44 protein-coding genes (1 of these 44 running past the window's edge) are annotated in these 57,671 nt (G+C 45.5%); 31 read left to right on the top strand and 13 right to left on the bottom strand.

Annotated elements, in window-relative coordinates:
- From aspA to MED222_RS00235, 11 genes are all read left to right on the top strand, one after another.
- A protein-coding gene (aspA, locus tag MED222_RS00180) for an aspartate ammonia-lyase (protein ID WP_009844714.1) crosses the window boundary here: on the top strand, positions 1 to 468 show its end. 984 nt of this gene lie to the left of the window's left edge; only the last 468 of its 1,452 coding nucleotides appear in the window; its start codon lies off the left edge, out of view; it ends in the stop codon at positions 466 to 468.
- Between the two features lie 181 nt (positions 469 to 649).
- A complete protein-coding gene (locus MED222_RS00185) occupies positions 650 to 1,957 on the top strand; it encodes an anaerobic C4-dicarboxylate transporter (RefSeq protein WP_009844713.1) in 1,308 nt (435 codons plus the stop codon).
- A 510-nt stretch (positions 1,958 to 2,467) separates the two neighbouring features.
- On the top strand, positions 2,468 to 3,916 hold the full coding sequence (locus MED222_RS00190; RefSeq protein ID WP_009844712.1) for a YfcC family protein: 1,449 nt from the start codon (positions 2,468 to 2,470) through the stop codon (positions 3,914 to 3,916).
- Between the two features lie 804 nt (positions 3,917 to 4,720).
- Positions 4,721 to 5,944, top strand: coding sequence for an arginine deiminase (arcA, locus tag MED222_RS00200; protein WP_009844709.1), 1,224 nt, complete (start codon positions 4,721 to 4,723; stop codon positions 5,942 to 5,944).
- 72 nt (positions 5,945 to 6,016) lie between these two features.
- Positions 6,017 to 6,928, top strand: a complete 912-nt coding sequence (gene arcC, locus MED222_RS00205; RefSeq protein WP_009844708.1) for a carbamate kinase — start codon at positions 6,017 to 6,019, stop codon at positions 6,926 to 6,928.
- 178 nt (positions 6,929 to 7,106) lie between these two features.
- A complete protein-coding gene (locus tag MED222_RS00210) occupies positions 7,107 to 8,117 on the top strand; it encodes an ornithine carbamoyltransferase (RefSeq protein WP_009844707.1) in 1,011 nt (336 codons plus the stop codon).
- 499 nt (positions 8,118 to 8,616) lie between these two features.
- Positions 8,617 to 9,546, top strand: coding sequence for an aspartate carbamoyltransferase (pyrB, locus tag MED222_RS00215; RefSeq protein WP_004729720.1), 930 nt, complete (start codon positions 8,617 to 8,619; stop codon positions 9,544 to 9,546).
- A gap of 15 nt (positions 9,547 to 9,561) precedes the next feature.
- Positions 9,562 to 10,026 carry an aspartate carbamoyltransferase regulatory subunit gene (gene pyrI / locus MED222_RS00220; protein WP_009844706.1) on the top strand — a complete coding sequence of 155 codons (465 nt, stop codon included), beginning with the start codon at positions 9,562 to 9,564 and terminating at the stop codon, positions 10,024 to 10,026.
- Between the two features lie 327 nt (positions 10,027 to 10,353).
- Positions 10,354 to 10,842: an arginine repressor gene (locus MED222_RS00225; protein WP_009844705.1), complete on the top strand. Its 489-nt coding sequence runs from the start codon at positions 10,354 to 10,356 to the stop codon at positions 10,840 to 10,842.
- A 175-nt stretch (positions 10,843 to 11,017) separates the two neighbouring features.
- The gene (locus MED222_RS00230; RefSeq protein ID WP_009844704.1) at positions 11,018 to 12,874 is read left to right on the top strand and encodes a protein-disulfide reductase DsbD; all 1,857 of its coding nucleotides are present in this window, start codon (positions 11,018 to 11,020) and stop codon (positions 12,872 to 12,874) included.
- Positions 12,875 to 13,086: 212 nt separating this feature from the next.
- Positions 13,087 to 13,716 (top strand): response regulator transcription factor, encoded by a 630-nt coding sequence (locus MED222_RS00235; RefSeq protein WP_009844703.1) that lies wholly within the window; start codon positions 13,087 to 13,089, stop codon positions 13,714 to 13,716.
- Here MED222_RS00235 and MED222_RS00240 read toward each other — a convergent pair.
- Entirely contained in the window at positions 13,713 to 15,464 is a 1,752-nt protein-coding gene (locus MED222_RS00240; protein WP_009844702.1) for a potassium/proton antiporter, read from the bottom strand. The two genes, MED222_RS00235 and MED222_RS00240, sit on opposite strands and share 4 nt — an antisense overlap.
- A gap of 438 nt (positions 15,465 to 15,902) precedes the next feature.
- Between MED222_RS00240 and MED222_RS00245 the strand changes: the two genes are divergently transcribed.
- The 4 genes from MED222_RS00245 to MED222_RS00260 all read left to right on the top strand — a co-directional run bounded on the left by MED222_RS00245 (position 15,903) and on the right by MED222_RS00260 (position 19,864).
- Positions 15,903 to 16,169 carry a DUF4212 domain-containing protein gene (locus tag MED222_RS00245; RefSeq protein WP_009844701.1) on the top strand — a complete coding sequence of 89 codons (267 nt, stop codon included), beginning with the start codon at positions 15,903 to 15,905 and terminating at the stop codon, positions 16,167 to 16,169.
- 10 nt (positions 16,170 to 16,179) lie between these two features.
- The gene (locus MED222_RS00250; protein ID WP_009844700.1) at positions 16,180 to 17,883 is read left to right on the top strand and encodes a sodium:solute symporter family protein; all 1,704 of its coding nucleotides are present in this window, start codon (positions 16,180 to 16,182) and stop codon (positions 17,881 to 17,883) included.
- A 199-nt stretch (positions 17,884 to 18,082) separates the two neighbouring features.
- Complete coding sequence (locus MED222_RS00255; protein WP_009844699.1) at positions 18,083 to 18,466, top strand: hypothetical protein; 384 nt, start codon at positions 18,083 to 18,085, stop codon at positions 18,464 to 18,466.
- 12 nt (positions 18,467 to 18,478) lie between these two features.
- On the top strand, positions 18,479 to 19,864 hold the full coding sequence (locus MED222_RS00260) for a class II fumarate hydratase (RefSeq protein ID WP_032554988.1): 1,386 nt from the start codon (positions 18,479 to 18,481) through the stop codon (positions 19,862 to 19,864).
- 112 nt (positions 19,865 to 19,976) lie between these two features.
- On the opposite strand, the gene MED222_RS00265 is transcribed toward MED222_RS00260, so the two are convergent.
- Positions 19,977 to 23,408, bottom strand: coding sequence for a hybrid sensor histidine kinase/response regulator (locus MED222_RS00265; RefSeq protein ID WP_032554989.1), 3,432 nt, complete (start codon positions 23,406 to 23,408; stop codon positions 19,977 to 19,979).
- A 117-nt stretch (positions 23,409 to 23,525) separates the two neighbouring features.
- Positions 23,526 to 24,722 (bottom strand): 3-phenylpropionate MFS transporter, encoded by a 1,197-nt coding sequence (locus MED222_RS00270; protein ID WP_009844696.1) that lies wholly within the window; start codon positions 24,720 to 24,722, stop codon positions 23,526 to 23,528.
- 263 nt (positions 24,723 to 24,985) lie between these two features.
- Here MED222_RS00270 and MED222_RS00275 point away from each other — a divergent pair, with 263 nt between their 5' ends.
- The 10 genes from MED222_RS00275 to MED222_RS00320 all read left to right on the top strand — a co-directional run bounded on the left by MED222_RS00275 (position 24,986) and on the right by MED222_RS00320 (position 35,913).
- The gene (locus MED222_RS00275) at positions 24,986 to 26,815 is read left to right on the top strand and encodes a DUF294 nucleotidyltransferase-like domain-containing protein (protein WP_009844695.1); all 1,830 of its coding nucleotides are present in this window, start codon (positions 24,986 to 24,988) and stop codon (positions 26,813 to 26,815) included.
- Between the two features lie 11 nt (positions 26,816 to 26,826).
- Positions 26,827 to 27,459, top strand: coding sequence for a 3'-5' exonuclease (locus tag MED222_RS00280; RefSeq protein ID WP_009844694.1), 633 nt, complete (start codon positions 26,827 to 26,829; stop codon positions 27,457 to 27,459).
- Positions 27,460 to 27,677: 218 nt separating this feature from the next.
- Positions 27,678 to 29,627 carry an acetate--CoA ligase gene (gene acs, locus MED222_RS00285; protein ID WP_009844693.1) on the top strand — a complete coding sequence of 650 codons (1,950 nt, stop codon included), beginning with the start codon at positions 27,678 to 27,680 and terminating at the stop codon, positions 29,625 to 29,627.
- A gap of 323 nt (positions 29,628 to 29,950) precedes the next feature.
- On the top strand, positions 29,951 to 30,400 hold the full coding sequence (aroQ, locus tag MED222_RS00290) for a type II 3-dehydroquinate dehydratase (protein WP_009844692.1): 450 nt from the start codon (positions 29,951 to 29,953) through the stop codon (positions 30,398 to 30,400).
- A gap of 74 nt (positions 30,401 to 30,474) precedes the next feature.
- Positions 30,475 to 30,927, top strand: coding sequence for an acetyl-CoA carboxylase biotin carboxyl carrier protein (gene accB, locus MED222_RS00295; RefSeq protein WP_004729736.1), 453 nt, complete (start codon positions 30,475 to 30,477; stop codon positions 30,925 to 30,927).
- A 15-nt stretch (positions 30,928 to 30,942) separates the two neighbouring features.
- Positions 30,943 to 32,286, top strand: coding sequence for an acetyl-CoA carboxylase biotin carboxylase subunit (accC, locus tag MED222_RS00300; protein ID WP_009844691.1), 1,344 nt, complete (start codon positions 30,943 to 30,945; stop codon positions 32,284 to 32,286).
- Between the two features lie 188 nt (positions 32,287 to 32,474).
- Positions 32,475 to 33,362, top strand: a complete 888-nt coding sequence (prmA, locus tag MED222_RS00305; RefSeq protein WP_009844690.1) for a 50S ribosomal protein L11 methyltransferase — start codon at positions 32,475 to 32,477, stop codon at positions 33,360 to 33,362.
- Between the two features lie 140 nt (positions 33,363 to 33,502).
- Positions 33,503 to 34,471 (top strand): tRNA dihydrouridine synthase DusB, encoded by a 969-nt coding sequence (dusB, locus tag MED222_RS00310; RefSeq protein ID WP_009844689.1) that lies wholly within the window; start codon positions 33,503 to 33,505, stop codon positions 34,469 to 34,471.
- A 23-nt stretch (positions 34,472 to 34,494) separates the two neighbouring features.
- Positions 34,495 to 34,791, top strand: a complete 297-nt coding sequence (fis, locus tag MED222_RS00315) for a DNA-binding transcriptional regulator Fis (RefSeq protein WP_004729744.1) — start codon at positions 34,495 to 34,497, stop codon at positions 34,789 to 34,791.
- Between the two features lie 171 nt (positions 34,792 to 34,962).
- Positions 34,963 to 35,913: a GGDEF domain-containing protein gene (locus MED222_RS00320; RefSeq protein WP_009844688.1), complete on the top strand. Its 951-nt coding sequence runs from the start codon at positions 34,963 to 34,965 to the stop codon at positions 35,911 to 35,913.
- A gap of 48 nt (positions 35,914 to 35,961) precedes the next feature.
- On the opposite strand, the gene zntR is transcribed toward MED222_RS00320, so the two are convergent.
- Positions 35,962 to 36,402 carry a Zn(2+)-responsive transcriptional regulator gene (gene zntR / locus MED222_RS00325; RefSeq protein ID WP_009844687.1) on the bottom strand — a complete coding sequence of 147 codons (441 nt, stop codon included), beginning with the start codon at positions 36,400 to 36,402 and terminating at the stop codon, positions 35,962 to 35,964.
- 324 nt (positions 36,403 to 36,726) lie between these two features.
- Between zntR and purH the strand changes: the two genes are divergently transcribed.
- Together purH and purD are read left to right on the top strand one after the other, a co-directional pair.
- Entirely contained in the window at positions 36,727 to 38,337 is a 1,611-nt protein-coding gene (gene purH, locus MED222_RS00330; RefSeq protein ID WP_009844686.1) for a bifunctional phosphoribosylaminoimidazolecarboxamide formyltransferase/IMP cyclohydrolase, read from the top strand.
- Positions 38,338 to 38,619: 282 nt separating this feature from the next.
- On the top strand, positions 38,620 to 39,909 hold the full coding sequence (gene purD, locus MED222_RS00335) for a phosphoribosylamine--glycine ligase (protein WP_009844685.1): 1,290 nt from the start codon (positions 38,620 to 38,622) through the stop codon (positions 39,907 to 39,909).
- Between the two features lie 168 nt (positions 39,910 to 40,077).
- Here the strand turns inward: purD and MED222_RS00340 are convergent, their stop codons facing one another.
- Both MED222_RS00340 and hupA read right to left on the bottom strand, forming a co-directional pair.
- Positions 40,078 to 40,776 carry a DUF1481 domain-containing protein gene (locus MED222_RS00340; RefSeq protein WP_009844684.1) on the bottom strand — a complete coding sequence of 233 codons (699 nt, stop codon included), beginning with the start codon at positions 40,774 to 40,776 and terminating at the stop codon, positions 40,078 to 40,080.
- A 46-nt stretch (positions 40,777 to 40,822) separates the two neighbouring features.
- On the bottom strand, positions 40,823 to 41,095 hold the full coding sequence (hupA, locus tag MED222_RS00345) for a nucleoid-associated protein HU-alpha (protein WP_004729753.1): 273 nt from the start codon (positions 41,093 to 41,095) through the stop codon (positions 40,823 to 40,825).
- Between the two features lie 270 nt (positions 41,096 to 41,365).
- Between hupA and MED222_RS00350 the strand changes: the two genes are divergently transcribed.
- Positions 41,366 to 42,517 (top strand): CNNM domain-containing protein, encoded by a 1,152-nt coding sequence (locus MED222_RS00350; RefSeq protein WP_009844683.1) that lies wholly within the window; start codon positions 41,366 to 41,368, stop codon positions 42,515 to 42,517.
- An 80-nt stretch (positions 42,518 to 42,597) separates the two neighbouring features.
- Here the strand turns inward: MED222_RS00350 and MED222_RS00355 are convergent, their stop codons facing one another.
- Positions 42,598 to 43,185 carry a YjaG family protein gene (locus MED222_RS00355; RefSeq protein ID WP_009844682.1) on the bottom strand — a complete coding sequence of 196 codons (588 nt, stop codon included), beginning with the start codon at positions 43,183 to 43,185 and terminating at the stop codon, positions 42,598 to 42,600.
- 71 nt (positions 43,186 to 43,256) lie between these two features.
- Here MED222_RS00355 and MED222_RS00360 point away from each other — a divergent pair, with 71 nt between their 5' ends.
- Together MED222_RS00360 and MED222_RS00365 are read left to right on the top strand one after the other, a co-directional pair.
- Positions 43,257 to 44,183 (top strand): D-2-hydroxyacid dehydrogenase, encoded by a 927-nt coding sequence (locus MED222_RS00360; RefSeq protein WP_009844681.1) that lies wholly within the window; start codon positions 43,257 to 43,259, stop codon positions 44,181 to 44,183.
- A complete protein-coding gene (locus tag MED222_RS00365; protein ID WP_009844680.1) occupies positions 44,183 to 44,776 on the top strand; it encodes a uracil-DNA glycosylase family protein in 594 nt (197 codons plus the stop codon). Before MED222_RS00360 ends, MED222_RS00365 begins: the two co-directional genes overlap by 1 nt.
- A gap of 108 nt (positions 44,777 to 44,884) precedes the next feature.
- On the opposite strand, the gene hemE is transcribed toward MED222_RS00365, so the two are convergent.
- Together hemE and nudC are read right to left on the bottom strand one after the other, a co-directional pair.
- A complete protein-coding gene (gene hemE, locus MED222_RS00370; protein WP_004729761.1) occupies positions 44,885 to 45,952 on the bottom strand; it encodes a uroporphyrinogen decarboxylase in 1,068 nt (355 codons plus the stop codon).
- Positions 45,953 to 46,251: 299 nt separating this feature from the next.
- Entirely contained in the window at positions 46,252 to 47,061 is an 810-nt protein-coding gene (gene nudC, locus MED222_RS00375; protein ID WP_009844679.1) for an NAD(+) diphosphatase, read from the bottom strand.
- A 165-nt stretch (positions 47,062 to 47,226) separates the two neighbouring features.
- Here nudC and MED222_RS00380 point away from each other — a divergent pair, with 165 nt between their 5' ends.
- Positions 47,227 to 47,724: an Rsd/AlgQ family anti-sigma factor gene (locus tag MED222_RS00380; RefSeq protein ID WP_012604999.1), complete on the top strand. Its 498-nt coding sequence runs from the start codon at positions 47,227 to 47,229 to the stop codon at positions 47,722 to 47,724.
- 331 nt (positions 47,725 to 48,055) lie between these two features.
- Here the strand turns inward: MED222_RS00380 and rpoC are convergent, their stop codons facing one another.
- The 4 genes from rpoC to rplJ all read right to left on the bottom strand — a co-directional run bounded on the left by rpoC (position 48,056) and on the right by rplJ (position 57,529).
- Positions 48,056 to 52,258 carry a DNA-directed RNA polymerase subunit beta' gene (gene rpoC / locus MED222_RS00385; RefSeq protein WP_009844676.1) on the bottom strand — a complete coding sequence of 1,401 codons (4,203 nt, stop codon included), beginning with the start codon at positions 52,256 to 52,258 and terminating at the stop codon, positions 48,056 to 48,058.
- A 90-nt stretch (positions 52,259 to 52,348) separates the two neighbouring features.
- A complete protein-coding gene (gene rpoB / locus MED222_RS00390; protein WP_009844675.1) occupies positions 52,349 to 56,377 on the bottom strand; it encodes a DNA-directed RNA polymerase subunit beta in 4,029 nt (1,342 codons plus the stop codon).
- 234 nt (positions 56,378 to 56,611) lie between these two features.
- Positions 56,612 to 56,977 (bottom strand): 50S ribosomal protein L7/L12, encoded by a 366-nt coding sequence (gene rplL, locus MED222_RS00395; protein ID WP_009844674.1) that lies wholly within the window; start codon positions 56,975 to 56,977, stop codon positions 56,612 to 56,614.
- Positions 56,978 to 57,034: 57 nt separating this feature from the next.
- Entirely contained in the window at positions 57,035 to 57,529 is a 495-nt protein-coding gene (gene rplJ, locus MED222_RS00400) for a 50S ribosomal protein L10 (protein WP_009844673.1), read from the bottom strand.
- Between the last annotated feature and the right edge of the window lie 142 nt (positions 57,530 to 57,671).

The following is a 57,671-nucleotide window of genomic DNA, read 5'->3' as shown; positions in this document are numbered from 1 at the left end:
GCTGGCTCTTCAATCATGCCAGCTAAAGTAAACCCAGTTGTGCCTGAAGTTGTAAACCAAGTTTGCTTTAAAGTTCTAGGTAACGACAACACGGTTTCTTTCGCAGCAGAAGGCGGTCAGCTTCAACTGAACGTAATGGAACCTGTTATCGCACAAAGCATGTTTGAGTCTCTAGACATTCTAACAAACGCATGTGTGAACCTACGCGACAAGTGTGTAGACGGCATTACTGTGAATAAAGAAGTGTGTGAATCTCACGTATTTAACTCTATCGGTATCGTCACTTACCTAAACCCATACATTGGCCACCACGAGGGTGATGTTGTTGGTAAGATCTGTGCTGAAACAGGTAAAAGCGTTCGTGATGTAGTTCTAGAACGCGGGTTATTAACCGAAGAAGAACTTGATGACATTTTCTCTGTTGAAAATTTGATGCATCCTCAGTATAAAGCAAAACGCTACGAATAACGTTAGCGAAAAAGGGCTCCAAACGGAGCCCTTTTTTAGGCTCCAATACGGTTAACCATGTTAATTTTGTGGGTTTCTATTGGTTGCACTTTTGCGAAATAGAATCTAAACCATAGAACTATTATGTGAACATTCCAGCGGCGAATGTTCACATAATAAAATCTAAAATGAGGTGTTACTTATGATTGCAGTAGAACTATTTGTCGTCCTGCTCTTTATCTTTTTGGGGGCCAGAATTGGCGGTATCGGTATTGGTTTTGCCGGTGGTGCTGGTGTTATTGCCCTTTCACTGATTCTTGGCGTTCCAACAAGCCAGTCTTTCATCCCGATCGACGTAATCTTGATCATCATGTCGGTTATCACCGCAATTGCTGCTATGCAGGTTGCGGGCGGTATGGACTGGTTGGTACAAATTGCAGAAAACTTTTTGCGTAAACACCCTGAACGCATCACCTTTTACGCGCCGATTGTGACCTTTGTAATGACACTAATGGCCGGTACTGGTCACACAGCATTCTCTACGCTTCCTGTAATAGCAGAAGTAGCGAAAGGCCAAGGTGTTCGTCCTTCTCGTCCACTGTCTATCGCAGTTGTCGCCTCTCAAATTGCTATCACAGCTTCGCCAATCTCGGCTGCCGTTGTCGCTTTCGCAGCAATGCTGGCACCCTTTGGTGTTGATTACCTAACGCTATTGATGGTTTGTATCCCAACAACCTTCATCGCTTGTATGGTTGGTGCGGTTGTTGCTAACTACATGGGTAGCGAACTGAAAGACGATCCTGTTTACCAAGAACGTCTAGAGAAAGGCCTAATCAAACTGGCGACAGAAGAGAAACGTGAAATTCTACCAACAGCGAAGAGAGCAACGTACATCTTCCTAGCAGCGATTGGTTTCGTGGTTTGCTACGCAGCGGCTATCTCTAGCTCTGTTGGCCTAATTGAAAACCCAGCGCTTGGTCGTAACGAAGCGATCATGTCTGTGATGCTAGCAGCAGCAGCGGCTATCGTGATGTTCACTAAGATTGATGCTGCGAAGATTTCTTCAGCGCCAACATTCCGCTCTGGTATGACAGCGTGTGTTTGTGTACTTGGTGTAGCTTGGTTAGGTTCAACGTTTGTAAACGCACACGTTGCTGAGATCAAAGACGTAGCAGGTGCTCTACTGGCTGACTACCCATGGATGCTGGCTCTTGTTTTGTTCTTCGCTTCTATGCTGCTTTACTCTCAAGGCGCAACAACAGTTGCACTGATGCCAGCAGCTCTAGCGATTGGCGTAGCACCACTAACAGCCGTGGCTTCTTTTGCTGCAGTAAGTGCACTGTTCGTACTTCCAACTTACCCTACGCTGCTGGCAGCGGTTGAGATGGATGACACAGGCTCAACGCGTATTGGTAAGTACGTATTTAATCACCCATTCTTCATTCCTGGTGTGGTAACAATCAGTACAGCGGTTGCACTCGGCTTCGCATTTGGCGGCCTATTCATCTAGTAATCGCTAATGTTCTAAACTAGAAAAGGAAGCTTCGGCTTCCTTTTTTGTTTTCTGCTCAATGTGTTATTTGATACACGTCAAATAACCGTTATAAAATTCAAAAACCAACTAAAAATAAAGTTTGAATAAAATTCCAGGATTATTCAGGCCATTAATTAGGAATGCCTACCCAGTCAATCTCCCTTTGATTTACCGTCATCCCCATCGAATATTAATCCAAGCTAACTAACCAAAAAACCTTGCCAATTTTCTGCCATTTTCCAGCCCTTTCATTAGCCATTATTTTTGTGAACAGCACCAAACTTAAATACTGACGTAAGGAATAAAATAACCGCAGCTAAATTAAATCTAACTTCATTTGGATTGGTAAATATAAAAACAACCTTAATTTAAAGTCAGCAACTTTATATCGTTGAGTGCTTTATAAGTGTCCGTGTATTTACAATCTATAAATCATTAGTCGCTAATTCACATCACTTCTATTTAAGATGATGTAAGGAGATAGCCATGACAACTCAAACGATACCAAACGAGAAAAAAAAGGGCGGCTTCTTTGCCAACTTTAAATTTCCTTCTGCCTACACCATTCTATTTATTCTGATTGCGTTCGTCGCGCTGCTTACCTGGATTGTTCCAGCAGGCCAATACGACCGTGCAATGAATGAAGAGCTAGGCCGAGAAGTACCCGTAACCGGAACCTATCAAGCGGTAGAAGGTAACCCTCAAGGCGTGATTGATGTACTGCTAGCGCCTATTGATGGCTTCTACGACCACAATAGCTATGAAGCAGCGGCTATCGACGTTTCGCTGTTCATCTTAATCATTGGTGGCTTCTTAGGACTAGTAACCAAAACAGGTGCCATTGATGCTGGCATCGAGCGCGTTACCGCCCGCTTAGAAGGGCGAGAAGAGTTGATGATACCAATACTGATGGCACTGTTTGCCGCTGGTGGTACTGTCTACGGCATGGCGGAAGAATCACTGCCATTCTATACATTACTAGTACCAGTAATGATGGCAGCTCGCTTTGACCCTCTAGTTGCGGCTGCGACGGTATTGCTTGGCGCGGGCATTGGGGTGCTAGGCTCTACCATTAACCCATTCGCGACCGTTATTGCTGCCAACGCCTCTGGTATTCCATTTACCGACGGTATCGCGCTGCGTATTGGAATGCTGATTATTGGTTGGGGTATCTGTGTCGCCTACGTCATGCGCTACGCAAGAATGGTACAAGCCGATCCAACAACATCGATTGTTTACGACAAATACGAAGAGAACAAAGCGCACTTCCTTGGCAACGCAAGTGGTGAAAAACTGGAGTTCACCGCGACTCGCAAACTGATCCTGGCCATTTTTGGTGGCTCTTTCGCTGTCATGATTTACGGTGTATCCGTTGCTGGATGGTGGATGGCAGAGATCTCCGCGATGTTCTTAGCTGCGACTATTATTGTCGGTATTGTGTCTCGCATGAGCGAGGAAGAGTTCACAACTAGCTTCATTGACGGTGCTCGAGACCTACTGGGCGTTGCGCTTATCATAGGTATCGCACGTGGTATCGTAGTCGTAATGGACCGCGGTATGATCACCGACACTATTCTTTTCTCAGCAGAACAAATGGTGACTGGCCTTTCTTCAGTTGTCTTCATTAACGTGATGTTCTTCTTAGAAATTCTACTGTCATTCTTAGTACCTTCGACCTCTGGTCTAGCAGTGCTGACTATGCCAATCATGGCGCCATTAGCCGATTTTGCTGGCGTAGGTCGTGACCTTGTTATCACCGCTTACCAATCTGCATCTGGCTTGGTCAACTTAATCACTCCAACCTCTGCAGTGGTAATGGGCGGCTTGGCGATTGCTCGTGTCCCTTACGTGCGCTGGGTTAAATGGGTGATGCCATTAATCGGAATCTTGATGGTGTTCTGCATCGTTGTACTAAGTATTGGTGCGCTTATCTAAAACCTACACACCACCTTCTCGTTCAAAGCCGCTTTCTTAGCGGCTTTTTTGTTGCTATCGCCCTCAGAACCAGTCCCCAAAACAACCTCACGAGCTGCACACACTCTATTTAAAGCCTCTCTATAGCCAACCTCATCAGCCAACCTTAAACAATCCAAGGACACCTTCGACAAAGCGTAAATCAACATTTTAATATTGATGTTAAGGCTAATAAAAAACAATCCATTCCTCTCCATTATGTTTATAAAAATATTTAGTCATTTATTAACGTTAATTATATTTAAAGTTATTCACCTTGTAATAACCAAAGGGAAAATAAAGGCTATTTTTATAGAAAACTGGCTTAAAAAAACCAATTATAAAGTGTGACCACAACAGCTTTATTCGCATTTATTTTGTTAATAAATAATTAATTTCACATCCAAAATTAAATATCTAAATAGAAACATTGCATACTTCCAAGCTAAGTACATTCTTATCAATAAAACTATTTTGCATATAATCCCTAACAATTTTAATTCTAGGAAGGTTCATCAAAAAAGCGTGCATAAAGTTCCCTAACAGCTAACTATTTAGAATGTAATCGTCATGACTAAAAGTGCATAAAGTTTGTTAAAATCCTTAATTTTAAAGGGCTGCGGGATAAAAAACGATTTGTGATAGATCTCTAAGAATACCTGACTAGCAGGCGTAATATTAATTCCAGACAAGAGATATGAATAAAATAATTCATTATTCTCCACTGAAAATAAATAATTACTCTTAGCGATAAAAGTAATTCAAATATATAAGAGAGAGACGATCATGAGTAAGTTCTATGTAGGTTCTGAAATAGGTCAATTGCGCCGCGTTCTAGTTCACCGCCCAAGACGCGCACTGACTCACCTAACACCCTCTAACTGTCACGATTTACTATTTGATGACGTACTGGCTGTTGAGCGCGCAGGTAAAGAGCATGACGCATTTACTAAAACGCTACGTGATCAGGGTGTTGAAGTTCTTCTTCTTACTGACCTACTAGCAGACACACTAGCAGTGCCAGAAGCGAAAGACTGGCTACTAAGCTGCCAGGTATCTGATTACCGTTTGGGTAAAACATTCGCCAATGATGTGCGCTGCTACTTGGGCGACTTACCAAACTTAGAGCTAGCAAAAATTCTAACGGGCGGTCTGTCTTACGCTGAAATGCCAATGAAATCATCTTCAATGATGCAAGGCATGCACGCACCAACTGACTTCATTATCGAACCTCTACCAAACCACCTATTTACTCGTGACACATCTTGCTGGGTATACGGTGGCGTATCTATCAACCCGATGGCGAAACCTGCTCGTCAACGTGAAACAAACCACGTTCGCGCTATTTACCGCTGGCACCCAACATTCGCAGGCGAAGACTTCATTAAATACTTCGGTGATGAAGAAAACATCAACTACGACAACTCAACAATCGAAGGTGGTGACGTTCTTGTTCTCGGCCGTGGCGCGGTTCTTATCGGTATGTCTGAGCGTACAACAGCACAAGGTGTTGAACACTTAGCGTCTAGCCTATTCAAACACGGTCAAGCGACACAAGTTATCGCAATGCAGCTACCAAAACACCGTTCTTGCATGCACTTAGACACCGTGATGACTCACATGAACGAAGATACGTTCTCTGTTTACCCTGAAGTGGTAAGTAAAGACGTACAGTGCTGGAACCTAACTGGCGATGAGTCAGGCGCAGTGAAAGTGAAAGAAGAAGGCTACTTCGTAACAGCTATCGAAAAAGCACTTGGCGTAGACAAGCTAAACCTAATCACAACTGGTGGCGACAACTTCCATGCAGAACGTGAACAGTGGAACGATGCAAACAACGTTCTAACGGTTAAACCTGGCGTCGTTATTGGCTACGAAGGCAACACATACACCAACGAAAAATACGACAAAGCAGGCATCACGGTTCTTCCGATTCCAGGAGACGAACTTGGTCGCGGTCGCGGTGGTGCACGCTGCATGAGCTGCCCAATTGAGCGTGATGGTATCTAATCACTAAGACGAAACGGCCAAGTTGAACGATCTTAAATAATCTCAACTTGGCCAAAATGAGAGAACACAATTATGACTAAGCAAACTGTTGTTGTTGCACTCGGCGGTAATGCCCTACTTCGTCGCGGTGAGCCGTTAGAAGCCGATGTTCAACGCCGTAATATTGAAACGGCTGTTAAAACCATCTCTGAAATCGCGAAAGTGTACAACGTGGTTCTAGTGCACGGTAATGGTCCACAAGTTGGCTTACTTGCTCTGCAAGGTTTGGAGTACAAAAAAGTAAACCCGTATCCATTGGATGTATTGGGCAGTGAGACTCAAGGCATGATCGGCTACATGCTAATGCAAGAGTTCAAAAACTACCTGCCTGACCGCAACATCTCATGCATGTTGACGCAAATGACCGTTGATCCAAACGATCCTGCATTCGCAGATCCAACTAAGCCAATTGGCCCGATCTACGAAGAAGCAGAAGCGCGTGAGTTAGCGGAGAAATTCCACTGGATCGTAAAACCAGACGGTCAACATTTCCGTCGAGTAGTGCCAAGCCCACGCCCTACTGGCATTGTTGAACACGAAGCGATCACTCAACTTATCGATGCAGGTCACCTCGTAATTTGTACTGGCGGTGGTGGCATCCCAGTGAAAAAAGAAAATGGCAAATTAGTCGGCGTTGAAGCGGTTATCGACAAAGACATGTCAGCGGCTTTCTTGGCGAAACAATTGGATGCGGATGCACTACTTATTCTGACCGATGCTGACGCTGTTTATCTTGATTGGGGCAAACCGACTCAACACGCACTGCGCAGTACTACACCAAGTGAATTGGCGAAGTTTACATTTGATGCAGGCTCAATGGGGCCAAAAATCGAAGCATCGTGCGAGTTCATTCAGCAAGGCGGCAAAGTAGTGGGTATCGGCGCACTCGAAGATGGTTTGCAAATCCTGCAAGGCCAAGCGGGCACCAATATCACCAAAGGTTAATGCACTAGCGAGCTTTATCATCTTGAGAGTCTTAAACCTTGAGAGCTTTTAAAGCTTGCGAAAACAGATTAAACGAAACAAACAAAACCGAACAACTTTAACTAAAAATTGAATCGCGCTTTCTTGAATTTTATTTCCCTGTAACAAGGAAGCGCCTAAATCTAAGAAGGAATACATCATGGCTTTTAACCTACGCAATCGTAACTTCCTAAAACTACTAGATTTCACTCCACGCGAAATTCAACACTTGTTAGATCTTTCTATGGAGCTAAAAAAAGCGAAGTACAACGGTTACGAACAGCCAACACTGACTGGCAAAAACATTGCGCTTATCTTTGAAAAAACCTCAACTCGTACTCGCTGTGCATTCGAAGTAGCAGCATTCGACCAAGGTGCTCGAGTTTCTTACTTAGGCCCATCTGGCTCTCAAATTGGCCACAAAGAATCAATGAAAGACACCGCTCGCGTTCTAGGCCGTATGTACGATGGCATCGAATACCGCGGCTTTGGTCAAGAAATCGTTGAAGAGCTAGGCGCTTACGCTGGCGTTCCTGTGTGGAATGGCCTGACTGACGAATTCCACCCAACACAAATCCTAGCTGACTTCCTAACTATGACGGAATACGGCCGTGGCAAGCAATTGCATGAAATCAAGTTTGCTTACCTAGGTGATGCTCGCAACAACATGGGCAACTCTCTGATGGTTGGTGCTGCGAAAATGGGCATGGACATTCGCCTTGTTGCTCCAAAACAATTCTGGCCAGAAGAAGAGCTATTAGCTCAATGTCGTGAAATCGCAGAACACACTGGCGGCAAAATCACGCTAACAGAAGATGTTCAAGAAGGCGTGCAAGGTTGTGACTTCCTATATACCGACGTTTGGGTATCAATGGGCGAAGCGAAAGAAGCATGGGCTGAGCGTATCAACCTAATGATGCCTTACCAAGTCAACATGGACATGATCAAAGCAACAGGCAACCCACATGTGAAATTCATGCACTGCCTACCTGCTTTCCACGGCGAAGATACAACTGTCGGCAAACAGCTTGCTGCTGAATATCCGCAGCTTAAAGATGGCGTAGAAGTGACGGATGAAGTGGTTGAGTCTGAATACTCTATCGTGTTCGATGAAGCAGAAAACCGCATGCACACTATCAAAGCAGTAATGGTTGCGACATTAGGCAGCTAATGACCTAAGAAACTAAACAGTTAAGACGTTAAAAATTAAGAAGCTAGGCACTCACTTGTTCGAAATACGTTGATAAGTTAAGTGCAATGACAGGGAAATGCGGGTGGCGTTCTTGGGATTTTGACCTTGAATAAAACTCGCATTTTTTTTCATGCGGTTGAAGAGATAATTTCCTGGAAAACCCTGTAAGTCTCAGCCCCAACAAAGACTTAAATGGGAGTTTAAAATGGACGTAATCTCGCATAAAAATCCATTAAATGAATACTTTACAGAAAGTATTGCATGGCCTTTTTATCTGAGTATAATCCTCCGCAATTTGTCTTAAGAGAGCAAAAAATGAACCGCAATTTTTTCGCACATGATTGTCAGCCAATACGCCTTAGAACGGCGTTGGTGTCATTTTTATTTTGCTCTATTGATCATTTCGAAGCCTCCTATTTTTAGGGGGCTTTTTTTTGTCCGCAATTTGACTGTATGCATAGAAAAAGGAAGACCCGTTATGGCGCATTCGTTATTTAACAAGCACATCATCTCCATTCCAGAGCTATCTCGTGATGAACTGGAGCTTATCGTCGATACTGCAGCAAGACTCAAAGCAGAACCAAACCCTGAGCTGCTGAAAAATAAAGTCGTTGCGAGCTGCTTCTTTGAGCCTTCAACTCGAACTCGCCTCTCATTTGAAACCGCAGTTCAACGCCTTGGCGGCACAGTCATCGGCTTTGATAATGGCGGCAACACATCGCTGGCGAAAAAAGGCGAAACACTTGCCGATTCCGTTCAAGTGATTTCATCTTACGTGGATGCCTTTGTGATGCGTCACCCACAAGAAGGCGCGGCGCGCTTAGCGTCTGAATTTTCTAACGGTGTGCCAATTGTGAATGGTGGCGATGGTGCAAACCAACACCCAACGCAAACCTTATTGGATCTGTTCTCGATTTACGAAACGCAAGGCACGCTCGATAACCTCAATGTGGCGTTCGTCGGCGACCTAAAATATGGCCGTACCGTACACTCTTTGACGCAAGCACTATCAAAATTCAATAACGTGCGTTTCTTCTTTATCGCGCCAGAAGTGTTAGCGATGCCTGATTACATCTGTGAAGAATTGGAAGAGATGGGCATCCAATACAGCACCCACAGCAGCATTGAAGAAGTGGTGCCTGAACTGGATGTCCTGTACATGACTCGCGTACAGAAAGAGCGCTTTGATGCGTCAGAATACGCGCACATGAAGTCGGCTTACATTCTAACGGCCGATACCTTGAAAGATGCACGCCAGAACATGAAGGTGCTTCACCCATTACCACGCGTCGATGAAATCACAACCGACGTAGATAAAACGCCACACGCTTACTACTTTGAACAAGCTGAAAACGGTGTATACGCTCGCGAAGCCCTATTGGCCCTAGTTCTTAACGACACTTTATAAGCAGGAGAAACAGTCATGGTTAAACAAACTCAGCTACAAGTAGAAGCGATCCGTAACGGCAGCGTGATTGACCACATCCCTGCTCATCTTGGTATCAAAATCCTTAAACTGTTTAAGCTACACAAAACAGAACAACGCATCACCATGGGATTGAATCTGCCATCATCTGCGCTTGGTCATAAAGATCTGATCAAGATTGAGAACATCTTTCTGACCAAGGAACAAGCCAACCAATTGGCTCTGTATGCGCCGCAAGCGACGGTAAATCAGATTGAAGAGTACAAGGTGGTTAATAAGCTAACATTAGTACTGCCAGACCAAATCAACAGTGTGTACTCTTGCCCGAATAGCAACTGTATTTCGCACGGTGAACCCGTTGAAAGTAGCTTTAAAGTGCAGCTAAAACACGAAAACGTCCAACTAAAATGTCACTATTGTGAAAAAGTATTCTCTCGCGAGATCATGAGTGAAATCCGCTAGCCCTTAGCGCTCTTACCTTCGTAAAAGAAACCGCTCAAACTACATGGATATTTATTCCCAACCTGGAATAAATATCCACTTACCCAAAGAATAAAATTCCACAAAAAAAGCAAATAACCAGAATTTTGTTTGGTGATCGCCTTCAAAAAGATAACTATTCTTTAGTGGTAGACTGGATGAATAGAAGATCATACATCACGCATACCCTTCCTATTTATTTCGGGATTCATCGGTAAGCCCTAACTAACAATCGTACTCTACGGCTTTGGGAGTGCGTTCTGCGCTATGGACAAGCGATACCCACACGTTGGCTTTAAGGAGTTGTTCATGAACCAAATCACTGAGCACGGTTGCTTGTATTCAGCTGAAGATAAAACACTGACTGCAGCGTGCAAACGCTTACTACAACAGCAAAGCTTCTCGACCCAGAACCAGCTGCGAGAGAAACTCGTCGACATTGGTTATACAGGCATTAGCCAGTCGACTGTGTCTCGTATTTTGTCACAACTCGGTGTTGTCAAAATCCAGAACGCCTGTGGCAAAAAGGTTTACTGCATCACCGTAGAAAGCGCACCGGTACGTGTCGATGCGTCAATCTCATCACAAATCGAATTAATTACTCACAACCAAGCAATGGTGATCGTAAAAACAAACCCTGGTTGCGCACAGTTGGTCGCAAGATTGGTTGATATCGACCCACATACCGAGATTATCGGTACGGTTGGCGGCAATGACACGGTGTTAATTATTCCGAAAGACACCACGAATATAGATGCTTGCGAACAAGTAGTAAGAGCACGCTTAGGAGTGGCTTAAATGTCTTATTGGCAAAAGCTGACAACTCATGTTGAGCGACTGACACTCTCTCGACTGCCCCAGAAAATAGCCCACCCGCCTTAGGGGATATTTGTCTACCGATGAAACTAATCACAAACTATTACGGTCTGATTGAGTTAAGATACCTTCAACTCCATTTTGATGACTAAATAGTATGCGACGACTTGCCACATTACTTTTTGTTTGTGTTTCCCTGTTCACCCAGCCTGCGTGGGCGCTTTTTGGAAACGACAACGCCGAGCCAAGCTTCGGAGGCAATAACAACGGTTTTGTCCCTGTAGACCAAGCTTTCCCTTTCAATTACTACCAGCAAGACGGCAAGGTCCTTCTCGACTGGCAAGTAAAAAAGGGCTACTACCTCTATCAACATAGCCTCTCGTTCACTGGCCAAAATCTCACTATCGGCAATGTTGAAATGGAAAATGGCCAACCACACCAAGATGAATTCTTCGGTGAGGTGAGCATCTATACTCAGCCATTATTCGTGCAAGTTCCTCTACAGAGTTACCAAGATAGCTCACAGCTGATCGTTAAGTATCAAGGCTGTGCAGATGCTGGTTTCTGTTACCCACCAGAGATCCGAGTAATCGACATTGAACCGTTTACTGCGACGAGTTCTGGGGATATGAAAAGCAGTGATGATCAAAACAGTGGTGCTTTACAAGGTTCTTCTGGTGAAGCTGACAATTCAGTACAAGCCTCTTCTCCTACCGCTGACGCAGCAAGCAATACCACTCAACAAACCAATGCTCCAGTTTCAAAAGAAGCAGGCTTAGCCGATAAGCTGGGTGACAGTTGGTGGACGCCATTATTATTCCTCGCACTCGGTGTTGGCTTAGCCTTTACGCCGTGTGTTCTGCCTATGTATCCGATTCTAACGGGTATTGTGCTAGGTGGCGGTAAGCTCAGCCAAGGCCGTGCGCTGATGCTGTCGTTCATTTATGTACAAGGCATGGCGCTGACCTACACCTTATTGGGTTTAGTGGTTGCTTCAGCAGGCATGCAGTTCCAAGCTGCGATGCAGCACCCTTATGTATTAATCGCGCTGAGTGTTCTGTTCGTGACGTTGGCGATGTCGATGTTCGGCGTTTATAACCTACAACTACCAAGCAGCATCCAAACTTGGCTTAACAACCAAAGTAATAAGCAACAAGGTGGCAATACCTTGGGCGTGTTCGCAATGGGCGCTATCTCTGGCTTGGTGTGTTCACCTTGTACCACTGCGCCACTGTCAGGCGCGTTACTGTACGTGGCTCAAAGTGGCGACCTATTAACCGGGGCGTTCGCTCTGTATGCGTTAGCGATGGGTATGGGTATACCGCTGATTTTGGTTGCGGTGTTTGGTAATAAGCTACTACCAAAAGCAGGTAGCTGGATGGACAAGGTGAAGATCGTATTCGGCTTTATCTTGCTGGCAGCGCCTATCTTCCTGCTAGAGCGAATTATTCCTGAATTGTGGGCAACGGTACTTTGGTCTGGTCTTGGGTTCATCGCCTTTGGTTGGCTTTACCACAGCAAGAATGCACTGCCATTCGGTGGTTGGAAACAGAGCGCTGTAGGTATCATCGCGATGCTTGGCCTGTTCGCATCAGCTCAACCTGCACTCAATTACTGGTTCGCAGAAAAGAGCGTTGTGGTTGAGCAACAAATCCAATTTGCCCGCGTCAACACGGTTGAAGAGTTAGAAATCCAGCTCATCGAAGCCAAGAAACTCGGCAAACCAGTGATGCTCGATTTCTACGCCGATTGGTGTGTGGCCTGTAAAGAGTTTGAGAAGTACACCTTCCACCAAGCTGATGTTGAGAACAAGCTTTCTGACTTTGTTCTTCTTCAAGCTGACGTAACGAGAAACATGCCTCAAGACATTGAACTGCTTAAACAATTACAGGTGCTGGGCTTACCAACCATAGAGTTCTGGGATGGCGAGGGTAACCATGTTCCAAATGCTCGTGTAACGGGTTTTATGGCTGCCGATGTATTCTTGAAACACATGCAAGACCACCAGCTATAACGGCAATATTCACCGGAATATCTGCCTAAACGAAAGCCGCACTGCCCCTCATTAACGAGATGGCAGTGCGGCTTTTTTGCTATTCAGAGTAACGCTTTCTTATTCCGGGGATAAAAGTCGATATGGTTCAGACTTTTCATGCATAGATATTGTCCACATACTCAATCAGGATGATAATAAATATTAACTAAATTGTTAAAAGTATGAACGTCATGGACTCGACCTATACCATCATCATTGCTGATGACCATCCTCTTTTTCGCAACGCCCTGTTTCAGTCAGTTCATATGGCGATCAGCGGTGCGAACCTGCTTGAGGCTGATTCTCTCGATGCCTTACTGACTCTGCTAAAAAAAGAAGATGAACCTGATCTGTTGCTTCTCGACCTTAAAATGCCGGGTTCAAACGGGATGTCTGGCCTAATTCAACTGCGTGCTGAATACCCAGATTTACCAATTGTGGTGATCTCTGCCAGCGAGGATGCCAGCGTTGTCACTCAAGTGAAGAGCCACGGTGCCTTTGGCTTTATTCCTAAATCGAGTGATATGCGTGAATTGGTCAGCGCACTCAATCAAGTGCTGAATGGCGACCCGTTCTTCCCTGAAGGGCTGATCACCAACAATGCAGCCTGTAGCGACCTTGCGGAAAAGCTTTCCACATTGACGCCTCAACAATACAAGGTGTTAGGAATGCTATCGGACGGCCTACTGAACAAGCAAATTGCGTACGAATTGAATGTTTCGGAAGCGACCATCAAGGCGCATATGACAGCCATCTTCCGTAAACTGGATGTGAAAAACCGAACTCAAGCAGTTATCTTGCTACAAGAAATCCACAATTAAGCTTCGTTTACATCCTCTTCTAAAGTCGTCTTAGGCAAACATAAACCCAGCTTGACGACTTTATGATCATCTATATCTGCAACCACCCAAGTGATGTCATGCCACTCGAAGCTGTCGCCTAATACCGGGTGTGCCCCAAGCTCTTGATCAACCAATTGTTTTAGCGTCATTTCTCGCTCTTCTTCCGAGCCAAGTTCAATACCATAACAATCGCTTACCGCAGCGACCGATAACCCAACATCTAAGAAGAAGTCACCAAAGAATCGAGCGGCTTCTTCTGCCAAAGGTGCCTCACTGAAGAGCTCACTTAGGCTACCTAGGTCTTTATCTTGACCAAGTACACAGAGAATATCGTTCGCCTCTAATATGGTACTGCCCGATGGGTGAAGCAAGGCATCTTGTCGAAACAGTGCGGTAATGCGTGTCCCTTCTGGCATCGATAAACGCTTGAGCGGTTCACCGACACACCACTTTTCCTCTTTCAGCTTGTAGACAAACATCTCCCATTCACTGGTCGGATAAATCTCGATACCGGTGCGAGAAATCGGTGTTGGCGTTGGCGGTAGAGTCACTTTAGCGAGTCTTGCGACTTTCATTAAGCTGCCGCCTTGAACAATCAACGAAACCATAACCACGAAGAAGGCGATATTGAAATACAGCTGAGCATTTGGCAGGCCAGCCATCATCGGGAAAACCGCCAAAATGATCGGAACTGCACCACGTAAACCGACCCAAGAGACAAACCAGCGCTCCTTGGTGGTAAAGCTTCTGAACGGCAGCAAACCCAACCAAACCGACACTGGACGAGCAAACAAAATCATACCGAAAGCCAGTGCTAACGCAGGAAGTGCAATGTCCATTAAGGTCGATGGAGTCACCAATAAACCCAACACCAAGAACATCACGATCTGACTTAGCCACGTCATACCGTCTAGGACATTAAGAATAGAGTGTCGAGAACGCGTTGGACGATTACCAATGAACAAGCCCACTAGGTAAATCGATAATATGCCACTACCGCCAAGCATGTTAGAGAACGCAAACAGCGCCACGCCCCCACTGAGTACCAGAATGGAGTAAAGGCCATCAGCCAGTTGTACTCGATTGATTAAGCTCCATAGAACCCAGCCGCCGCCAATACCAACAAGGGTGCCGATACCAAACTGCATCGCAAAACTTTGCAGTAGGAAGTTCATTCCCATCTCAGCGTCAGGGTTACCTAACAGCGCAATTAAGGTCACCGTCAGGAAGACCGCCATTGGGTCGTTAGTGCCCGATTCGATCTCTAGAGTTGAACCTACACGCTCATTGAGACTCTGCCCTTTCAGCAAAGAGAATACCGCTGCCGCATCGGTTGAACCCACAATCGCCCCGACCAAGATGCCCTGCATTAATGACAAGTCAAACAGCCAAGCCGCCATCAATCCGGTTAAGGTTGCTGTACATGCGACACCTATCGTCGCCAGCGAGAGCGAAGGCCAGAAAGCGACCTTGAAGCTCGCCACCTTGGTTCGCATACCGCCATCCAACAGAATCACGGCAAGCGCAAGGTTACTCACCAAGTAGGTCAGTGAGTAATCATCGAAATGAATATTACCGGGTCCATCTTCACCCGCTAACATACCAACGAACAAAAAGATCAAAAGAATAGGAACGCCCAATCGAGAGGACACTTGTGAGAAAAGCACGCTGATGGCGATGAGTACGGCACCAGTCAAGAATAAGTGGTTAATGGTTATTGCGTCCAATTCGTTCCCCCAAAGAATAAAATCCGAGCTTTAAGCCTGTTGATCTTTTGCCACTAGCTTGTTGATCTTCTGCCGTTTAGCAAGGCACGGTCGGTGAAAGTGCCGTAGTTACTATAACAAACTTATGTTTCGCTTCGTGTCATAAGCAGGGCTAAATACCGTTTCTCAGTCATTTAGTTGTTAAATTTTATGACTCTCACTCTAATTCATCCCTTTTTGTTAGACCTTTGGCTAATTTAACATCATTGCAACATCACGTTTTTCTATGGTTCTGTCTCCTAGCTCCCATATTTAAGGACATTAGCGCTAATAGCGTCCCGACTAAAGTTGCACAGATCCCTTGACTTATCCTTGCTACATTCTAAATCGTAACATTACGTTAACACAGCAATTTCTACAGAAACGGTTTCTACGAAAACGGAATTAAAGGAGAAGGCAATGGCGTTCGAATCTACGGAACATGCTCAAGCCTACTGGAAGGAAAACTTGGGAATAATGGGAACACTACTCGCTGTCTGGTTTGTGGTGTCTTATGGCGCTGGCATCTTATTTGTGGATGTCCTAAATACCATTCAATTTGGCGGGTTTAAGCTAGGTTTTTGGTTCGCTCAACAAGGTTCAATTTATACCTTCGTGGCGTTGATATTTATTTACGTTGTTCGCATGAATAAGCTGGACAAAAAATACAACGTACAGGAAGACTAGAGGCTAGAACATGGATATTCAAACTTGGACGTTTATTCTCGTCGGTATTACTTTCGCAGTCTATATCGGCATCGCAATCTGGGCTCGCGCTGGAACAACGAGTGAATTCTACGTTGCTGGCGGCGGCGTACACCCAGTAGCAAACGGCATGGCAACAGCCGCTGACTGGATGTCGGCAGCATCATTCATCTCAATGGCAGGTATCATCTCATTCGTTGGTTACGACGGTGCGGTTTACCTCATGGGTTGGACAGGTGGTTATGTACTACTTGCGCTATGTTTAGCACCTTACCTACGTAAGTTCGGTCAGTTTACGGTTCCTGATTTCATCGGTGAACGTTACTACTCGAAAACAGCACGTATGGTAGCGGTATTCTGTGCAATCTTCGTATCATTTACGTACGTTGCGGGCCAGATGCGTGGTGTTGGCGTTGTATTCTCTCGTTTCCTAGAAGTTGATATTAACCTAGGCATCATCATTGGTATGGGTATTGTGTTCTTCTACGCAGTGCTTGGTGGCATGAAAGGCATCACTTATACGCAGGTAGCTCAATTCTGTGTCCTCATTTTCGCCTTCCTTGTTCCAGCAATCTTTACCTCAATCATGATGACAGGTAACCCACTTCCACAAGTTGGTATGGGCTCAACGCTATCAGGTACAGATGTATACTTACTTGATAAACTGGATGGACTAACCGAAGAGCTCGGATTTACAGCCTATACCGAAGGTAACAAGAGCATGGTAGATGTATTCTTCATCTGTGCAGCTCTAATGGTAGGTACTGCCGGTCTTCCACACGTAATCATTCGTTTCTTCACGGTACCAAAAGTACGTGATGCTCGTATCTCAGCGGGTTGGGCACTACTGTTCATCTCATTGCTATACACAACAGCGCCAGGCGTTGCAGCCTTCGCTCGTGTAAATATGATCGAAACGATTAATGGCCCAGACATGCAAGGTGTCGCAGCAGCAGAAGCACCAAGCTGGTACAAAAACTGGGAAAGCACTGGCCTAGTTGGTTGGGAAGATAAGAACGGCGATGGCAAAATGTTCTACTCGGGCGACGAACGCAACGAAATGAAGATTAACCGTGACATCATCGTACTGGCTTCTCCAGAACTAGCAAAACTACCAAACTGGGTTGTCGCACTGCTTGCAGCTGGTGGCTTAGCCGCAGCACTATCAACAGCCGCGGGTCTGCTATTGGTAATCTCAACGTCGATTTCACATGACTTGTTGAAGAAAGGCTTTAGACCAAACATGACCGACAAGCAGGAGCTGTTAGCCGCTCGTTTAGCTGCCATGATCGCGATTGTAGGTGCAGGTTACTTGGGTATTAACCCACCAGGCTTTGTAGCACAGGTAGTAGCGTTTGCCTTCGGCTTAGCCGCAGCATCCTTCTTCCCAGCGATCATCCTAGGTATCTTCTACAAGAAGATGAACAAGGAAGGCGCAATTGCAGGTATGTTGTCAGGTATTGCCTTCACAGCAAGCTACATCATCTACTTCAAGTTCATTAACCCAGCAGCAAGCACACCGGAAAACTGGTGGTTTGGTATCAGCCCAGAAGGCATCGGTACGCTAGGTATGTGTCTAAACTTCGTAGTATCAATTGCAGTGAACAAAGTGACCGCTGAAGTTCCTGAAGATGTACAAGAGATGGTTGAGAACATTCGTTACCCGAAAGGTGCTGGTGAAGCTCACGACCACTAAGCACTACCACGAAACAAAGATGTTTAGCAAAAATGAATCAGTACTTACATTGTAGGGATTAGGTACTGACTCCAGAAAGCCGATACTTCATGTAGCGGCTTTTTCTTTTCCTACTCACTTTATAAAAAGAGAAACAAAGGGTTGTTTTTAAAATCTCATTTGATAATAATTATCATTAACACTCATTGATGAGATGCAGATGATGAAAGAGCAGCAGGTTCTTTATTCGAGGTTTTACAAAGCACAGGATCGCTTTGCTTCATTAGAACAAGTTCAAGGCCATGAACCGTTTGTGATTCGAGAGTATATCGAGTGCGCACTCACGCTTTCTGCTTACTATGAAAAGCATGCCGCCCAAGAAAATATCTTGTTGTGCGAGCTGTATCTGCGCCAAGTTTTCTTCCATTTGATTGAAGCGATTGAGTCTCCAGAACGCAGTTTCGCCTTTCGTCATATCTGCCTAGACTCTATTCACTCACCACTATTTTATTTGAAACGCCACTACTGCCAGCAGCCTCAAGGCCAAGCGCGTTTTTTGAATCTCAGCCAAACACTACAACAAGTCCAAGCCCCACTTGGCTAACAAGGATAGAAGATGACTCTACAATTTCGGATAGAAAAAGACAGCATGGGCGAAGTGAAAGTTCCTGCCGATGCGCTATACCAAGCTCAAACTCAACGTGCCGCTGATAACTTCGCGTTTAGTTCACACAAGATGCCAGCCAGTTTCATTCAAGCACTGGCGCTGATTAAGCAGGCCGCCGCCGATACCAACGCTCAGTTAGGTTTATTAGAAGGTGATATTGCCAACGCGATAGCCGAAGCTAGCCAAGAGATCATTGAGGGTAAACACCTCGAGCAATTCCCTATTGATGTTTACCAAACCGGTTCTGGTACGAGCTCCAACATGAATGCCAACGAAGTGATTGCGACACTCGCTTCAAGAAGCCTGCAAGGAGACGTGAACCCGAATGATCACGTAAACATGGGGCAAAGCAGTAACGATGTCGTGCCGACAGCAATCCAAGTCAGTGTCGCTTTGATGGCAGAAAATAAGCTGTTGCCTGCACTTACCCACCTTTTTGCGGCGCTTACCGTAAAACAGCATGAACTTGCTGAGGTAGTCAAAACTGGCCGTACCCATCTAATGGATGCAATGCCGATTACCTTTGCTCAAGAGCTTGGTGGTTGGAAATTTCAGATTGAACATGCCAAGCAAGCGATAGAAAGCAGCTTGCCAGCAGTCAAGGCGCTTGCTCAAGGTGGTACAGCGGTAGGTACGGGGATTAATGCCGACCCACGCTTTGCCGATAAGTTTGCAAGTAACCTGTCTCAATCGACAAAGATCAGTTTTACCTCGAGTGAAAACTTCTTTTTTAACCTCAGTAGCCAAGACGCGATCGTTGCACTGTCAGGTCAGCTTAAAACTGCAGCAGTTGCGATCATGAAGATCTCAAACGATCTTCGCTGGATGAATTCAGGGCCGTTGGCTGGCTTAGGGGAAATTGAGTTGCAGGCTCTACAGCCGGGTTCATCGATCATGCCTGGCAAAGTGAACCCTGTAATTCCAGAAGCAGCTGCAATGGCGGCAGCACAAGTGATTGGCAATGACACCACCATTACGATTGCAGGCCAATCGGGTAACTTCCAATTAAATGTGATGCTGCCCGTTATTGCTCATAACGTATTAGAAAGCATAGAGTTGTTAGCAAACAGTTCAGTCGCACTGGCTGATAAAGCGATTTCTACCTTCACGGTACGCCAAGACAACCTCGATTTGGCACTGTCAAAGAATCCAATTCTGGTGACCGCACTTAACCCTGTGATTGGCTACCTAAAAGCGGCTGATATTGCCAAGAAAGCCTACAAAGAGGGCTTACCGATTCTTGATGTGGCCGAACGAGAAACGGATCTTAGCCGAGAAGAACTCAGCAAGCTGCTTGATCCAAGCACGCTGACGCAGGGCGGTATTGCGGGCTAGTTAGTTAAAAAGCGAATAGGCATTAACGATCCTTACTGAAACAAAAAAGGCCTCATCCGAGGCCTTTTTTACATCCGTTCATTAATTAGGAATTCGAGCTGATTATTCCTAATTAACTCACCCGATTTAGAACCGCTCTGAGTTTTAGCGGCTTGACGGGTTTAGCGATAAAGCTGAAGCTATTGGCTTTTATTGCTGCCAGCATGTCATCGGTTCTATCTGCACTGATAATGACCCCTTCAAAAGAATCTCCAAGACGTAAACGGCATTGTTGCAACACTTCGAGACCCGTTCGGCCATTATCGAGGCGATAATCAGAGAAAATCACATCCGGCTGCCAATCATCATCGAGACACTTCAAACTTTCGACTAAGTCGACGGCGGTCTTAACCTCACAGCCCCAACGACCAATCAAGTTCTCCATGCCGACTAAAATCTCGCGCTCATTATCGACACACAGTATTTTCAGATGTTCGATGTCACTGGTCGCCATTGGCGTCGAAGCTTGTACAACCGGAGCCACCTGCTCTGCTCTCGCTAAGGTGATGGAAAAGACGCTACCTTCTCCCGGCCATGAACGCATCGATATTTGATGACCAAGCACATGAGCAATCCCTTTCGAAATCGCCAACCCTAATCCCAACCCCTGATCGGCTCGTACTTGGCTACCTCGCGTAAACTCTTCGAAGATCTCTTGTTGCTTGTCTTCATCGATACCGGTTCCGTTATCCCACACATCAATTCGTACCTGATCATTCACTCGTCTCGCACCGAGGACCACTTTCCCTTCAGGGTTATAGCGAAACGCATTCGTTAAAAAGTTCTGAATCACTCGTCTTAATAACTTAGGGTCAGAGTGAATAAACAGTGACGATGGAATCATCTGAAACTGTATTTTTTGCTGTGTCGCTAAAGCGCTAAATTCTGCATTCAGGTTGGTCAGTACATCATGCACGGCAATCGCGTGAATGTTGGTTTCTAATTTTCCTGACTCCAATCGCGAGATATCAAGCAGGTCGCCAATCAGATCTTCAGCCGCACCCAACGCACTTTCGATATGAGAAGAAAGCTGCTTCTCCTCTTGTTCTTTTGCGACCTCAGATAGCGAAGAAGCAAACAAGCGAGCAGCATTTAATGGCTGCATCAAATCGTGACTAACAGCCGCAAGAAAACGACTCTTAGATTGTGATTCTTGGTCAGATATTTGCGTCGCCTTTACCAAACGATGGTTAAGCTTCTCGAGCTCTTGAGTTCGTTCATGGACTCTCGATTCCAAGCTTTCATTAGCATCTTTTAGCGCTTGCTCTGCTTGTCTGAAAACCGTGATATCGGTAAAGCTCATGACGAAGCCACCACTTGGCATTGGGTTACCTTGCACCTCAATCACTCGACCATCCGGACGAATACGAGATGAGGTGTGTCGCGTGCCTTGCTCAAGGTGATAAACACGGCGTCGAACGTGATCTTCTGGGTCGCCTCGGCCACACAAACCTTGCTCAGCATTGTGACGAATTACATCTGAAATGGGTCGACCCACCTGAATCAAGCCTGCAGGGAACTCAAACAGTTCTAAGTAACGTTGATTCCACGCCACCAGCCTCATTTGTTTGTCAATTACGGCAATGCCTTGACCAATATGTTCAATCGCACCTTGCAGTAAACCACGGCTGAAATCGTACAGTTCAGAGGCTTCATCAACGATGGTCGCCACTTCCTCAAGCTGCATATTTCTGCCCTGCAAGGCCGAAGTAAGTACTAACTTAGCTGAAGATGCACCGAATACACCAGCGAGCACACGTTCTGCATGTCGAATCAGGCTTGCGGGCGCTTGTTGGTTAGGAAGTAGCGGCTGCCCGTGCTGTTGCCAATAACTCTGTAAGGCACTTTTCGCACGCTTACGCCCCACAAAACGAGACGCCAGCATTTCTAATTCAGCGACCGTCACACGGCTCTGATAGAGGCTGATGTTCTCATTTTCTGGTAATGGTGTGCCAATAAAAGCAGCCGATTGTAAACGCTCACTTAGGCTTGGTCTGGTCACCATAGAAACCACGGCATAACACAAAGTATTCAGTAAAATACTCAGCACAATCCCCCAGTTTGAACTGCTGATCTCCCAACTGTTGAGCAACTCTGGTGGCGTGATAATCCACAGTAAAAGGTTACTTTCACTATCGCCCGCCAGCATACTGGTTTGGCTCATCAGGGTGATCAGCCAAATCAACGAGCCCACCATTAAGCCGACATAAACCCCCTTCCGGTTGCCCGGACGCCAGTACAAACCACCAATAAGTGCTGGCGCGAATTGAGCAATCGCCGCAAAGGAAAGAAAGCCAATCGCCGACAGTGAGTGAATGGTATCGAGCGCTTGATAGAACAGCCAAGCACCCAGTAACAGCAGTAAAATCAACCCGCGTCGAATCACCAGCAACATGCCAGAAAAATGTCGATGGGTTCTTTGAGTTAGGCGCATACGGCGCAGCAGCAATGGCATCACTAAATCATTCGATACCATGATCGCTAATGCGATGGTCGAGACAATCACCATGCCACTCGCCGCCGAAGTACCTCCGAGGAAAGCTAACAAAGCAATGTGATTCGCACCTTCTGCCATTGGTACACTGATCACGTAAGTATCAGCCGGCATGTCGGTGAGCAGCCCTTGTCCTGCCCAAGCAATTGGCAGCACAAACAGGCCCATCAAAATCAAATAAAGAGGAAACAACCAGCGAGCGGTATGCAAATCTTGAGGACGTTCGTTCTCAACCACCATGGTGTGGAATTGACGCGGCAGACAGACAATCGCCAACATGGTCAAAACGGTATGAATAATTAAGGTCGGAATATTAGGCGATTCGTAGGTGGAAGCCGCCACATCAAACAAGTCAATTTTGTCACTGCTCATCGCCAGGTAGATAATAAACAGGCCAACAATCAAGAATGCTGCAAGCTTAACGATAGATTCAAACGCCACCGCCATCATCATGCCACGGTGATGTTCTGTGTTATCAATGTGTCTTGTACCAAACAGCATGGTAAAAATGGCCAAAGCACCGACCACAAACCAAGAGACGTGATAATCCTGATAACCGAAATCAGACGCTAGGTTTGGCGCAACAATATCTAGCCCCATCGTAATACCACGCAGCTGTAGCGCGATATAAGGAAGAATACCGACCACGGCAATCACGGTGACGGCAACAGCCAAGCCCTGAGATTTTCCATAACGAGCCGCGATAAAGTCGGCAATTGAAGTGATGTGTTCACGCTTTGCAATCAGGATCAACCGCGCCAAGATCCGCCACCCGAGTGTAAAGACCAGAATGGGGGCGAGATAGATGGGTAAAAAGGACCATGGGTTATTGCTCGCCTGTCCGACCGTTCCATAGAAAGTCCAAGAGGTACAATACACTGCAATCGAAAGACTATAGATCCATGGGCGCCAACGCGATAGCCAGCGAACCTGCCTGTCTCCATACCAAGCGATCAGAAATAACACGCCCAAATAGGCTAAAGAGACTGGAATTACTATCCATCCTTGCATTAAAAACCCTTTTTCATCCATAAAAAAACCTCTCCATAAGGGAGAGGTTTCATTTAACTAAGGATGGGTCATTAACTCAATCGAATCGCTTAAATTCTGTGCTTCAGACTCTAATTATCAGCATTTGCTGTTAGATTCTAATTGTTCCGAACCTGATTGATTAATCTCAACCACTGAACTTCTCTCGTCCAACTTAATGAACAGAGCAAGAGCCCCCATCGCGGCCATACCCCAGAAGATGTTTGCCCCCCAAAGCTCATAGCCCCAACCACTTAAGGTCGTCATTAGTGCGATAACAGCCCCCAATGGGATCGCGTTATACAGAGCTTGCAGCGCGACCATTTTATTCTGTTCTTCTGATTGAATGTATTGAATGGCTGCGATATGCGCCATAGCAAACGTCACACCATGCAGCATTTGCACCATAACCAAGGCGAAAATCGCCGTTGTTGATGCGGTAATCCCCCAACGAGCCATCACACCGATTGCAGCTACCACGAATAGAGTACGCATTGACCAGCCAGAGAATAAGCGCTTACTGAGAGCAAACACAGCCACCTCAGCAACAACGCCTAGGCTCCATAAATAACCAATAATCGCTTCTGAGTGACCGGCTTCTTTCCAGTAAATCGCACTAAAACTGTAGTAAGCCGCATGGCTACCTTGCAGCAACGCCATCAAGGCCAAAAATTTAACCACAGACGACTCACGCAGTAACTCACCTAATTTTGGTCGCACTGCTTGTTTCTCAGATTGCGTTACTGGCATCACGTTAGGGTTTCTCATCGCCAACACTAACGACAACAGCACACCAACAAGCGCTGTATACAAAATCATATCAGTGCCGAACTGTGCGACTAAATAACCCACCACGGTTGAACCCGCAATAAAAGCAATCGAACCCCATAAACGAGTGCGTCCATAGTCAAGCATCTTAAGACGACTGTAATGGTTAGCCATTGCGTCAGAAAGAGGGATAACCGGCCCACAACACAGGTTAAACAATACTGTTGCCAACAGCATCAATAGAAAACTGCCTCCAGTAAAGAAGTGGAAACCAACAAATAACAATGAGGCGAAGCTCAACCAGCGCAGAGCGGGCAAAAGATTCTCTACGTTATGGATGCGCGGCGTAATCACAAGGTTAGCAACACAGCGAGTCGCAAAACCAATACCAATCAATACACCGATGTCCCCTGCAGAAACGCCTTGGTCTTCAAACCACAACGCCCAAAATGGCAAGTACACACCATACGCAAAAAAGAAACCAAGAAAATACTGAGATATCCATCCGTAAGGAGAGGGGCTAAACATAAATAACCTATAAAGTGTGCGGAAAAAGGCGGCTCCAATTATGCCTATCTAGAGTAGGATGAAAAAGGGAATTATTACTGGGATAGCATTCCTATATTCAATTAGCCTAGATATCACTTATCACTTATCACTTATCACTTATCACTTATCACTTATCACCAAGCTATATCACGTTCATCGATATCTAGTCTGCATTTAGACTAAAGTCGTCTGGAGCTTCGCTGGTATTTTGTCAGACTGATTAAAGACTCCCACTTCTTGTGATGCTTATGCCTGAAAAATTTAATATGCAGCACCCACCCTTCGATAGCCTGTCCGATACGGAACAATTGAAGCTTCGCTCTTCATTAGACGTGGTGTATTACCGCTCTCAAGAAGTGATACTGGAAGCAGATAGGCCGAGCAGACACCTGCATATCCTGATCAAAGGAGCCGTTGAAGAGCGCGCGAGCAGTGATGGTGAGATTTACGCACATTACGCCAATGACGATATTTTTGATGTGCGCAGCCAGTTTGAACCTCACACCAAACATCAATATATCGCACTCGAAGACACCTTAAGCTACCTACTGCCTACCGATGTTTTTCTCGATCTTTATCACGCCAATGGTCAATTTGCCGCCTACTTTGATAGTAACCTGTCGACACGGAAAGCTCTGATTGAGGCCGCTCAGCAGCAACAAAACCTTGCCGAGTTTATATTGACCAAAGTGGATGACTCTATTTATCACCCACCACTGATTCTTGAGCCAGGGCAACCCATCAACCAAGTCACTCAAATCCTAAAAGAGCAAGGCTTAGACTCGGCGCTGGTGCATTTAGACGACAAAGGCATAAAAGATTTTGGTTCAGGCTCCTTACCGTATGGGATCGTCACACGAACCAATTTATTGCACGCTGTAATGCTCGATAACTTCCCACAGGACGCGCCCGTTGGCGAGATTGCAACATTTCCAGTGATGCACGTAAACCAAGGGGATTTCTTATTTAATGCCATGATTACCATGACCAGAAACCGGGTAAAAAGGTTGATGGTTTGTGACGGTCTAGATGCTGTCGGCATGGTGGATATGACACAAATCCTCAGTGCATTCTCCACTCACTCTCACGTGCTCACTTTGCGTATTGCGCGATCCACCAGCATTGAAGAGCTCGCATTAGCCTCCAACAAACAACGTCAACTGGTCGAAAGCCTACTCAGTAACGGCATTCGCACGCGCTTCATCATGGAGCTAATTTCAGCCGTTAATGAACAGATAATAGAGAAAGCGTTTGAGTTGGTTATCCCACCCGCACTGCATAATCATTGCTGCCTCATCGTGTTGGGCTCCGAAGGCCGTGGAGAACAAATCCTCAAAACCGATCAAGACAACGCGCTAATAATTCAAGATGGCTTGGAGTGGCATCAATGCCAAAGTGCCATGAACGACCTCACCCACACCCTTCAACAATTGGGTTACCCACTGTGCCCGGGCAACGTGATGGTCAACAACCCGAAATGGGTGCATTCAGAACAAGAGTGGAAACAAACCCTCACCCATTGGGTAAAAAAAGCCACGCCAGACACCGTGATGGATATCGCGATCATGGCGGATGCACACGCCGTTGCGGGTAATAGAGAGTTATTAAAACCCGTAAAGCAGCACCTAAGTGATTTGATGCTCGGACAAGAATTGATTCTGACTGAATTCTGCCGACCGGCTCTGAACTTCTCAGTACCCCTCACCCTGTTTGGCAATGTTAAACAATCCAAGTCAGGGCTCGATATCAAACAAGGCGGTATTTTCCCTATCGTGCATGGTGTGAGGGCACTCTGTCTTGAGCATGGTGTCACGGTAAACAACACCTTCGAACGCATTGAACAGTTGGTCTGTAAGAAAGTGCTTGAGCAAAGTACCGCCGATAACCTTAGTGAAGCACTCAAACAGTTCTTTAAGTGGCGCTTAGCCCAAAGACTTTCTCAGCAGCACAGTAGCAACAAGATTAACGTCAAATTGATGGAGCGAGCAGACAGAGACCTGCTTCGCCATAGCTTGCATGTGGTCAAAAAATTCAAGCAATGGCTTGGCTACCACTATCAGATACGGGATTAGGCGATTGAACGATGAATAGATTGGTTCGTTATTACTGGCATCATAAACTCAAAGGCTCTACTTATCAGCCTCTGTTTACTGCGCCTGCTAATCACGAATACGTATCTCTCGATTGTGAAACCACCAGCCTCGACCCCAATCAGGCAGAATTAGTCACCATTGCTGCGACCAAGATCATCGGTAACCGAATCATTACCAGCCAACCTTTTGAAGTCCGATTGCGCGCCCCGCAATCACTCGATTGCAATTCAATAAAAATCCACCGCATTCGTCATCAAGATCTAAAGCATGGCATCGAAGAAAAACAGGCTTTAATCGAGCTACTTAACTTCATTGGAAATCGTCCTTTAGTCGGCTATCACATCCGCTATGACAAAAAGATTCTCGACCGCGCCTGTTTAAAACAGCTTGGATTTCCACTGCCTAACCGATTAGTCGAAGTGAGCCAACTCTACCAAGACAAACTCGAAAGACAGCTGCCCAATGCCTATTTTGATCTCAGTATGGACGCCATCTGTCGCCAGCTCGATTTACCTATCCCCGTCAATAAACATGATGCATTACAAGACGCTATCTCCGCCGCCCTGATCTTTGTTCGCCTGAAACATGGTGATCTGCCCCGTTTCAACTCTTCTTATTCTTAATTCAACCACTGGCGCTTCACATAGAGAGCAACATCTCAAAAATGAACTTAACTCGCTATTTTGTAAGTGAAAAGCAACGTCTCATCCTAAAGTCTAATTGTGGAAATCGCCGTCCTAGTCGAGAGTGATAACACAACGACGGTTCTGTAATAGACCTAGAAACTGAACACAAAGGAAGTTGCCAGTTCATTAGGAATGTAGGCACAAGGAGAGATGCAATGAGTGAAGCCCACGTTTATCCGGTAAAAGAAAATATTAAATCAACCACACACGCGGATAATGACACTTACCTAGCCATGTACCAGCAATCTGTTTCTGACCCTGAAGGCTTTTGGGGTGAACACGGAAAAATCGTTGATTGGATTAAACCTTTCACACAGGTAAAAAATACCTCTTTCGACCCTGGCCACATTGATATTCGCTGGTTTGAAGATGGCACGCTTAACGTTTCGGCTAACTGTATCGACCGCCACCTTGCTGAGCGCGGTGATGAAGTCGCTATCATCTGGGAAGGCGATGATCCGGCGGATGACAAAACTCTAACTTTTAATGAACTACACAAAGAAGTGTGCCTGTTTTCAAATGCTCTAAAAGAGCAAGGCGTGCGCAAAGGTGATGTAGTTTGTTTATACATGCCAATGGTTCCTGAAGCTGCGGTTGCCATGCTGGCATGTACCCGTATCGGGGCGGTTCACACAGTGGTATTTGGCGGTTTCTCCCCAGAAGCACTGTCTGGTCGTATTATCGATTCAAATTCTAAAGTCGTTATCACTGCCGATGAAGGCGTGCGTGGTGGCCGTGCGGTTCCACTGAAGAAAAATGTCGATGAAGCACTGACGAATCCTGAAGTGAAGAACATCGAAAAGGTTGTAGTATTCAAACGTACTGGCGGCGATGTTGCATGGCACGAACACCGCGATGTATGGTGGCACGATGCTATTGCTAATGTATCTGCAGATTGCCCACCAGAAGAGATGAACGCAGAAGATCCACTATTCATCCTTTATACGTCAGGCTCAACAGGCAAACCTAAGGGTGTTATGCACACTACAGGTGGTTACCTCGTTTATGCAGCAATGACCTTCAAATACGTGTTCGATTACCAAGAAGGCGAAACTTTCTGGTGTACAGCCGATGTGGGTTGGATTACCGGTCACACATACCTTGTTTACGGACCGCTTGCCAATGGTGCAAAAACCATTCTGTTTGAAGGCGTGCCGAACTACCCGAACACCAGCCGCATGAGTGAAGTGGTCGATAAGCACCAAGTTAATATTCTTTATACTGCACCAACAGCGATTCGCGCTTTGATGGCGAAAGGCAATGAAGCCGTTGAAGGCACGTCTCGTGACAGCCTAAGAATCATGGGCTCAGTGGGTGAACCTATCAACCCAGAGGCGTGGGAGTGGTACTACAAAACAATCGGTAATGAGCAGTCTCCAATTGTTGATACATGGTGGCAAACAGAAACGGGCGGAATCTTGATTGCACCGCTACCAGGCGCAACAGACCTAAAACCGGGCTCAGCGACGCGTCCATTCTTCGGTGTGCAACCGGCGCTGGTTGATAACATGGGTAACATCATTGAGGGTGCAACAGACGGCAACCTAGTGATTCTTGACTCTTGGCCAGGCCAGATGCGTACCGTTCACGGCGATCATGACCGTTTCGAACAAACTTACTTCTCGACCTTTAAAGGCATGTACTTCACCAGTGATGGTGCTCGTCGTGATGAAGACGGTTACTACTGGATTACTGGCCGTGTTGATGACGTTCTGAACGTATCAGGTCACCGTATGGGTACCGCTGAGATTGAATCGGCTCTAGTCGCATTTGATAAGATCGCAGAGGCTGCGATTGTAGGTATCCCTCATGATATTAAAGGCCAAGCGATTTACGCTTACATCACGTTGAATGATGGTGAATTCCCGACCGCAGAGCTTCATAAAGAAGTGAAAGACTGGGTACGCAAAGAGATAGGCCCAATCGCAACGCCAGATGTACTGCACTGGACCGACTCATTACCAAAAACTCGTTCAGGTAAAATCATGCGTCGTATCCTGCGTAAGATTGCCACTGGCGATACTGGCAACCTAGGCGATACGTCGACACTGGCAGACCCAAGCGTGGTCGATAAGCTGATTGCAGAGAAAGCGGAACTGGCATAAGCAACCCGTCACATTACGTAATTACTGTTTAAAACAGCTCCTTTCTAAACCGTCACCTATGTGGCGGTTTTTTTATGGCTGATCTTGATCTCAAATATCCTCGACAAAATTAAGGCTAAGGCGCTTTTTTGTTAAGTTGGTAACAATCTCACACTCTCTCAATAGGAGATTAGACCAGTAAATTGCTGCGATTTGCGCTGAATTAGCTATAATCTGGTTCTAATTTTTAAATTTGGGTTTTTCTTACTGGAAATTATCCCCAAATTTTCAATAAAATGGCAACATTCACGTTCGTAAACACGATAAAGGAAGATAGCCCCACAATGTCTACAAAGTTTCGCATTCTAGTTTTAAATGGACCAAACCTTAATCTGTTAGGCCTTAGAGAGCCTGCACACTACGGTTCTCAAACACTTGACCAGATTATTAGCTCATTGACCGAGCAAGCGAAAACACACGATGTTGAGCTATCTCACTTACAGTCAAATCGTGAGTATGAGCTGATTGAAGCTATCCATAGTGCTTATCAAAATGTTGATTTCATTATTATCAACCCAGCGGCCTTTACACATACCAGTGTGGCGTTGCGTGATGCACTACTTGGTGTTGCTATCCCATTTATTGAGGTTCACCTATCGAATGTTCACGCACGTGAACCATTCCGTCACCACTCTTACCTGTCTGATAAAGCAGAAGGTGTGATTTGTGGCTTAGGTGCCCAAGGTTATCAATTTGCTTTGACCGCTGCGCTCAACAAGCTCAACGCAAAGTAAATAAAAACAACGAACTATTACTAACCTACTCAGTCAAAGAGTAAGTTCAATCAACAGATAAAGAGAAAGAAACAATGGATATTCGCAAAATCAAGAAGCTAATCGAATTGGTTGAAGAGTCTGGTATTTCTGAGCTAGAGATCTCTGAAGGTGAAGAGTCAGTACGAATCAGTCGTAACAGCCCTGTATCTGCAGCGCCTATTCAATATGCAGCAGCTCCAGCTCCTGTAGCGGCAGCAGCACCTGCGGCGGCACCTGTAGCTGCAGAAGCGGCAGCTCCTGCAGTTCCTGCTGGTCACCAAGTTCTTTCTCCAATGGTTGGTACTTTCTACGGCGCTCCAAGCCCAGATGCAAAACCATTCGTTAAGGTTGGTCAATCTGTAACTGCTGGCGAAACGCTATGTATCGTTGAAGCAATGAAAATGATGAACCAAATCGAAGCTGATAAATCTGGTGTTGTAACGGCTATCCTAGTTGAAGACGGTCAACCAGTAGAATTCGACCAAGCTCTAGTAATTATCGAATAATAGAGAGCACTCATTATGTTAGATAAATTAGTAATCGCGAACCGTGGTGAAATTGCACTGCGTATTCTGCGAGCATGTAAAGAGCTTGGCATCAAAACGGTAGCGGTTCACTCAACAGCTGACCGCGATCTTAAGCACGTACTGCTTGCTGACGAAACCATTTGTATCGGTCCAGCTCGTGGTATCGATAGCTACCTGAACATTCCTCGTATCATCAGCGCTGCTGAAGTAACGGGTGCAGTCGCTATCCACCCTGGCTACGGCTTCCTATCTGAAAATGCAGATTTTGCAGAACAGGTAGAGCGCAGTGGTTTTATCTTCGTTGGCCCTAAAGCTGAAACCATTCGCATGATGGGTGACAAAGTGTCAGCTATCACGTCAATGAAAAAAGCGGGTGTACCTTGTGTACCAGGTTCTGACGGTCCTCTTGACGACGACGAAGCGAAAAACAAAGCGCACGCTAAGCGCATTGGTTTCCCTGTAATCATCAAGGCTTCTGGCGGCGGCGGCGGTCGTGGTATGCGTGTTGTTCGTACTGAAAAAGAACTAACAGAAGCTATCGCAATGACTCGTGCTGAAGCAAAAGCATGTTTCAATAACGACATGGTTTACATGGAAAAATTCCTAGAAAACCCACGTCACATTGAAGTACAAGTGCTTGCAGATGGTCAAGGTAATGCTATCCACCTAGGTGAGCGTGACTGTTCAATGCAGCGTCGTCACCAGAAAGTTGTGGAAGAAGCACCAGCACCAGGTATCACTGAAGAAATGCGTAAATACATCGGCGACCGTTGTACTCGTGCATGTCTTGAGATTGGTTACCGCGGCGCAGGTACATTTGAATTCCTATACGAGAACGGTGAGTTCTACTTCATTGAAATGAACACTCGCATCCAGGTTGAGCACACGATTACTGAAATGGTAACGGGTATCGATCTAGTGAAAGAGCAACTTCGCATTGCTGCTGGTCAGCCTCTATCATTCACACAGGATGATATTAAGCTGCGCGGCCACTCAATCGAATGTCGTATCAATGCAGAAGATCCGGTGCGTTTCCTACCCTCTCCGGGTAAGATCACGCGTTTCCATGCTCCAGGTGGTATGGGCGTACGTTGGGAGTCTCACATCTACACGGGTTACACAGTGCCACCACACTACGATTCAATGATTGGTAAGCTGATCACTTACGGTGAGAACCGTGATGTTGCTATCGCTCGCATGAAGAACGCATTGGGTGAAATGATTGTTGAAGGTATTAACGTTAATACTGAGCTTCAACTGTCTATTATGAACGACGAAAACTTCCAACACGGTGGGGCAAACATCCACTACCTTGAGAAGAAGCTTGGTCTACAATAGACGCTAGCCTTCCGTAATTCGTTCTCTGTAGAACAGTAATAAATGCTCACTTCGGTGGGCATTTTTGTTTGTAAATACTCGCAATAATCAATTCATCATCCCCATTATATTCCGTGGGGTTTTGGTGAATTTGCTCATATTTTCTGCTAGACTCGCCATCCAATTTTTCTCATATAGAAGATGCAGCCATGCCTTGGATTCAAATCAAGCTTAATGCTACCAATGAAAATGCCGAACAAATCGGCGACATGTTAATGGAAGAGACTGGTGCTCTTTCTGTAACTTTCCTGGATGCACAAGATACCCCTGTATTTGAGCCTCTGCCGGGCGAAACTCGCCTTTGGGGTGATACTGACATTCTCGCGCTTTACGACGCTGAGACTGACACTGGTGTCGTTCTAGCGCAGATTAAAGCAAGCAACATGTTCCCTGCAGACTTTGCTCACAAAGTAGAGCAAATTGAAGACAAGGATTGGGAACGTGAATGGATGGACAACTTCCACCCAATGAAGTTTGGTGAGCGTTTATGGATTTGCCCTAGCTGGCGCGATATCCCTGAACCTGACGCTGTAAACGTCATGCTAGACCCTGGTCTTGCATTTGGTACCGGTACTCACCCAACAACAGCATTGTGTCTTGAATGGCTTGAAGGCCTAGACCTGACAGGCAAAACCGTGATCGATTTCGGTTGTGGTTCAGGCATCCTAGCGATCGCTGCGATCAAACTTGGCGCGGCAAAAGTTATCGGGATCGACATTGATCCTCAAGCCCTGCTTGCATCAAAAGACAACGCACAACGCAATGGCGTGGCAGAGCAACTAGAAGTGTTCTTACCACAAGATCAACCGGAAGGTTTACTTGCTGACGTTGTTGTTGCCAACATTCTTGCAGGTCCACTACGCGACCTTTCTGGCATCATTAAAGGTCTAGTAAAGCCAAATGGTGTACTAGCAATGTCGGGTGTTTTAGATACACAAGCGGAAGATGTTGCAACTTATTATCGTGATGAGCTTCACATTGATCCGATCATTGAACAACAAGAATGGTGTCGAATCTCTGGTCGCAAGCAAGGCTAGGTAAGACTTTGGGCGCTAATTGATTGAAATTTAAACGAATTACAAAAACAAATTGTAAATGCTCAAATATTAGTCTTTTCACGCAGCGAAAAAATGCGTAAAATGCGCGCCCTTGCTGGTACAGAACTGTGATGACATTTTTGAAAATCGGAAATTATCAACTTAAGAACAATCTAATCGTCGCTCCTATGGCTGGCGTAACGGATAGACCATTCCGTGAGTTGTGTCTTCGTTACGGTGCGGGGATGGCAGTCAGTGAAATGATGTCCTCCAATCCGAAAGTTTGGAAAACGTCAAAATCTCAGCAGCGTATGGTACATGAAGGCGAATCGGGCATTCGTTCAGTACAAATCGCTGGTGCAGATCCACAGCTTATGGCCGAGGCTGCTCAATTCAATGTTGCTAACGGTGCGCAAATCATCGATATCAATATGGGTTGCCCAGCAAAAAAAGTGAATAAGAAGCTTGCGGGCTCAGCCCTGCTTCAGCATCCAGAACTCATTGAAGATATTCTGAAGGCTGTGGTAAATGCTGTCGACGTTCCAGTAACGTTGAAAACGCGCACAGGCTGGGATACAGACAATAGAAACTGTGTCCAAATCGCGAAAATAGCCGAAGACTGCGGCATACAAGCTCTTGCCCTTCACGGGAGAACTCGCGCTTGTATGTACAAAGGTGAGGCAGAATACAAACACATTAAAGCAGCGAAACAAGCAGTATCTATTCCGGTTATCGCTAACGGTGATATCGATAGTCCGGAAAAAGCGAAGTTTGTGCTGGAGTACACCGGCGCTGATGCTTTAATGATAGGTCGACCTGCCCAAGGGCGTCCTTGGATTTTTAACGAAATCCTACACTATTTGGAAAACGGCACCACGATGGACCCACTCCCGATTTCGGAAGTGAAAGACATCATGCTTGGTCATGTGCTCGCTCTACATGAATTTTATGGAGAGTTTTTAGGCCCTCGCATCGCTCGTAAGCATGTGGGTTGGTATCTAAAAGAGCATGAACAAGCGAGTGAGTTTCGCCGTACCTTCAACGCATTCGAAGCAGGTGATCTGCAGCTTGAAGCGCTAGAAGGTTTTTTTGATAACGTTGCACCATAATTACGAGAAGAGCTAGACCGAATATGTTCGAACAAAATCTGACTTCAGAAGCATTGACAGTAACTACAGTTACATCACAAGACCAAATCACGCAGAAGCCACTACGTGACTCAGTTAAAGCATCATTGAAAAATTACCTTGCTCAATTAAACGGTCAAGAAGTCAGCGAGTTATACGAATTAGTATTAGCTGAAGTTGAACAGCCACTACTAGACACTATCATGCAGTACACTCGCGGTAACCAAACTCGCGCAGCAACCATGATGGGTATTAACCGCGGTACTCTTCGCAAGAAACTTAAAAAATACGGCATGAACTAATCGTTCTTTCGTAATTTATTGAATTAGAAGCCGAGCTCTTTATTGAACTCGGCTTTTTTTTGTTTATATGGCAACAAGCGAACAATTATCAATCAATTAATGAGATGTAACGATTGATAACGTAATCACTACCGATATAATGACCCATTAATCTAATCGTCTGGAAGCTACATGCTTGATATGAAAAGGGAAGAATGGCTTAGCACACTGATCCGTGAACTGCCTGATCGTCATCTTCTGTTGGATACATCCGGACGTATTGTTGAAAACTTTGACAATCCAAATCACCACACAGTTTCAGAACTGTTGCCTCCCTCGGTTGAAAAGCAGCTATTAGAGGCGGCAAAGCAAGCTTATTCCAGTCGCGAAATTCAATACATTCAATACTCTCTTGCGCCCTGTCAGCAACTTCAGCTTTCTATTGAACAACTTTTCGCTCAAGGTGAAGAATCAGACGATCGATATTTTGAATCGACATTAAAGCCATTGTATCTCTCGCCAGAAAAGCAATACGTGCTGTGGCAAGAGCGAGATATTACTAAAGCACAGCAACGTGAAGCTGAGCTGATAGAACTCGCTGAAATCGATGAGCTAACTGGGATTTTAAATAGACGAGCCTTTTTACTTGGGTTGGAAAAAGAGTTCAGTCAACCGCCTAAGCAAAGCTTAACTTGTTTGATGATAGACATAGACCACTTCAAAGAAATCAATGATCAAGTTGGCCACCTCTCTGGTGATGAGGTAATCGTTCAAGTCGCGAGTTTATGCCAACAGTCAATAGACTGCGATGATTATCTAGGTCGCTTGGGTGGCGAAGAATTCGGTGTCATTCTCACACACACCAGTGCCATTGAAGCTTATTACGTTGCAGAGACGATTCGTAAAACGATTGAATCAACACCATGCACCGTAGACGGCCACATCATCTACCCAACAGTCAGCATCGGTGTTGCTGAATACACACCACATCTTAAAACCATAAAAGAACTATTGGCTCAAGCTGATAGAGCCATGTACTCTTCAAAGCAGACTGGCCGCAACCAAGTCACGCTTTACCATAATAACCTACCCACTTTAAAAATTGACGCTCAACTAAGAGCCAAAATACTGCAAGCTTCCTAGGGTTATCAACCATAGTAAACCTCTCTCCCTAACGGGGGACCTTCTCAGCTATTTACCATCAGCAGCACAGCATGAGCTTTGTTTATCTTCGCTCGCCAAAGCACCTAAGATAGAACAATGGCTCGCATCGTCATCTACATGTCCGCAGCAAGCATCATTAATCTTCTTTAATGCCGTGCGTATTCTGCCAAGTTCACTGATTTTTTCATCAATAAGTGTCAGCTTTGCCGTTGTGATGGCTTTCACTTCCGAGCAACTGTGCTGCGTTGCTTCCAAGCGAATCTCGAGCAATTCCTTAATTTCATCTAAACTCAGCCCTAACGCTTTAGATTTAAGAATAAAGGTCACCTGTTTTTGATTGTTTTCATCATATAAGCGATATCCTGAGTCACTGCGACTGGCAGGAGCAATCAGGTTACTTTTTTCATAAAACCGTAAGGTATCGGCTGTCACACCGCATCGTTTCGCTAATTCACCGATCTGAAACATGTTTTTTCCTACTGTTCCGTCCATTCCACAATTAACCTTATCGTTACTTTTCAGGCTGAAATGGCACTTTTCATAATTAATTTTGAGATGCCAAACGATTGCGCGAGCTTTTTTGTAATAAATTAGTTAGAATCTGCGCCATCAAATTTGGAGTTGGTTATCTTATAGCTTGATTATAAGAACACCCCAAAGGTCTTTACCAAAACTGGCCAATATTTTATCTCTTACTGGTATCTAAGATACTCCACGCTAAGAAGATAGAAACAAGTTCTTTTTTGGCAAATATCTTTATTTTAACCCCATGAATTTGAGGAAGATGGAAGCATGAATAACGCTCGTCCAATTCGCCGCGCTCTCATCAGCGTATCAGACAAAACTGGTATCGTTGAATTTGCACAAGCTCTTGCTAACCGTGGTGTAGATATCCTATCTACCGGTGGCACTGCTCGCCTGCTTGCTGAAAAAGGCATCTCTGTTACAGAAGTATCTGATTACACTGGTTTCCCAGAAATGATGGATGGCCGTGTTAAGACTCTGCACCCAAAAGTTCATGGTGGTGTTCTAGGCCGTCGTGGTCAAGATGATGACGTGATGGAAACTCACGGTATCAACCCTATCGATATGGTTGTTGTAAACCTATACCCATTCGCAGAAACCGTTGCTAAAGAAGGTTGTACCCTTGCTGACGCTGTTGAGAACATCGACATCGGCGGTCCTACAATGGTTCGCTCTGCAGCGAAAAACCACAAAGACGTAACTATCGTTGTTAACGCACACGACTACGAGCGCGTTGTTGCTGAAATGGACGCGAACGAGAAATCTCTAACGCTAGAGACTCGTTTCGACCTCGCTATCGCAGCATTCGAGCACACAGCTTCTTACGACGGCATGATCGCAAACTACTTCGGCACTATGGTTCCATCTTACGGTGCCTCTCTACTTGATGAAGAAGGAAAGAAGGCTGATGAAGAGTCTAAATTCCCTCGCACGTTCAACCAACAGTTCGAGAAGAAACAAGACATGCGCTACGGTGAGAACAGCCACCAAGCGGCAGCATTCTACGTTGAAGCGAACCCTGAAGAAGCGTCGGTTTCTACTGCTCGCCAAATCCAAGGTAAAGCGCTTTCTTACAACAACATCGCTGACACTGACGCAGCACTTGAGTGTGTGAAAGAGTTCGACCAGCCAGCATGTGTAATTGTTAAGCATGCTAACCCATGTGGTGTTGCACTAGGTGAAGACATCCTAGAAGCTTACGACCGTGCATTCAAAACAGACCCAACGTCTGCATTTGGCGGCATCATCGCTTTCAACCGTGAGCTAGACGCTGCAACAGCAACGGCTATCACTGAGCGTCAATTCGTTGAAGTTATCATTGCACCATCTGTTTCTGCGGAAGCAGTAGCAATCGTAGCGGCTAAGAAAAACCTTCGCCTGCTTGAGTGCGGTGAGTGGACAACTAAGACAACTGGTTTTGACGTGAAACGCGTTAACGGCGGTTTGCTAGTTCAAGACCGCGACCAAGGCATGGTGTCTGAAGATGACCTTAAAGTGGTTTCTAAGCGCCAACCTACAGCTGAAGAGCTAAAAGATGCCCTATTCTGCTGGAAAGTAGCGAAATACGTTAAATCTAACGCTATCGTTTACTCGAAAGGCGACATGACAATTGGTGTTGGCGCTGGCCAAATGAGCCGCGTTTACTCTGCGAAAATCGCAGGCATCAAAGCTGCAGACGAAGGTCTACAGGTTGAAGGTTGTGTGATGGCATCAGATGCATTCTTCCCATTCCGTGACGGTATCGACGCGGCAGCAGAAGCGGGCATCAAGTGTGTTATCCAACCGGGCGGCTCTATGCGTGATGACGAAGTTATCGCAGCAGCAGACGAACACGGCATGGCGATGATCTTTACGGGCATGCGTCACTTCCGCCACTAATTTCCTCTTCGTATTTGGCACTGTGGCGTCGTTAGCTGCTTTCGCCCACCCCGGTCACATAGTGGACTATGCTTCCGGGGATGGGCTCAATTGCTGCCTAGCCACATCACCAACTACTTTGAGCAAAACTTATAATTTTGTTTTTTAAATATTCCGATATTTGAAATACGTAGAGCAAGTCAGCGACTTTAGTTCAAGGAAAACACGCGGAGCTTATGACCATAAGTGAGCATGTTTGACACAGAAATAAAGGCTCTGAAGCAGCTATAAGGATTTTAAAACATGAATGTACTTATTATTGGTGCTGGCGGTAGAGAACATGCTTTGGGTTGGAAAGCGGCACAAAACCCAAACGTTGAAACAGTATTCATTGCTCCAGGTAACGCAGGTACTGCGCTTGAACCTAAACTTGAGAACGTAAACATCGGCGTTGAAGACATCGCAGGTTTAGTCGCGTTTGCTCAAGATAAAAAAATCGAACTGACTATCGTTGGCCCTGAAGCACCATTGGTTATTGGTGTTGTTGATGCATTCCGCGAAGTTGGCCTACCAATCTTCGGTCCAACTCAAGCGGCAGCACAGCTTGAAGGCTCTAAAGCATTCACCAAAGACTTCCTAGCTCGCCATGAGATCCCAACAGGTTACTACTCAAACTTCACTGAGATTGAGCCAGCTATCGCTTACGTTCGCGAGCAAGGCGCTCCAATCGTAGTAAAAGCTGACGGTCTTGCGGCGGGTAAAGGCGTTATCGTTGCGATGACACTTGAAGAAGCTGAAGACGCAATCAAAGACATGCTAGCAGGCAACGCATTTGGCGAAGCAGGCAGCCGCGTGGTAATTGAAGAGTTCCTTGAAGGCGAAGAAGCAAGCTTCATCGTAATGGTTGACGGTTCTAGCGTTCTGCCTATGGCCACTAGCCAAGATCACAAACGTGTTGGCGACAAAGACACTGGCCCTAATACTGGCGGCATGGGTGCTTACTCTCCAGCTCCAGTGGTAACTCCTGAAATCCATAACCGCATCCTTGAGGAAGTTATCTATCCAACGGTACGTGGTATGGACGCAGAAGGCGCTCCTTACACTGGTTTCCTTTACGCAGGACTAATGATCGATGCTGACGGCACGCCTAAGGTTATCGAATACAACTGCCGCTTTGGCGACCCTGAAACGCAACCTATCATGATGCGTATGGAGTCAGACCTTGTTGAACTTTGCCTAATGGCTATCGATGAGAAGCTAGACGAAGCAGAATCAAAGTGGGACCCACGCGCTTCTATCGGTGTTGTTCTTGCTGCTGGCGGTTACCCTGCTGACTACGCAAAAGGTGACGTTATTTCACTGCCAACCAGCGAAGTTGAAGGCCAAAAGGTTTTCCACGCGGGTACGACAAATAACGAAGCTGGCGACGTTGTGACAAACGGTGGCCGTGTACTTTGTGCAACGGCACTGGGTAATACGGTTTCTGAAGCTCAGGAGCGCGCTTACGCGTTGACGAAGCAAGTTAGCTGGAATGGTATGTTCCACCGCAATGACATCGGTTACCGTGCGATTGCGCGCGAGCAAGAACAGTAATCAATCTTGTTACTCGCTTACTTTCCAATAACAGTAAGCAAATGACAGAAAAGGCGCCTCGATAGGCGCCTTTTTTATCACTCAATCTCTCTAGGAATCTGTACCTGTACAGACAAATCAGCACTTGGCCTACAGCAAGCCAAATACCCTCAATCCTTTAGTTGATCGCTATTCTTTCAACAATGACGGCCTAACGACACAATCATGGCTGTCTTCAGCCAGCATCAGTAACTCTTCTACGCTCATCTTACCTAGTGAATCACTGCCAAGAAACGCCGCATAGCTTTCCACAGACGCCAATCGATCGATCACGAAGCTTGGCAAGGTCTGATTAAATTCAAAGCGATCAAACTCACCACCAGCACACGTTTCAAAAGAACGACCATTCCAGTAACCCTGAACCAGTCTTAGCCCTTCGTCATGCTGCTTCATCGTAGTTTCTAAAACCGACTTGGCTTCTTTCTGGTAGCTTTCGAGTTGCTTAACTTGGATAGGTAAAATTTTGCTATCAATACGATACTGCTGATATACAGCTTCGCCTGACTTATTAAAACGCACATGGACACTATACGGAACCAGCTCATTAGAAGAATTACGTTGCTCACCTTCACGAATAAATTCACGAAGTATACCTTCCGACCAAGCATAGTCCGTTTGGTACCAGCCGTAATCGCCTACAGTGACGTAGTCAGCTGAAGTATGAGGTTGTGTTAGCTTGTTTGTAACCCAGTAGAAACTTGTCGCGTCGCCCATGACTTGGCCGCCGGTGTGAGTTTCAAATTGCTCTAGGTTTTTGCGAGGGCTGGTTGATGAACAGCCAATGAGAAATGTAGATAATAGTGAAACGAGAAGAAATGCTTTTTTCATAAAACCTGTACCGAGGTGGAATACGACTACCTCGGTACAGTTTAGATTATTTCACTGAATCTTTCAGCGCTTTACCTGCAACAAATGCTGGAACATTTGCAGCAGCGATTTGGATCTCGTCACCAGTTTTTGGGTTACGGCCAGTGCGAGCTGCACGGTGGTTTACTTTAAAAGTACCAAAACCAATTAGCTGAACTTGATCGCCATCTTTAAGAGCATCTGTAACACCGCCAAGAGTCGCTTCTAGAGCAGCTTTAGCTTGTGCTTTAGAAAGGTCCGCTTTTTCAGCAATAAAGTCGATTAATTGAGTCTTGTTCATTTTAGGTTTCCCTTCTTTGTATTTTTGAATTCGATTCACTCTAAAACATAAATGCCCCATCTGGCAAAGGTTTGTCGTCGATCTTTAGCTCTAATGCCGTAGTTTTAGCCATAATATGAGTAATAACTCACAATTTGTTACTGATTTTACTGAGCAAGCCCTTGTTTAAAAGGGGCTGAGAGCAAAATTAATGATGACCTAGCCACTACTTATTCTCTATAATCCACGCTGAATCGCTGCTAAAGCGTACAATTTAATTTAAGGGCAAACATGCTGCTGCTAACTATTTACGTCTCCATTGCTATTGGAGTTTCTTTCATTTGTTCTGTTTTGGAAGCTGTACTTTTGAGTATTAGTCCGAGCTACATTGCTCAACTAAAACAAAATGGGCACCCTGCAGCAGAGTCATTAGACAAACTGAAAACCGATATTGACCGCCCACTTGCGTCAATTTTAACGCTCAACACCATCGCGCACACCATAGGTGCAGCGACAGCGGGTGCACAAGCAGCAGTCGTTTTTGGTAGCCAATGGTTAGGCGTATTCTCTGCCGTATTAACTCTGGGTATTTTAGTTCTGTCTGAGATTGTTCCAAAAACCATTGGCGCAACCTACTGGCGTCAACTTGCTCCAGCATCATCAAATGTGCTTCGCTGGATGGTCTTTTTCCTAACACCATTTGTGTGGTTCTCAGAGCAAATTACCAAACGTTTAGCTCGCGGCCACCAGGCACCAAAAATGCGTGATGAGCTATCTGCAATGGCTATTTTGGCAAAAGAGAGCGGTGAATTTGCTGAAGGTGAATCAAAAATTCTGAGCAATCTGTTAGGTATTCAAGATGTACCCGTGACTCAAGTCATGACACCACGCCCTGTTGTATTCCGCGTCGATGCAGAAATGAGTGTCAATACGTTCCTAGAACAACACAAAGACACGCCATTCTCACGCCCACTGGTTTACAGCGAGCAAACTGACAATATCATCGGTTTTGTCCACCGCTTAGAGCTGTTTAGATTGCAGCAAGCGGGTTGTGGTGAGAAGGCTCTGGGTGAAGTGATGCGCCCTATCCACGTCTTGCTAAACAACATGGGCTTAGCTAAGGCCTTTGACCAAATGATGGCAAACCGCCTGCAACTGTCTTTAGTTGTGGACGAGTACGGCACAATTCAGGGCATCATCACCCTAGAAGATATCTTTGAACACCTAGTGGGTGAAGAGATTGTCGACGAAGCAGATAAAACCACAGACATGCAAGAACTGGCGTTCCAACGCTGGGAAACTTGGAAAGAGACACACGGTGTTATCGAAAACCGCGATGAAGAGGACGAGCTAGAAGAAAAAACTCTAGCAGACAACGACACCTCAGACTCAAAGTCAGCGGATGAAAGCAAGGTTCAAAAAGAAGACAAGAAAGACGCTTAATCTAAATTTGATAGCGTCAGATACAACAAAGGCTCCCTAGGGAGCCTTTGTTTCTACTCGTACCTTGATGCAATTGCAGATTATAGTGCAACACCAATGTTACTGACCGGGTCTTCACGCAGTTCGTGACGTAGGTCTTTGATCAGCTCTAAGTCACGCTCAGTCGTTTCACGTAGAGGTCGGAAAATGGCCCACTGAACGTCCCACTCTTCACATACCGCTTCGTTTTCTTTCTGGTTTTCGTTCGTCACTTCTTCAGCGCCTTGAGCAAACTCAAGCTCAGCAACCGTCTTCACCGATTGTTGACTCACTTTAATTACCGCTTCCAACATATGCTCACGATCAAGTAGACCATGGATTAATGTTGCTAAGCCTTGGCATGCGTCCATTGCAGGGTAAACACCATAGAAATCAAAATCATCTGCGCTAGGGAATAGCTCTTCTACTTTCTCAAGTTGACGCTCAAAGTTCACCTTTGCCGTTTTAACGGTTAGGACTTCCCAAATGCTATCCAAAACATCACGGTAGATTCGAGCTTCCGCAAATTCTGTATTCTCACAAAACATGGCATAGTTAGGATACATACGCTCACATAGACACGCCATAAAAGTAATTTGTTGCCAAGGTTCTAACTTTTCAAGACGAACCTGCAGTGGATTCTGAAGCATAGTCACTCAATAATTGCAGAAAAAGACAGCGAAAGTGTACTTGATAAACCCTGGGGGGAAAAGGTAAGCCGATGAACAATTTTACGAATAAGCTCTATATTCTTACCGAGCATGACGATACCTATACGCAACTGATTCTAAACCAAGGGTTACCTGACCTCGAAATCACTCAAAACCCCGAATTAGCTGAGATCGTACTGGCAGCTCCTCCTTTAATAGCGGAGCGACTTAATGAGTTTAAAAATCTAGACTGGATGCAAAGTACCTATGCAGGAATCAATAAACTCACTCAGCCGGATCTGCGCCAAGATTATACGCTGACCAACGTCAAAGGCATCTTCGGCCCTGCGATTGCTGAATACGTGTTGGGTTACACGATCAGCCACTGTAGACACTTTCCTCACTACCACCAGCAACAAGTACAACGAAACTGGCAGCCACAGCTTTATACTAGCCTAACTGACAAAACCATGGTGATTTTAGGAACGGGGTCAATTGGCAGTCATTTAGCTAAAACCGCTGCTGCTTTTGGTATTCACACCATAGGTGTCAACCGGACAGGTATCCCATCAAAGCAAGAAACCTTCAAAGAAACTTTCCACATTAATGAATTAGAAGCCGCCCTCAAGCAAGCGGATATTGTAGTGAACACATTGCCATCAACGGATGATACCTACCAACTACTGAATCAAACCACCTTAAGCTACTGCTCTAACGTATTGCTGTTTAATGTGGGACGTGGGGAAAGCGTAGATAATAAAGCGTTACTGCTTGCGATTAAGAATAAATGGGTTGAACACGCTTTCTTAGATGTCTTTGAATGCGAACCTCTCACACAAGAACACCCGTTTTGGAAATTGCCTCAAGTAACCATCACACCACACATTGCGGCTCTAAGTGAGCCAAGACAGGTCGTGGAGATCTTCGCCAATAATTACCAACAATGGCGAGATGGTTTTACACTTAATCACACCATTGATTTTGATAAAGGCTACTGATGTTCTCGTCACTGCTCACCGAGATACGACAATGCACCGCTTGTGAACCTCATTTATCACACGGTGCAAACCCAGTGATTCAGGCACACCCAAACGCGCGCTTGTTAATCATAGGCCAAGCACCCGGTATTAAGGTTCATGAATCATCTATCCCTTGGAACGACGCCAGTGGCGAGCGATTGAGAGAATGGCTAGAGATGGACAGCGATACGTTTTATGACGAACAAAAAGTCGCGATTGTCCCGATGGGCTTTTGCTATCCAGGAAAGGGAAAAAGTGGCGATCTACCGCCTCGAAAGGAGTGCGCTGCGCTATGGCACAAAAAAGTACTGCAATCACTGCCCAACATCCAAATGACCTTGCTGATTGGTCAGTATGCGCAAAACTATTATCTAAAAGAGAAAGCCACCAGCACACTCACTGAAACGGTACGTAACTGGCAGGCTTGGGCTCCAGAATTTTTGCCACTTCCCCACCCTTCACCACGTAATAATATCTGGCTCAAGAAAAACCCATGGTTCGAAAGTGAAGTCATTCCCTATATCAGGAAGCACGTATCAGAGCATTTGGCCTGCCATGATCCAAATGCCTAATTAGCTGCACATCAACGATGATTTAGTCGATATTGAGTGCGGATAGAAAGATAATAAAAAAGCGCTGCCGATTTCTCGACAGCGCTTTTTCTAAAAACACATACTGAATTACTTATGGTATGGCTTAGATAGGTCGTGAACTGCGTCCACAAATACACCAGCATTTTCTGGTGGCACATCTAGGTGAATACCATGGCCAAGGTTAAATACGTGACCAGTACCGCCGTCACCAAAACCTTCAAGGATAGTGCCGACTTCTTCACGAATACGCTCAGGTTGTGCGTAAAGTACTGATGGGTCCATGTTGCCTTGTAGAGCCACTTTATCGCCAATACGTGCTTTTGCATCAGCAATATTGATTGTCCAGTCTAGGCCAACTGCATCACAGCCGGTCGCTGCGATAGATTCTAGCCACATGCCACCGTTCTTAGTGAACAGAGTAACCGGTACACGGCGACCTTCGTTTTCACGAATTAGGCCATCGACAATTTTGTGCATGTACTGCAGTGAGAACAGGTTGTAGTCACGCGGAGTAAGTACACCACCCCATGTGTCGAATACCATTACCGATTGTGCACCTGCTTTAATTTGCGCGTTCAGGTATTCAATAACAGTGTCAGCCAGCTTATCTAGAAGTAAGTGCAGCGTTTGTGGCTCTGCATACATCATCTTCTTGATTTTAGTAAATGCCTTCGAACTGCTGCCTTCAACCATGTAAGTTGCCAATGTCCAAGGACTACCAGAGAAACCAATCAGTGGCACTTCGCCTTTCAGGTCTTTACGGATCTGACGAACGGCATTCATTACGTATTGAAGTTCACCTTCAGGATCCGGTAGGCCAATCTTTTCTACGTCAGCTTTACATGTGATAGGGCGTTCAAACTTAGGGCCTTCACCTGTTTCGAAGTACAAACCTAACCCCATCGCATCTGGGATAGTTAGGATGTCAGAAAACAAGATTGCCGCATCAAGCGGGAAACGACGTAAAGGTTGAAGTGTTACTTCTGATGCTAGTTCAGCGTTTTTGCACAAAGACATGAAATCGCCCGCTTCAGCGCGCGTTGCTTTATACTCTGGAAGATAGCGGCCAGCTTGGCGCATCATCCATACCGGTGTGTAATCAACAGGCTGTTTTAAAAGTGCGCGTAAATAGCGATCGTTTTTTAATTCGGTCATTCCGTTAAATTCCAATTCAATCTTGTCTAGTTTTGATGGCAAGTATTCTAACACTGATTGAAGGGTAAAAGCTGTGTGCTTTGCAACCTAGATCAAGTTATTAACTTTTAAATCCATGCTTAATTTGCACCCAATTACAGGAGCATGTTAAAAATTTGTTCGCTAGCGAAAATTACAATTATAACAACTGAGTAGTCACTACTCAGCATCTCATAACGACATCTTACTTACCCCCTCCACTTGTGGAGGGTTTTTTTTAGTGTTTGACCACCCATAGGCCAAATACTATCACAGGTAATTTAATGTTCTAGTTCTTGCTCCGCGACGCCGGCTTTCCTTATGTCATCGACTGTATTCTCAATCAATTGTCTCGCAATCGTTCCGACTGGAGCAACATCAGGTAGGCTTGTTACATCAAACCATTGGGCATCCGACAGTTCACTGTAATCGGGTTTAAGCGTACCACCAGCATAATCTGCCAGAAAGCCCATCATCATACTCGATGGAAACGCCCATGGCTGGCTACCAAAGTAACGGATATTACTCACATCGATCCCCGTTTCTTCTTTGACTTCGCGCGCCACACACTGCTCTAGGGTTTCTCCAACCTCTAGGAAGCCCGCTATTACCGTGTACATACCCGTTTTATGCCTTGGGTGCTGCGCAAGTAATATCTTGTTGTCGTTTCGTACAGCGACAATGATGCACGGGAAGATACGAGGGTAATGAAGCGTTCGGCAGTCTCCACACTGCATCGCCACCTGATTATGATTGAGATGATTACGACCGCCGCACTGAGGGCAAAAACGCATACTTTGTGTCATGTTCCCATACTGGATAGCTTTGCTTGCGATCAGAAAACTTGATTCAGGCCAGTGAAGCAAATCTCTTAGGCTGACCATGCTCAGATCAATCTCCACATCGCAATCGTTGAGCCAATACACCTTACGACCTTGATGCTGACCAATGCAGATTGCATGCTCGACATCCAGCCCTAGCTCTTCAGCTGAGCCATAAGGAAACTGATCATTATTAACCCAAATATCACTACCTGAAACGACGCACCAATAAGCTTGCTCTGTCATTTTGTTATCACTTTTTTTTAACATCCCTATGCCTCATTGCTTGCAGTTCGTTCATTTTACTGGCAATCTGATTTCATACTAGAGTTGTAGCAGAGAATAATTCAAACTATTACTTTTAGTAGCTACCAATAAAACGGACCCTGCTTAGGCAATTACTTGATCACAAGGTTGTGATCAGATCATGAGGACATGGTCATGCTAAATAAATTCAAACAAATACAAGAACAATGGGGTGGCTCTAATGAGGTCATCGATCATTGGCTCGAAACTCGACAGTCTCTAATCGTTGAGTATTGTAAGCTAGGTGCCTTGCAGCCAGCTAGCAATGGGCAATCAAACGTTGTTGAACTCCCTTCTCCTAAAGAAATAAGCTCATTCTGCGATCATGTTGTCGATTATATCTCAGAGGGTCATTTTAAGATCTACGATATGGTCATGAAAAAATGGCAAGCAACAGGCTTTAAAACCAATGACGAGATTGATACAACTTACGCGAAGATCGTACTTACAACCGAGCCGCTTCTAGAGTTCAATGATAAGTACGTTAAAGTAAGTGCAGACGATGAGTTGCCTAACTTCGAAGGAGATATGTCAAAAGTAGGTGAACTACTCGAAGTACGTTTTGAAGTAGAAGATAATCTTATCCAGCTTATTGCAGACAGTTTAGCGATTCCACCAGGCGCTTAGTTAGCTGAATCCTTAATAAGCTTGCCTCTGTGCAAGCTTTTTGTTTTGTCTGTAAGGTTATCCAAACTACCCAGAACCTTTCAGACAGAGCTTACTCGCTCGCCCTGACCTTTAGCCATAAGCATATGGTTACAGCCCTAATCAGCCTAATCATCTCTACCCTTTATCTTACTGGCCTCAAAGAGCACTCTTCAGGACATAAATCCAACCCCACCAGCTAGATAATCACACCTATCACTTTATAAGTCATAGCTAAATACCAATACGCCAGATACAAAAAAGGCACCCGAAGGTGCCTTTTTTCTTATCTCTTAGAGACTACTCGTAGAGCTTACTCTTCTGAAGAGAAACCAGCGTTTAGAAGTGCTGCTAGATTGTCAGTAGCTTGCTCAGCTGAAGGACCTTCTTGCTCTTCTTCACGTTGCTTTTGACGCTCTTGGTGGTATGCGAAACCAGTACCAGCTGGGATCAGACGACCAACAATTACGTTCTCTTTCAGGCCGCGAAGGTCATCACGCTTACCAGAAACCGCAGCTTCTGTTAGTACGCGAGTCGTTTCTTGGAACGATGCAGCTGAGATGAATGACTCAGTTGCAAGAGATGCTTTAGTAATACCTAGTAGATCACGTTCGAAACGCACTAGTTCTTTACCTTCAGCTTCTAGCTTACGGTTAGCAATCTTAACATTGTGGTACTCAACTTGTTCGCCAGGTAGGAACGGAGAGTCACCAGAATGTGTGATTGTACACTTACGTAGCATTTGACGAACGATAGTCTCGATGTGCTTATCGTTAATCTTTACGCCTTGTAAGCGGTAAACTTCTTGAACTTCGTTCGCGATGTACTGAGTCACAGCGTGGATACCACGTAGACGCAGGATATCGTGTGGAGTTTCAGGACCGTCGGCGATTACATCACCACGTTCAATCTTCTCACCTTCGAACACGTTCAATTGACGGTGCTTAGGAATCATCTCTTCGTAAGCGTCACCGCCTTCACGAGTGATTACTAGACGACGCTTACCTTTCGTTTCTTTACCGAAAGACACAGTACCTGTGTGCTCAGCAAGGATCGCAGGCTCTTTAGGCTTACGAGCTTCGAATAGGTCAGCTACGCGTGGTAGACCACCGGTGATATCTTTGTTTCCGCTCGATTTTTGAGGGATACGAGATAGTGTGTCACCAATGCCAACTTCAGCGCCATCTTCGATGTTTACAATCGCTTTGCCAGGTAGGAAGTAGTGAGCTGGCATATCAGTACCAGGAATCATTACGTCGTTACCTTGCTCATCAACAAGTTTGATAGCTGGACGCATATCTTTACCTGCTGCTGGGCGAGCTGCTGCGTCTGTTACTTCACTTGAAGAAAGACCCGTTAGATCGTCAGTTTGACGAGAAACTGTAATACCATCGATCATATCTACGAATTGGATACGACCTGCCACTTCAGTGATGATTGGCATGGTATGCGCTTCCCAGTTAGCTACAACTTCACCAGCAGTAACTGCTGCGTTGTCGCCTTTGGTTAGCATCGAACCGTAAGGAAGTTTGTGCTTCTCTTTCGTACGGCCGAATTCATCAATAATCGTCATCTCAGATGCACGAGAAGTGATAACCAGTTTCTTATCTTTGTTAACTACAAACTTAGCATTGTGAAGTTTCACAGTACCAGTTGTCTTAGCTTGGATGCTGTTCTCTGCTGCTGCAGTAGATGCCGCACCACCGATGTGGAACGTACGCATCGTTAGCTGTGTACCCGGTTCACCGATAGATTGTGCAGCGATAACACCAACTGCTTCACCTTGGTTCACTAGGTGACCACGTGCTAGGTCACGACCGTAACACTGTGCACAACAACCGAAGTCTGCATCACAGGTAACAACAGAGCGCACTTTCATGCTATCTACTGAGTTGTCTTCCATGATTTGACACCACTTCTCATCAATCAGAGTATTACGTGGAATCAGTACATCTTCAGTACCAGGCTTAAGAACGTCTTCAGCTACTACACGACCTAGAGCAAGCTCAGAAAGTGCAACTTTAACGTCACCACCTTCGATGTGAGGCATCATGTCGATACCTTCATGCGTGCCACAGTCATGTTCGTGTACTACAACGTCTTGAGCAACGTCTACTAGACGACGAGTTAGGTAACCCGAGTTTGCTGTTTTCAGTGCTGTATCCGCAAGACCCTTACGAGCACCGTGCGTTGAGATAAAGTACTGAAGGACGTTTAGACCTTCTTTAAAGTTCGCTGTGATCGGCGTTTCGATGATTGAACCATCTGGACGCGCCATCAGACCACGCATACCTGCTAGCTGACGAATCTGAGCTGCAGAACCACGTGCGCCCGAGTCAGCCATCATGTAGATGCTGTTGAACGATTCTTGCTGTTCTTCTTCGCCGTCACGGTTGATAACTGTTTCAGAAGATAGGTTATCCATCATTGCTTTCGCAACGCGGTCATTCGTAGATGCCCAGATATCGATAACTTTGTTGTAACGCTCACCCGCAGTAACAAGACCTGATTGGAATTGCTCTTGGATTTCACGAACTTCTTCTTCAGCAGATTCAATTTCATCGTATTTCGCTTGAGGAACAACCATATCGTTGATACCTACAGAAACACCAGAAAGTGCCGCGTATGCGAAACCTGCGTACATGATTTGGTCAGCAAATACTACTGTATCTTTTAGACCAAGCTTACGGTAACACTCGTTAAGAAGAGTAGAGATCTGCTTCTTACCTAACTTTTGGTTAACGATGCTGTACGGTAGGCCAGCTGGAACGATCTGCCATAGCATTGCACGACCTACAGTCGTATCAACTAGGCCAGTATTCGTTGTGCTATTGCCGTCTTCATCTACTACAGTTTCAGTGATACGTACTTTAACGCGAGCGTGTAGCTCAGCAGTCTTAGTACGGTATGCCTTTTCAGCCTCTGCAGGGCCAGCAAGGTACATACCTTCACCTTTCACGTTGATCTTGTCACGTGTCATGTAGTAAAGACCCAATACAACGTCCTGAGAAGGTACGATGATTGGATCACCTGATGCTGGCGACAGAATGTTATTCGTCGACATCATTAGGGTACGAGCTTCAAGCTGTGCTTCTAGAGTTAGAGGCACGTGTACAGCCATTTGGTCACCATCGAAGTCGGCGTTGTATGCCGCACACACTAGTGGGTGAAGCTGAATCGCTTTACCTTCGATTAGTACTGGTTCAAACGCTTGGATACCTAGACGGTGAAGTGTAGGTGCACGGTTAAGCAGTACTGGGTGTTCACGGATAACTTCGTCTAGGATATCCCAAACGATCGCTTCTTCGCGCTCTACCATTTTCTTAGCAGCTTTGATTGTCGTAGCCATGCCACGAGTTTCTAGCTTGCTGTAGATGAACGGCTTAAATAGCTCAAGTGCCATCTTCTTAGGAAGACCACACTGATGTAGACGAAGGTATGGACCAACTGTGATTACAGAACGGCCAGAATAGTCTACACGTTTACCTAGAAGGTTCTGACGGAAACGACCTTGTTTACCCTTGATCATATCAGCAAGAGATTTCAGAGGACGCTTGTTAGAACCCGTGATCGCACGACCGCGACGACCGTTATCTAGAAGGGCATCAACAGACTCTTGCAGCATACGCTTTTCGTTACGTACGATGATGTCTGGAGCCGCTAGCTCTAGAAGACGCTTCAAACGGTTGTTACGGTTGATCACACGACGGTAAAGGTCGTTCAGATCAGAAGTCGCAAAACGACCGCCATCTAGTGGTACTAGAGGGCGTAGATCTGGCGGTAGCACTGGAAGTACAGTCAGGATCATCCACTCAGGCTTGTTGCCTGACGAAATGAACGCTTCAACTAGCTTCAAACGCTTAGTAACTTTCTTACGTTTAGTTTCAGAGTTAGTTGTTTCCAACTCTTCGCGCATTTCTTCCACTTCTTGATGAAGGTCCATTGTTGAAAGCAGATCTTTGATCGCTTCAGCACCCATCTTAGCAGTGAATTCGTCACCCCATTCTTCTAGACGATCCAGATACTCTTCTTCAGTAAGCATCTGAGATTTTTCTAGATCAGTCATACCCGGTTCAGTTACTACGTACATTTCGAAGTAAAGAACACGTTCGATATCACGCAGAGGGATATCCATTAGTAGACCGATACGAGACGGTAGTGATTTTAGGAACCAGATGTGAGCAACTGGTGAAGCAAGCTCGATGTGGCCCATACGGTCACGACGAACTTTAGTTTGTGTAACTTCAACGCCACACTTCTCACAGATAACACCACGGTGCTTCAGGCGCTTGTATTTGCCACAAAGACATTCGTAGTCTTTAACTGGACCAAAAATACGTGCACAGAACAGACCATCACGTTCAGGTTTGAACGTACGATAGTTAATTGTTTCTGGCTTTTTAACTTCACCAAAAGACCACGAACGGATCGTGTCTGGTGAAGATAGACCGATTTTGATTGCATCAAATTCTTCGGTCTTATGCTGTGCTTTTAGAAAGTTTAATAAGTCTTTCACGTTCAGCTCCTGTAAGGAGTTAAAGGAGCTCACCGACTAAAGTGAGCCCCCTTTACCAAGTAATCCAATCTTCTTTATAAAAAAGAGGGATTACTCTTCGTCTTCTAGCTCGATGTTGATACCTAGCGAGCGAATCTCTTTCAACAGTACGTTGAACGACTCTGGCATGCCAGGTTCCATGCTATGGTTACCATCTACGATGTTCTTGTACATCTTAGTACGGCCGTTAACGTCATCCGACTTAACTGTTAGCATTTCTTGTAGAGTATATGCAGCACCGTATGCTTCTAGTGCCCATACTTCCATCTCACCGAAACGCTGACCACCGAACTGAGCTTTACCACCAAGTGGTTGCTGAGTTACTAGGCTGTAAGAACCAGTTGAACGAGCATGCATCTTGTCATCAACCAAGTGGTTCAGTTTCAGCATGTACATGTAACCAACAGTTACAGGACGCTCAAACGAATCACCAGTACGACCATCAAACAGTTTAAGCTGACCAGATTCTGGCAGATCACCCAGTTTAAGTAGTTCTTTGATTAGAGACTCAGAAGCACCGTCGAACACAGGTGTAGCAATCGGTAGACCGCCACGTAGGTTCTTGATCAGTGTACGAACTTGATCATCAGACAGTTCAGCAATATCAACTTTCTGACGAGTATCGCCAAGATCGTAAACCTTCTGTAGGAACTCACGGAACTTATGCAGTTCTTGTTGTTCCTTAACCATTTGGTTGATCTTGTCACCGATACCTTTCGCAGCCAAACCTAAGTGAACTTCTAGGATCTGACCGATGTTCATACGCGATGGTACACCCAGCGGGTTAAGTACGATGTCTACAGGCTGACCTTTCTCATCGTATGGCATGTCTTCAACAGGGTTAATCTTAGAGATTACACCTTTGTTACCGTGACGACCGGCCATCTTATCACCAGGCTGGATACGACGTTTAACCGCTAGGTAAACTTTAACAATCTTAAGAACGCCAGGCGCTAGATCATCACCTTGAGTGATTTTACGACGCTTAGTTTCAAACTTCTTATCGAAGTCTGCTTTTAGCTCATCCCACTGCTCAGCAAGTTGCTCAAGCTGTGTTTGTAGCGCATCGTCTTCTAGAACTTGCTCTAGCCATTGCTTACGACCGATAGTATCAAGCTTAGCTTCAGAGTAACCACCAGACAGAAGTACAGCTTTAACACGGTTAAGAAGGCCACCCTCAAGAATTTGGAACTCTTCAGTTAGATCTTTCTTAGCTTCTTTAAGCTGCATCTGTTCGATTTCAAGTGCACGTTTGTCTTTCTCTACGCCATCGCGAGTGAAGACTTGTACATCGATGATAGTACCCGAAACAGAGTTTGGTACACGTAGAGAAGTATCTTTAACATCAGATGCTTTCTCACCGAAGATAGCACGTAGTAGCTTCTCTTCAGGAGTCAGTTGAGTTTCACCTTTAGGGGTTACTTTACCAACTAGGATGTCGCCACCCTTAACTTCAGCACCAATGTAAACGATACCTGACTCGTCTAGTTTAGACAGAGCAGACTCACCTACGTTTGGAATATCAGCTGTGATCTCTTCAGAACCCAGCTTAGTATCACGAGCCACACAAGATAGTTCTTGAATGTGGATTGTCGTGAAACGGTCTTCTTGAACTACGCGCTCAGATACTAAGATCGAGTCTTCGAAGTTGTAACCGTTCCAAGGCATGAATGCGATACGCATGTTTTGGCCAAGAGCTAGTTCACCAAGGTCTGTTGAAGGACCGTCAGCAAGAACATCGCCGCGTGCAACTGGTTCACCAGGAAGTACAGTTGGACGTTGGTTAATACATGTGTTTTGGTTCGAACGCGTGTACTTAGTCAGGTTGTAGATATCGATACCAGCTTCGCCAGGTACCAATTCATCTTCGTTAACCTTAACTACGATACGAGAAGCGTCAACAGACTGAACTTGACCACCACGTTTAGCAACCGCTGTAACACCAGAGTCAACTGCGATGTTACGTTCGATACCCGTACCTACTAGAGGCTTATCAGCTCTCAGTGTTGGTACAGCTTGACGTTGCATGTTGGCACCCATCAATGCACGGTTCGCATCATCGTGTTCTAGGAACGGGATAAGCGAAGCAGCGATAGATACTACTTGGTTTGTCGCAACGTCCATGTAGTCAACGTGATCGCGTGGGTGAAGACCAGATTCACCTTTTTGACGAGCTGTGATTAGCTCATCTGCAAACGTACCTTCTTCAGTAAGAATGGTGTTTGCTTGCGCGATTACGAATTGACCTTCCTGGATTGCAGACAGGTAATCAACTTCTTCTGTTACTACACCATCTACTACACGACGGTACGGAGTTTCTAGGAAACCGTAATCGTTACAACGTGCAAATGCAGATAGCGAGTTAATTAGACCGATGTTTGGACCTTCAGGCGTTTCGATCGGACATAGACGACCGTAGTGAGTTACGTGAACGTCACGTACTTCGAAGCCTGCGCGCTCACGAGTAAGGCCACCAGGACCTAAAGCAGAGATACGACGCTTGTGCGTAACTTCTGACAATGGGTTGTTTTGGTCCATAAACTGTGAAAGCTGTGAAGAGCCAAAGAATTCTTTAACTGCAGCAGAGATCGGCTTAGCGTTGATAAGGTCTTGAGGCATGATTGCATCAAGGTCACCAAGGCTTAGACGTTCTTTAACGGCACGTTCTACACGAACTAGACCAACACGGAATTGGTTTTCTGCCATTTCACCTACAGAACGGATACGACGGTTGCCAAGGTGGTCGATATCGTCCACTTCACCAATGCCGTTACGGATACCAATCAGTTTCTTCATCACTTCGATGATGTCTGATTCATCCAGAGTACCGCGCTCTTCTTCTTCTTCACGCTCGATAGAGCTGTTGAATTTCATACGGCCTACAGTTGATAGGTCGTAACGATCTTCAGAGAAGAATAGGCTTTCGAACAGTGATTCTGCAGCTTCTTTCGTTGGTGGCTCGCCAGGACGCATCATGCGGTAGATTTCTACCAATGCAGAGATGCGATCTACTGTGCTATCCGCACGTAGAGTGTCTGACATGAATGGACCATGGTCTAGGTCATTCGTGAACAGCACTTCTAGAGTCTTGTGACCTGCTTGAGACAGGTTAGCAAGTGCTTCTAGGCTAATCTCTTGGTTTGCGCCAACGATGATCTCGCCAGTTGCTTCGTTGATGTAATCTTTCGCAGCAATCTTTTCAACGATGTACTCTACTGGTACTTCGATGTGCTCAACGCCATCTTTTTCAAGTTGACGGATATGGCGAGCAGTTACACGACGACCAGTCTCAACGTAAGTTTTGCCGTTTGCTTCGATGTCGAATGACGCAGTTTCACCACGTAGACGATCAGGAACCAACTCCATAAGTAGAGTTTGGTCTTTCACTTCGAAGTTCACTTTGTCGAAGAACAGATCTAGGATCTCTTCAGTCGATTTACCAAGTGCACGAAGGATAATCGATGCTGGTAGCTTACGACGACGGTCGATACGTACGAATAAGTTATCCTTAGGATCGAACTCAAAGTCTAACCATGAGCCACGGTAAGGAATTACACGTGCGTTATAAAGAACTTTACCTGATGAGTGGGTCTTACCCTTATCACTGTCGAAGAACACGCCTGGGCTTCGGTGCAGCTGGGATACGATAACCCTCTCGGTACCATTAATTACGAAAGTACCATTGTCAGTCATAAGCGGAATTTCGCCCATGTAGACTTCTTGTTCTTTAATGTCTTTTACAGTACCTGCTGGTGCATCTCGATCAAAGATAACTAGACGTAGTTTTACGCGTAGTGGCTTTGAGTAAGTAACACCGCGGATTTGACATTCTTTAACGTCAAAAACTGGCTCACCAAGACGGTAGCTAACGTATTGCAGCTCAGAATTGCCGTTGTAGCTCTGAATTGGAAATACAGAACGGAAAGCAGCTTCAAGACCGTATTGACCTTCAGGATCCTGTTCGATGAATTTGTCGAAAGAATCAAGCTGGATCGATAACAGGTATGGAATGTCCAAAACTTGTGGACGAGTACCAAAATCCTTACGGATGCGCTTTTTCTCGGTATAAGAGTAAACCATGGGGTTCCTCAGCTCGCTGATAAGTGACCCAAACCACCCAAAACACTCTTCAGAGGGGGCGGTGACAAACAGCTGTTTACTGTAGTGAACAATCATTTCGAAAAAATGACTGTTTTTTTGCTTGGATTATGACGGTTAAACAGCGGAAATTTCGTCATAGCCCTACAGCGCAAAAAGGCCGGTGGTTAATAAACCACCAGCCATTAGCCTTGCGGCTAAGAAATTAAGTAATAATTACTTAACTTCAACAGAAGCGCCAGCTTCTTCTAGCTGTGCTTTAAGAGCTTCAGCTTCAGCTTTGTCAACGCCTTCTTTAAGCGCTGCAGGAGCTGAGTCTACAAGACCTTTAGCTTCTTTAAGACCTAGGCCAGTTGCGCCACGTACAGCTTTGATAACTTGTACTTTGTTAGCGCCAGCAGCAGTTAGGATTACGTCGAATTCAGTTTGCTCAGCAGCAGCTTCAGCAGAAGCACCACCAGCTACAACTGCAGCAGCAGCAGTAACACCGAATTTCTCTTCCATAGCTTCGATAAGCTCAACAACTTGCATTACAGACATTTCTGCAACTGCGTCTAGGATTTGCTCGTTAGTAATAGACATAACAATTCTCTTTTAAGTCAACAATAAGTTTAAATAGCAACCAGTGAAAAGCAAGGCTTAAGCCGCAGCTTCTTCTTTTTGGTCGCGAACAGCAGCGATAGTACGAACCAGCTTGCCAGCAGAAGCTTCTTTCATGCACATCATTAGGCGTGCGATAGCTTCGTCGTAAGTTGGTAGTGTCGCTAGTACTTCAGCATCAGTAACTGCGCCTTCAAATGCAGCAGCTTTGATCTCGAAATCTTTATTCTCTTTAGCGAAGTCTTTGAAAAGACGCGCTGCAGCACCTGGGTGCTCATTAGAGAATGCGATCAGAGTTGGACCAGTGAAAGTGTCAGTTAGACACTCGTAGTCTGTACCCTGAATCGCACGGCGTGCTAGTGTGTTACGAACAACTCTCATGTAAACACCCGCTTCGCGAGCTTGTTTACGTAGAGAAGTCATTGCGCCAACAGTAACGCCACGAGAATCAGCTACAACTGCAGAAAGTGCACCACTGGCAGCTTCGTTGACTTCAGCAACAATTGCTTTTTTGTCTTGAAGATTTAAAGCCATTTGGATTAACCTCTGGTTGTGATTACAGCACTCATACAAAATGTAATGAGCGTTTACGATGTTATTTAAAAATGAATAAATTCACTTCAAACCACAACATCGCCTACGTAGGTTTTATTAAGCCATATCTCCGAAGAGTACA

The sequence above is a fragment of the Vibrio sp. MED222 genome, assembly GCF_000153005.1.
Lineage (GTDB): Bacteria > Pseudomonadota > Gammaproteobacteria > Enterobacterales > Vibrionaceae > Vibrio > Vibrio tasmaniensis_A.
The sequence above is the reverse complement of the archived record's forward strand: the minus strand, read 5'-3'. Positions and strand labels throughout refer to the sequence as shown.

Excerpts from the sequence above, each read along its gene's own strand:
- pyrI (WP_009844706.1), top strand. The coding sequence starts at position 9,562 with ATGGTTAAACAAACTCAGCTACAAGTAGAAGCGATCCGTAACGGCAGC.
- accC (WP_009844691.1), top strand. The coding sequence starts at position 30,943 with ATGTTAGATAAATTAGTAATCGCGAACCGTGGTGAAATTGCACTGCGT.
- MED222_RS00380 (WP_012604999.1), top strand. The coding sequence starts at position 47,227 with ATGGTCATGCTAAATAAATTCAAACAAATACAAGAACAATGGGGTGGC.
- MED222_RS00190 (WP_009844712.1), top strand. The coding sequence starts at position 2,468 with ATGACAACTCAAACGATACCAAACGAGAAAAAAAAGGGCGGCTTCTTT.
- MED222_RS00270 (WP_009844696.1), bottom strand. The coding sequence starts at position 24,722 with ATGTTTAGCCCCTCTCCTTACGGATGGATATCTCAGTATTTTCTTGGT.
- accB (WP_004729736.1), top strand. The coding sequence starts at position 30,475 with ATGGATATTCGCAAAATCAAGAAGCTAATCGAATTGGTTGAAGAGTCT.
- aroQ (WP_009844692.1), top strand. The coding sequence starts at position 29,951 with ATGTCTACAAAGTTTCGCATTCTAGTTTTAAATGGACCAAACCTTAAT.
- purH (WP_009844686.1), top strand. The coding sequence starts at position 36,727 with ATGAATAACGCTCGTCCAATTCGCCGCGCTCTCATCAGCGTATCAGAC.
- arcC (WP_009844708.1), top strand. The coding sequence starts at position 6,017 with ATGACTAAGCAAACTGTTGTTGTTGCACTCGGCGGTAATGCCCTACTT.
- MED222_RS00210 (WP_009844707.1), top strand. The coding sequence starts at position 7,107 with ATGGCTTTTAACCTACGCAATCGTAACTTCCTAAAACTACTAGATTTC.
- hemE (WP_004729761.1), bottom strand. The coding sequence starts at position 45,952 with ATGACCGAATTAAAAAACGATCGCTATTTACGCGCACTTTTAAAACAG.
- MED222_RS00225 (WP_009844705.1), top strand. The coding sequence starts at position 10,354 with ATGAACCAAATCACTGAGCACGGTTGCTTGTATTCAGCTGAAGATAAA.
- MED222_RS00355 (WP_009844682.1), bottom strand. The coding sequence starts at position 43,185 with ATGCTTCAGAATCCACTGCAGGTTCGTCTTGAAAAGTTAGAACCTTGG.
- MED222_RS00185 (WP_009844713.1), top strand. The coding sequence starts at position 650 with ATGATTGCAGTAGAACTATTTGTCGTCCTGCTCTTTATCTTTTTGGGG.
- rplJ (WP_009844673.1), bottom strand. The coding sequence starts at position 57,529 with ATGGCTTTAAATCTTCAAGACAAAAAAGCAATTGTTGCTGAAGTCAAC.
- MED222_RS00260 (WP_032554988.1), top strand. The coding sequence starts at position 18,479 with ATGACTCTACAATTTCGGATAGAAAAAGACAGCATGGGCGAAGTGAAA.
- MED222_RS00235 (WP_009844703.1), top strand. The coding sequence starts at position 13,087 with ATGGACTCGACCTATACCATCATCATTGCTGATGACCATCCTCTTTTT.
- MED222_RS00265 (WP_032554989.1), bottom strand. The coding sequence starts at position 23,408 with ATGCAAGGATGGATAGTAATTCCAGTCTCTTTAGCCTATTTGGGCGTG.
- MED222_RS00255 (WP_009844699.1), top strand. The coding sequence starts at position 18,083 with ATGATGAAAGAGCAGCAGGTTCTTTATTCGAGGTTTTACAAAGCACAG.
- MED222_RS00340 (WP_009844684.1), bottom strand. The coding sequence starts at position 40,776 with ATGAAAAAAGCATTTCTTCTCGTTTCACTATTATCTACATTTCTCATT.
- nudC (WP_009844679.1), bottom strand. The coding sequence starts at position 47,061 with ATGTTAAAAAAAAGTGATAACAAAATGACAGAGCAAGCTTATTGGTGC.
- MED222_RS00320 (WP_009844688.1), top strand. The coding sequence starts at position 34,963 with ATGCTTGATATGAAAAGGGAAGAATGGCTTAGCACACTGATCCGTGAA.
- rplL (WP_009844674.1), bottom strand. The coding sequence starts at position 56,977 with ATGTCTATTACTAACGAGCAAATCCTAGACGCAGTTGCAGAAATGTCT.
- rpoB (WP_009844675.1), bottom strand. The coding sequence starts at position 56,377 with ATGGTTTACTCTTATACCGAGAAAAAGCGCATCCGTAAGGATTTTGGT.
- purD (WP_009844685.1), top strand. The coding sequence starts at position 38,620 with ATGAATGTACTTATTATTGGTGCTGGCGGTAGAGAACATGCTTTGGGT.
- arcA (WP_009844709.1), top strand. The coding sequence starts at position 4,721 with ATGAGTAAGTTCTATGTAGGTTCTGAAATAGGTCAATTGCGCCGCGTT.
- acs (WP_009844693.1), top strand. The coding sequence starts at position 27,678 with ATGAGTGAAGCCCACGTTTATCCGGTAAAAGAAAATATTAAATCAACC.
- MED222_RS00360 (WP_009844681.1), top strand. The coding sequence starts at position 43,257 with ATGAACAATTTTACGAATAAGCTCTATATTCTTACCGAGCATGACGAT.
- fis (WP_004729744.1), top strand. The coding sequence starts at position 34,495 with ATGTTCGAACAAAATCTGACTTCAGAAGCATTGACAGTAACTACAGTT.
- prmA (WP_009844690.1), top strand. The coding sequence starts at position 32,475 with ATGCCTTGGATTCAAATCAAGCTTAATGCTACCAATGAAAATGCCGAA.
- MED222_RS00365 (WP_009844680.1), top strand. The coding sequence starts at position 44,183 with ATGTTCTCGTCACTGCTCACCGAGATACGACAATGCACCGCTTGTGAA.
- pyrB (WP_004729720.1), top strand. The coding sequence starts at position 8,617 with ATGGCGCATTCGTTATTTAACAAGCACATCATCTCCATTCCAGAGCTA.
- MED222_RS00275 (WP_009844695.1), top strand. The coding sequence starts at position 24,986 with ATGCTTATGCCTGAAAAATTTAATATGCAGCACCCACCCTTCGATAGC.
- MED222_RS00250 (WP_009844700.1), top strand. The coding sequence starts at position 16,180 with ATGGATATTCAAACTTGGACGTTTATTCTCGTCGGTATTACTTTCGCA.
- MED222_RS00230 (WP_009844704.1), top strand. The coding sequence starts at position 11,018 with ATGCGACGACTTGCCACATTACTTTTTGTTTGTGTTTCCCTGTTCACC.
- zntR (WP_009844687.1), bottom strand. The coding sequence starts at position 36,402 with ATGTTTCAGATCGGTGAATTAGCGAAACGATGCGGTGTGACAGCCGAT.
- hupA (WP_004729753.1), bottom strand. The coding sequence starts at position 41,095 with ATGAACAAGACTCAATTAATCGACTTTATTGCTGAAAAAGCGGACCTT.
- MED222_RS00280 (WP_009844694.1), top strand. The coding sequence starts at position 26,827 with ATGAATAGATTGGTTCGTTATTACTGGCATCATAAACTCAAAGGCTCT.
- MED222_RS00350 (WP_009844683.1), top strand. The coding sequence starts at position 41,366 with ATGCTGCTGCTAACTATTTACGTCTCCATTGCTATTGGAGTTTCTTTC.
- MED222_RS00245 (WP_009844701.1), top strand. The coding sequence starts at position 15,903 with ATGGCGTTCGAATCTACGGAACATGCTCAAGCCTACTGGAAGGAAAAC.